The sequence below is a fragment of the Bacterioplanes sanyensis genome (assembly GCF_014652515.1).
Lineage (GTDB): Bacteria > Pseudomonadota > Gammaproteobacteria > Pseudomonadales > Oceanobacteraceae > Bacterioplanes > Bacterioplanes sanyensis.
Genome location: NZ_BMYY01000015.1, coordinates 1 through 57,501, shown reverse-complemented (window position 1 = coordinate 57,501; position 57,501 = coordinate 1). Strand labels below are relative to the sequence as shown.

The following is a 57,501-nucleotide window of genomic DNA, read 5'->3' as shown; positions in this document are numbered from 1 at the left end:
AAAGGCAGCTAAGGCCGCCTTTTTTTGACTCAACGCTGAGCTTAGAACATCAGCGAAGCAGTAAAGTCGATGGTATTGACATCCACTTCGTAGCCACCGTCTTCCAGTGTGTAACGGGTATATTCGATGCCGGTACGCATGGCGTCTGACATGCGGAAGTCAAAGCCAAGGCCGTACAAGAGGCCAGTGTTGCCAGAGCTGCCGTCAGTACCAGCTGTGGTGTTTTCCCAGTTGGCTTGCCATTTATGCATGCCCAGTTTGCCCATGATGTCGACACCATCAAAGATCTCGCGACCAAAGCGGCTGGTGATTTGATAAGACAGCACCTGATCTTCGACGTTAAAGTCTTCATACGTAGGTGTGCCCAAATAACGAGCACCCAGCATCACATCGAAGCGGCTGGTATCACTTAACCGAAAGTGAGTCCCCACCGCAATACCGCCACCAAAAGCGTTATCGCTCTCGTCTAGGCTCTTGTCCTTAAACATGTTGTAGCCGGCGTTCAGCTGCACGAAGTGCTGAATGGTTTTACCATCGCCTTCTTCCATGCGTGACACTTCGGTATTGATCTTGCGACACCCCAAACAACGCAAGAAGCCTTGCTGCAATGGCGTGACCACCAGTGCCTCGGCGACTTCATCGGCAGAGTCGGTAAGCAAGGTCAAAGGCAAGGTAGCGCCGTACACCAGTGCACCTGCCTGAGACAAAATAATGTACATCGGGCGAGCAAAGGCAGCATCAGCAACGATGGCACCCGCGCTTGGGGTTTCTTCAATCTGATTGGCCGAGACCGATGTGCTCAGCGTTGCCAGCGTCAGTGCCGCTGCCAATGTTCCGGATTTCCTTAAGGCCGCCATCACTTGCATTGCCATTCCTCTCAAGTAAGCAGAATAGCAGGGACTATAGCAGTACCTGTGCAGAGCGTCACGATGCATGCGCGCCAGTGTGAAGCAGATCAACGCTGGCAACTCTGGCAGTAGACAGTACTGCGCTGACCCAAACGTATTTCCGTTAATGTCTGGCTGCATTGGCGACAAGGCTTACCGCCACGACCATAAACATACAGCTGTTGGGCAAAATAGCCGGGCTGACCATCACCACCGACAAAGTCGCGCAAGGTGGTGCCGCCTTGTTCAATGGCGGCCGCCAGCACCTGTTTAATGTGCTCGGCCAAGCGCTGGTAACGTACTCGACTGATTCGGCCAGCGGCCGTGGTTGGGCGAATTCCAGCTAAAAACAGCGCTTCATTCGCATAAATATTGCCCGCCCCGACCACGACCTTGCCATCCATTACAAAGGTTTTGACCGCCTGTTTTTTGCCACGCGAACGCTGATACAGATAGTCGCCGTCGAAGGCGTCACTCAATGGCTCCGGCCCTAGGTGTGCCAAATACTCACTGTCTTGCCAGGCCTGCCCTGCCGGTAGCCACAGCAGCGCACCAAAGCGGCGCGGGTCGTGATAGCGCAGGATTTTGCCATTGCTCAGCTGCCAATCAATGTGGTCATGCAGACGAGTATCTTCGTTCGGCTCCACCAGTCGCAAAGAGCCTGACATGCCCAAATGCCAGATCGCAGTGCCCGCGTCGGTTGCGACCAAAATGTATTTGGCTCGTCGTTGCAAGCCCTGTATCACCTGGCCTTGCAGCTGTTGAATCTCGTTAACCACTGGCCAGCGCAGCTGTGGCTGTCGCACCACGACTTGCTCAATGGTGGCACCTTTCAGCCACGGCTCGATACCGCGTTTGGTGGTTTCTACCTCGGGTAACTCCGGCATGCACTCTCCTCAACACAAACGACAGACATAAAAAAACCCGGCGTTGCCGGGTTCTTTTCAAGCCACAAAGAAACTTATTTGATCTTCGCTTCTTTGTACATCACGTGCTTGCGAACAACAGGATCAAATTTTTTGATCTCCATTTTCTCAGGCATGGTGCGCTTGTTTTTGTCTGTGGTGTAGAAGTGACCGGTACCGGCACTTGAAACCAGACGAATCTTATCGCGTGGCATAACGAGTCTCCTTAAACTTTCTCGCCGCGTGCGCGGATTTCAGCCAGAACAGCATCGATACCTTTCTTATCGATGATGCGCATACCTTTGGTAGTAACGCGCAGACGTACGAAACGCTTTTCGCTTTCTACCCAAAAACGATGGTATTGCAGGTTTGGCAGAAAACGGCGCTTGGTTTTGATGTTAGAGTGGGAAACGTTATTCCCTGTTACAGGGCTTTTACCTGTAACCTGACAAACCTTAGACATGGATCTTCGCCCCGATTTTATCTGTATCGAACAATGTGAAAAATTCGTTACCAACCGTGGGCTAAACCGTCGAAACCGACAGCGTCAGGTGCCCTGGCTGAAAAGAGTTGCGCTTTATACCAAAAGCAGCCAGCCCCCGCAAGAGAAAGGTTGTTTTTTGTACGAAAGGCAGCGGCAGTTCGCAGTCCTACAGCCAACCGCGCTCAGCGAAGGATACCGCTACTCCATCGCCCACCACCAAGTGATCGAGCACACGAATGTCCATTAGCCCCAGCGCCTGCTGCAAGCGCTCAGTAATGGCGCGATCCGAAGCGCTGGGTTCGGCCACACCTGACGGATGATTGTGCGCCAAAATGACCGCCGCCGCCTGATGCGCCAATGCCAGTTTGACCACCTCACGCGGGTAAACCGCTGCGCTATCTAGGGTGCCGCGAAACAACTCTTCCAAGCGAATGACCCGATGCTGGTTGTCGAGCAGCAGAATGGCAAACACCTCATGACCATAATCGCGCAAACAGGCACTCAGATACTGCTTGGTCAGCTCCGGGCTGGTCAGGGCGTCGCTGCGCTGCAGCTGCTCGGCTAGATGGCGCCGGCTCATTTCCAGCACCGCCTGCAACTGCGCGTACTTGGCATCGCCCAACCCCAACGGCTGGCAAAACTGTTGGCGATTGGCGGTCAGCAATGGCCTTAACCCGCCAAAGTGCTGCAACAGCTCCCGCGCTAAGTCCACGGCACTCTTGCCGGCCACGCCGGTGCGCAAAAAAATCGCCAGCAGTTCAGCATCCGACAACGCTCGGGGGCCTTGCTCTAACAGTTTTTCCCGTGGCCGCTCAGCCGCAGGCCAGTCTCGAATTGCCATACACACTCCTTGTGTCGATCTCAGGTTTTGCTCACCTCAGGAAGGCGCCTTGTGAGGGCGCATGGGTAAGATATACTGCGGCAAAATTTAGTCAGCGGTTCAACAGCATGCAACAACTCTGTAACAAACGCATTGTGCTGGGCATCAGCGGCGGCATCGCTGCGTACAAATCGGCCGAGCTGGTGCGGTTCCTGAAAAAAGCCGGTGCCGATGTGCGCGTGGTGATGACCGATGGTGCCAAAGAGTTTATTACGCCGCTCACCTTGCAAGCCTTATCGGGCAATCCGGTGCATCACACCTTGTTGGATCCGGCCGCAGAAGCCGGCATGGGTCATATTGAGCTGGCAAAGTGGGCCGATGTCATTTTGGTAGCCCCCGCCTCAGCCAATTTAATCGCCCGACTGGCACAAGGCTTGGGCGATGATTTGCTGACCACCATTTGTCTGGCCAGCGATGCGCCACTGACGCTGGCGCCGGCCATGAACCAAGCCATGTGGCGCAACCCTGCCACACAAGACAACCTGCAACAGCTGCAGCGATTGCGCGGTGAGCAGCTGCGTATTTTGGGCCCAGACGCCGGTCAGCAAGCCTGTGGCGACGTTGGCCCAGGGCGTATGCTAGAGCCGGAAGTCATTGCACACTTATTGGCCGAGCAGTTTGATACCGGTGCCCTCAGTGGCAAGCACGTGGTGATTACCGCCGGCCCCACCCGTGAAGCCATCGACCCGGTGCGTTACATCAGCAATCACAGCTCCGGCAAGATGGGGTTTGCTCTGGCCGCTGCGGCGGCGGAAGCGGGCGCTCAGGTGACATTGATTGCAGGCCCAGTTGCATTGGCCACGCCCGAGCGTTGTCAGCGCCTGGATATCGTGAGCTGTGAGGACATGCTGCAAGCCGCCACCACCCAAGCTGCGAGCAGTGATATCTTCATCGCCGCCGCCGCCGTAGCAGACTACCGCCCCGCCAGTGTTGCCGAGCAAAAGATCAAAAAGTCGGGCGAGCAAATGGCGCTGACGCTGAGCAAAAACCCAGACATTGTGGCCACAGTCGCCAACCTTGAGCAACGGCCTTTCTGTGTCGGCTTTGCTGCTGAAACCCAGCACTTGGGAGAGCATGCTCAAGGCAAGCTCCAGCGCAAAAAGCTCGACATGATCGTCGCCAACGACGTTTCTCAAGCCAACATTGGCTTTAACAGCGACGACAACGCCGTCAGCGTGTATTGGCCCAACGGTGAGCAACACCTGCCCCAGGCCAGCAAACAGCGCCTGGCACGCCAACTGATTCAAATCATTGCGGAACGCTTTACCGCCACTCAACCACAGGCAGATTGATGACAGACACTAACGCTTTTCCCCTTCAGGTTCGCATTCTTGATCCACGCATCGGCGATACCATCGCCATGCCGGAGTACGCCACCACAGGCTCGGCAGGCCTCGATTTACGCGCTTGCCTCGATAGCGCCTTAACCCTGCACCCAGGCGAAACTCAGCTTATTCCTACCGGTTTGAGCATCTACATTGAAGATCCGGGCTTGGCTGCCATGATTTTGCCGCGCTCAGGTTTAGGCCATAAACACGGCATCGTGCTGGGCAACTTGGTTGGCTTAATCGACTCAGATTACCAAGGCGAGCTGATGGTCAGCTGCTGGAATCGTGGCGACAGCGCCTTCACCATCAACGTCGGCGAACGCATGGCGCAGCTGGTTTTAGTGCCCGTTGTACAAGCAAAGTTTGAAATTGTGGAAGAGTTCACGGCCACCGAACGTGGCGCAGGGGGCTTTGGCCATTCCGGTCGCTCCTAACAGCCGCTACACTGAGGCAGACGGAGATTCTGCTTTTTGCACAGCGGCCTAGCCAGGGCCGCTGTCACCTGTCACTGCAACAGCAGAGCCCAGTGCATTCCCGGCCAATTGGCCAAAACTTCGACAGATCGGAAGGAACCCAGGCATGAGCGGCGACGCCAAGGCACCGAAACGCACCCTATTGTTTTACACCCGCATCAGCTCTTGGCTGGCGATCCTCATTCTGGTGGTCGGCATGGCGGTGCAAGGCCTGCAAATCAACTTGTTTGCCCAGGCCGACGTTGACCGTGCTTTTTCCTCGGCAGTGGCCGAGCAAATGGCGCAAGCACTCAAAGCAAGGCTGGAAGAAACTCGGGTTCAACAGCTGGCGGCCAGCCGTCACCCAAATACGCTCGATGCTTTGCGCCTAGGAGACAATGCTTGGCGCGAGACGTTGAAGCAATTTATGCCTGGTGTAAAACGCTTATTGCTATTGCCCAAACATGAAGCCCACGGCCTGCAAGACGAACTGGGCTTTGCCGTGCAAGAAATGGTCAGCCGTACGCTGAACGGCGCCAGTGTGCGGGTTGAAGCAGTGAGCCGCAAAGGTCAACTCAATTTTTACTGGGCCTCGCCCATCAAAGACCGCTCCGACAACGTGCGCGGCGTGATGTTGGCCGAATACGGTCCCGATTGGTTAGAGCGCTTTCGCTCTGCCGCCGGCACCCATGTTGGTCAAGTCATTGTTACTCAAATGCTGAACCCCAACAGCGAGCAAGGCTTAGAAATTTTGCGCGCGGGCAGCAGTGAAGGACACGCTCAGGCGGTGACCGAAACCATCAACGACTATTGGTACCTGACTTTTTTACCCACCAGCAACCGCCCCAAAGTCGCTGTGATGCCGCTGATCACACCTTGGATCATTGTGCTGCTGGCCACTCTGGCGTTGTTGGTGGGCATGCTGTGGCTACAAAAGCGCGAGCTGAAGCGCAATCAATTGGCTTTGCTGACCCATGTGCGTGAAATGGTGCGCCTAGGGGAAGACAATGCTCCCAAATACACCCTCGCCCTGTTTTATGACTTAGCCCAGCACATGCGCCAACTGAGCTTGGGCAGTCAGGGAGGCAGTGGCGGCAAGGTAGTTATTGCAACACCGGATGAAGACAACATGCCAGAGCGTGAGCGCATGAACGTACCGCTTGAGCAGCCGCGCATGGGCGGCCAGAAAGCCGCCCCGAATAATAGCGGTGATGGCTACTATGGCAGCCAACTGCCGCAAGTGAGCGTCGACGAAGATGACGACCCCTTTGAAGCGCCAGACATTGGCAGCAAAGCGGCTAGCCAAAGCCCGGCACCGGCCGCCAAACCCAAGCCACGACGCCGCAACGAGCCACCGGCACCCCTAGTCAGTCCACCCATCATGCCCAAGCAAATTTTCCGTGCTTATGATATTCGCGGCGTCGTTGGCAAAGACCTAACCGAAGAAATCGTTTATTGGATTGGCCGCTCATTGGCCGTCGATATGAAACAGCGTGGTTTTAACAAGCTGTGTCTCGCTTGGGACGGTCGCCCCTCTAGCCCCGCCCTGGCGGAACATTTTGAGCGCGGTGTACTGGATGCCGGCTGTAACGTGGTTATCATTGGCGCCCAACCCACCGGCTTGCTGTATTTTGCCACTCACGAAACCGACGCCCGTTGCGGTGTGATGATTACCGGCAGTCACAATCCGGCCAAATACAATGGCCTTAAAATCGTCGTCGATCAGCAACCGCTGACGCCAGAAGAATTACAGGGCTTGTACCATCGCATTGTACGCAACGACCTGCCGACTGGGCCGCGTGGTAATCGTGAATCGGCACAACTGGAAGAGCAGTACCTCAAACGCATCGAAGACGACGTCAGCATCAACCGCCACATGCGCGTGGTGATTGATGCCGGCAACGGCATCGCCGGGCCACTGGCCGAGCAGTTGATTCGCCGCTTAGGGCTGGATTGCATTCCGTTGTTCTGTGATGTCGATGGCCGCTTCCCTAACCATCACCCAGACCCAACGGTGCCGGAAAACCTCACCGCCATTCAACTGGCGGTGCAAGACGCCAAAGCCGACTTGGGCCTCGCTTACGATGGCGATGGCGACCGGCTGGTGTTGATTGATAACCAAGGCAAAATCATCTGGCCCGATCGCTTGCTGATGTTACTGGCCAAAGACATCTTGCCACGCAACCCAGGCAGCGATGTGACCTTTGATGTGAAATCATCGCGCCACTTGCCAGGCGTCATCATCGGCTCAGGCGGTCGCCCAGACATGTGGAAAACCGGCCACTCGCTGATGAAAAAACGCATGCACGAGCGCAAGGCCATTGTCGGCGCCGAGTTCAGCGGTCACATCTTTATTCGTGAGCGCTGGTATGGCTTTGACGATGCCCTGTATGCCGGTGCACGTTTGCTGGAGGTGCTGTCGCAACAAAATGTGCCGGTGAGCATGATCTTCTCGCGCTTACCTGAAGATGACAGCACCCCCGAGCTGCACATCAACACCACAGATGAAGCCAAGTTCGAGCTGATCGAGCAACTGCAGCAAGACGAAGAACTCACCCACAACGCCCGTGTGCACACCACCGACGGCCTGCGTTTGGAGTTTCCGGACGGTTGGGGCCTGATTCGCGCCTCTAACACCACTCCGACTCTGTCACTGCGTTTTGCCGGTAATGACCAACAAGCCATTGCCCGCATTCAAAAACGTATCAAGCAAGCGCTGAGCCACTATGCGCCCGATCTAGTGCTGCCGTTTTAGACGGCGGCACTTCAGGCTATAATCGCCGCCACCTCGTGGTTGGCGCTGGCCGACCCACCGCATGACTCTGCCGGTTTCCGGTAACGGTTTTATAAGGAGTGACCGCATGCCACTGACGCGTAAACGCGCGATGACCACCGCCATGGTGCTAAGCCAGGCCCTGCCTTATTTGCAACGCTTTGTCGGCAAAACCATTGTGGTGAAGTACGGCGGCAATGCCATGATCGACGAGGAACTGAAAAACTCTTTCGCCCGCGATATGGTCATGCTCAAACTGGTCGGCATTAACCCCATCGTGGTGCATGGTGGCGGCCCGCAAATCGGTGAGCTGCTGGGCAAGCTGAACATCGAAAGCCGCTTCGTGAATGGCATGCGCGTTACCACCAGCGAAACCATGGACGTGGTCGAAATGGTGCTGGGTGGCTTGGTCAACAAAGACATCGTCAACCTGATCAATCAAAATGGCGGCAAAGCCATTGGCCTGACCGGTAAAGATGGTCAGTTGCTGCACGCGCGCAAACTCAAGGTTGAGCAAAACACGCCCGACATGCAGCAGCCGGAGATTATCGACATCGGCCACGTCGGCGAAGTGGCGCGCATCAATACCCAGGTGTTGGACATGCTGACACGCAGCGACTTTATTCCCGTCATTGCCCCGATTGGCGTCGACGAACAGGGACACTCTTACAACATCAATGCCGACTTGGTCGCAGGCAAAGTGGCCGAGGTGCTACGCGCTGAAAAACTGATTCTATTGACCAACATCGCTGGGCTGCTCGACAAGCAAGGCGAACTGCTCACCGGGCTATCCACTCAGCAGGTCGATGAGCTGATCGCCGATGGCACCATTCACGGTGGCATGCTACCGAAGATTCGTTGCGCGCTGGATGCGGTGCATGCTGGTGTCACCAGTGCACACATCATTGATGGTCGGGTGGCTCATTCCACCATGCTAGAACTGTTCACCGACGAAGGTGTAGGTACCTTAATCAGCAACGGACGCCAGTGAGAGCCATCATGACCCAGAGTGAAAAACTGTCGCGCCGCGACCAAATTCTGCAGGCCCTGGTGCATATGCTGGAAACCAACCCAGGCGCCCGCATTACCACCGCCAGCTTGGCGAAAACGGTGGGCGTTTCAGAGGCGGCGCTGTATCGTCACTTTCCCAGCAAGGCCAAAATGTTTGAAGGCCTGATTGCTTTCATTGAAGAGACCATTTTCTCCCGCATTAGCCGTATTTTGCAGGACTTGGATGGTGTTGATGAGCGCTGTGAAAACACCCTGACGCTGATCTTAACCTTCGCGGAAAAGAACCCTGGCATGTGCCGGCTTTTATCGGGCGATGCGTTGGCCGGCGAAACCGAGCGCCTGCGCATTCGTATTCAACAGTTCTTTGAGCGCATAGAAACCCAGTTGCGGCAGATTTTGCGGGAAGCCGAAATGCGTGAGGGCAAAGTGCCGGTGGAAACCGTCAGTGCCGCCGCCAACTTGCTCACGGCGGTGGTCGAGGGGCGCATTCGTCAGTACGTGCGCTCAGAATTTGAAATCCTGCCCACCACCTATTGGGATGAGCAGTGGCGCTTATTGCAGCCCAATTTGCTGCGGCTGCGCCAAAGCGCCTTATAAATCGCCTAAGGCTTGGTCGACACGATCGTAGTCGACCTCGTCGTCCAGTGTGCCTGGCTTATACACCTGTAAAACGCGCATGCGCTCGTACTGCTCGGCGTATTGCTTGGTGTTCTCGATCATTTCTTGACGGCGGCTGTCGATGGTTTTGCGAATATCGTCGATGCGATTTTGCAAGCTGACCACCTCTAAACGCATATCAGCGGGGACTTCTCCACCCACACGCTCGACATTGGCGGCGCGGCCTTGAGCGGCATTGAGCTTTTCTTCTAGGTCGGTGATGCGCCGACGCTCTAAGCTGACAAAGGCTTCTAATTCGTCGACGCGGCGCTGGCGGGCGCGCTCAACGTCTTCAGGTTTGGCGTATAAGCGCAGCAGTTCCAGGTCTTTGGCACGGCGCTCGGAAATGGCTTGCTTACGAGCTTCTTGGCGCGCCTCGGCTTCCTTTCTGGCCTGCAGCTCCTCTGGTGTCGGTGCACGCTCAACGTACTCGATCACCATGCCGCGCGAGTTCAACACCTCGTAACCGAGATGGCTGTATTCTGACGGCACATGATCTTTCACGATCGTGCGTCCGTCGACCTGAAAACGGTACAACTTGCCAGCGTAGCTACTGCATGCCATCACCAGTGTCAGGGCACAAACAAGCCATCTCATGGGGTGGTTACACTCCGTATTGATCCCGATAGCGACGAATCGCGTCTTCATGTTGCTGCAATTGTGGCTGTTGTGCCACATATTCCAACACCTGATTGAGGCCAACAATGCTGATCACTTGCATGCCAAAGTCGCGCTCCACTTCTTGAATGGCTGACAACTCACCTTGGCCCTTTTCTTGGCGATCCAGAGCAATCAGTGTGGCCGCCGCTTTTGCCCCCGGCGCTGCCTCGATCATCGCCATGACTTCGCGAATGGCTGTGCCCGCAGTAATTACATCATCAACAATCAACACCTGCCCCGTCAGCTCAGCGCCGACCAGCTGGCCACCTTCGCCATGCTGCTTGGCTTCTTTACGGTTAAACACGTAAGGTACATCTTTACCGTAGTGGTCATACAGGGCCACGGCCACTGTGGTTGCTAACGGAATGCCTTTGTAAGCTGGGCCAAAGACCACATCGTAATCGATTCCGGCGTCTTCCAGCGCCGCAGCGTAAAAGCGCCCCAGCTTGGCCAATGCGGCACCGCTGTTAAACAAACCGGCATTAAAGAAATAGGGGCTGACGCGACCCGATTTTAGGGTGAACTCACCAAAGCGCAAAACGCCCTGCTGAATGGCAAATTCGATAAACTCTTGTTGGTAACTCTGCATGCTTAGAACCTTGACTGCGGTGCGGTTGTCGGTCACCGACGCATCTGCAAAACGATGCTGGGCGATGGCACTGCAGCAGGCAAATAGTTCAGCAGCCAGTGCGAGTCCGTCTCGACGTGGCGACATGGTATAGACTGCAGCCGCCAACGGGCGTCGACGGATTCACAGATTGCGCGGATTTACCGATGCTCAGGATGCGGTATCATACACACTTCACTATTCGGGAACCATGTATGAGGATTGTCAGTTTACACGTTGATGGCCTGCAACAAGCGGTAGACAAAGGGCTGTACACTTGGCTGCAAGGTGCCGACGCTGATGTCATTGCCCTGCAGAACCTAAAGGCAAAAGAGTATCAGCTGTCTGACGATGTTCTGTACCCCGACGGCTACAACGCCTATTTCTTTGATGCCGACGCCGATGGCTACTCAGGTGTTGCCATTCTCACGCGCGAGCTGCCCAAAGCGATCATGACAGGCTTGGCGTTTTCTCAGTGTGACCTGCAAGGGCGCTACATCCAGGCCGATTTTGAGCATGTCAGTGTCGGCTCCGTGCTGTTCCCCTGCGTCGATGAGCACAACACTTTAGAGGACAAACTGGCCTTTCAGCAGTCCTTTCTTGATCATTTGCAAAAAACTCGGCGCAAACGTCGCGAGTTTATCTTTTGCGGCAACTTTGAAGCGGCACACAAAACCGTTGACCTGCAAAACTGGCAAGACGCCCAACAAACCCCCGGTTTCTTACCAGAAGAGCGTGCTTGGTTCGATCAGATGTTTGGCCCCGTAGGCTTTGTCGATGCCTTTCGTGAAGCCAACTTCGGCGAAAACCAGTTTACCTGGTGGCCCGATGGCGAAAGCGCGCGGCGTAACGTCAACGGCTGGCGTAAGGATTATCAAATTTGCACCCCAAACCTGCGTCAGTATGTGGTCGATGCCAAAATCGATACCAACTTGCAGTTTGGCGACCATGCTGCCGTGATGGTCGAATACGAGTTCGACGATGAATAAGCAGCCTGAATATTGGTAATACCAAACATCAGGCAATGCCGCTGCCTGCCAAAATCTTGTTGGCTCCACAAGGGCAATGCTTACAGCATTTTATTGGTTATTTTCTGGCATTGACCACGCTTGCTACATCACCGCGGATGGTAAGGCCAAGGAGTGCTATGGCGCTCCCCGAAAGGCGGTGAGTTATTCAGAGGCTCCTTAATGCGCCGACCTTAAGCTAACGCTCTGTTTGTGGAGTATAAAGATGATCACCTGGACCGTATCCCATCTGACAGAGCTCACTGTCAGCCAAGTTTATCGAGTATTGCAATTGCGCAGTGAAGTATTTGTCGTTGAGCAAATCTGCCCTTATCAAGATATGGACGATAAAGACCTAACCGCTGGCGTTATGCAACTGATCGCTTGGCAGCAAGATCAGCCCATTGCCTGCGCGCGATTATTGCCCCCAGGCATTAGCTACGACAGTGCCAGCATTGGCCGTGTGGTGACGCGGGCTTCGTCTCGTGGCGGTGGTTTAGGGCATGAACTTATGCAGCGGGCAGTGGAATACTGCCTGCAACAGTGGCCGCAGAACGACATAGAAATCGGCGCTCAGGAATATCTAAAAGACTTTTACCAAGGGCATGGTTTTAAGCAAATTTCTGATACCTATTTGGAAGACGATATTCCGCACATTCACATGAAATACAGCCGCTGATATATCGGATGTATTGAGAGCGATGGGCATGATGATCATCATCTTGCCGCTGCTGCCATGGCGCAAGTTTGGGCGTCGAACAGAGGCTGTGAGTGCCGAAAGTGGCTAGTGTGAGCCGCGAGTCACAGTACACTGTGCGGGATGAGTGTTCTGACTCAGGACGCTAATGACTCGGGCGAGCGGCATGAAAGATTTGACACACATCACTAACACTGGAGCAATGCCGTTTGGCGCGGCTCAGCCGTGATGTGCGTTTTGACGGGCAGTTTTTTATTGGCGTAAAAACCACGGGAATCTTTTGTCGGCCTATTTGTCCGGCGCGGCTGCCCAAGGAAGAAAACGTCGAATATTTTGCCAGTCGCATGCAGGCGGTACAGCAGGGATATCGTCCTTGTTTGCGCTGCCGCCCTGATAGCGCACCGCAATCCTGGGCCTGGAAGGGCGTCGAAACCACCTTTATTCGCGCCCGCAACCTGCTAGAAGATTCACTGGCCGAGCCACTGTCTATTGCATCCCTAGCGGATCGCTTAGGGGTATCCGAGCGCTATTTACGCCAGCTGTTTGCAAAATATCTGGGGGTATCCCCTAAACAGTACCAGTTGTATCAACAACTATTGTTTGCCAAACAATTATTGCATGACAGCGATATGAGCATGACCGACATCGCTTTTGCTGCGGGCTTTAACAGTGTGCGTCGGTTTAATGATGCTTTTAAGCAGCATTTTCGCCTGCCACCGACGGCGGTGCGTAAAGCGCAACCGGCTAGCTTGCCAGAGCACAGTGTGCGCATTGCGGTGCGGGGGCATATCGATTGGCCGCATCAGTTAAATTTCTATCGGCTAAGAGCGATAACCGGTATCGAGCAGGTGGATGATGTTAGCTATAGCCGCAGCGTGGAAATGGAGGGTGAGCCTGTCTGGTTTGCGCTACAGCAGCACAGCGAGCATGCCATGCTGCTGCGCTATCGCCTGAATAATCCAGCTCTGTTGTACCGTTTGCTGCAGCAAGTCAGGCGAGTATTTGACCTGGATACCCATATTGATGGTGTGGAGCAACATTTGCGGTCGGTGCACCCACAACTGGTGCATCGATCAGGAATTCGCATACCCGGAGTGTGGAGTCCTTGGGAAGCTGGCATTCGTGCCATATTGGGGCAACAAATTTCGCTGACTGCGGCCGTTAACCTGTTGAATCAATGGGTGCAACTGGTCAAACCCGAGCAATGGGTGGGTTTTCCAACCCCTGAGCAGGCAGCTCAGGCGGATATTTCAGCATTAAAAATGCCACAGCAGCGAAAGCAAACGCTCAAACTTTTTGCCGAATACTGCTGTCATGCCAAGCCGCTGCAAGAAAATGAGCCGCTGCAAGAAAATGAGTTGCTGCAAATAAATGGCATTGGCCCTTGGACGGTTAACTACATAAAAATGCGCGGTTGGTTGCAACCTGATTGCCTATTGCAAGGTGACCTGGTGGTGAAAAAACAGCTAGAGAAAATCGCCCCCATCAATCTTGATCGCATATCGCCATGGGGTAGCTATGCCACTTTACAATTATGGAGTCGCTGATGTTCTTTACGCGTTTTATGTCGCCGGTAGGTGAGGTAATAGTACAAGCCGATTCTATTGGTATCACGGGTGTGTGGTTTGAGCAGCACACCACTTGCCCTAAAGATTTGGGCATCGAGCAAGCTGATCAGCCCTGGCTGACACTGGCCTGCCAGCAGCTGCAGCAGTATTTTACCGGTCAACGTCAGAGCTTCGATGTGCCTTTAAATCCAGCGGGTACTGAGTTTCAACAAGGTGTTTGGCGAGCGTTGCAAACCATTCCCTATGGCCGTTGCTGCAGCTATCAGGATATTGCCTACCAAATAGGCAAGCCCAACGCCAGTCGTGCGGTGGGCGCTGCCAATGGTAAAAATCCAATCTCCATCCTGGTGCCTTGCCACCGTGTGATCGGTGCCAGTGGCAAGCTTACCGGCTATGCCGGCGGCCTAGAGCGTAAACGCTGGCTACTGGCCTTAGAGCGAGAAGCTAGGACACATGAATAATCCGGTGCCCGCTCTGGATCGCCAGAGGGCTCCAAATCACGAGGCCGGTTTGCCGCTCTAGCAAGGCTACAGCAACAATCGGCGACACCGAGCTGGAGTTCTCTGGCGCGCCCCATCACGTCGTTGACGACGTTGAATAGCCTGCCATCACCGCCTTGTTCTGAAATCCTGCTGCACTCGCACAGGGCTGTGCAGAATGATTCAGGAGTGCCCTAGTTGCTGGCGAAAGCGATGCGGGGTTGTTCCCGTCCAGCGTTTAAATGCCCGCGTAAAAGTGCTTTGGTCGCGATACCCCAGTAGCAAGGTAATATCCAGCAGTGATAGCCCTGGGTCGGATAAATACTGCAGCGCCAATTGCTCACGGGTGCGCTCGAGCAGTTCATGCCAGTGCAAATTGCGTTGCTGCAAGCGTCGTTGCAGTGTGCGTACGGAGCAGTGCAATTGTGCTGCGGCGCGCTCAATGCTGGTATGGCCTTCGGGGAGCTGTCGCACCAAGTGTGTTTGCAGTTGCTGTTGAAACTCATCTGGCTCTGGCAGTGCTTTCAGCATGGCACTGGCTTGTTCTTCTAACAGTTTACGCAGGCCCGGTTCGCTGCTGCGCAAAGGCAGCATCAAGGCTGAGGCATGAAACGTTAGGCCGCTGCGCTGTGCGCCGCCCATCACTGGGCAGGCAAAAAATTCTTCCATCGCTTGCAGTTGGGCAGCGCCGGGCTGATGGCAAAAGGACACTTGTTGCAGTGGCAGCGCAGTACCTGCATCTATGTGCTGACGCGCCAAATACACCAACGCACACAGCCCAATTTCTTCTGCTTCAGGCAGATGCTGCTCCGGCTGCCAGTAAATGCCAGCCTGATCGCCATGGCTTTCTAGGCTGGCCAGTGGGCGGCCATAAAACAGCGTTTCGAAACGTTGGTAAGTGGCCATCGCTTGGCCTAAGTGATCGCAGGCCACCACCAAATAACCAAGCACGCCCACATGGGCGAGGGTCACCCCTTGCGCTACCTCCAGTGCTTGGTTGGTCTGCTGCGGACGCAGTGCAAAGGCTTGGTTTAACAGGTGTTGCCAGTTGGTAATGGGTACGGCATCGCTGGGCTGGTACTGGGCGATTTGCGCGCGTATGCCAGGTGCGGCCAGCTGATGGCGGTCGAGCCAATCGGCCAATAAACGAATCCAGCTGCCGTTGACGCGAATGGCTGTGCTCATACCGGTTTCTCTCCCAGGCAAGAATGTGGCGTGAAATGCTAAAAGTATGTCACGTTAAAGCAATAACTCTGGCTAATATCGCCGTAGGCTGTCAATGCATCACACCCGCTACCACGGGCGGCGATAAAAATAACAACAGGAGCAGATGATGAACGAACTCACCGGAGCGATGATTTTTATTCTGTTGGCCGGGCCTGTGTTTATCTCGGTCATTGCTTTGGAGCGCTGGTGGCTGCTGCGCCAGGGGCGCACCGAGGCCTACGATGTGCGCGAGTCGCTGGCCAATATCGGCACTGGCTTTATCTACAAAGTCGGCGATGCGCTGTTTCTCATTGTGGCTGGTAGCGCCGCTTATCTCGGTGTGCACAGTCTGGGCTGGGGTTGGAGCTCTGGTCATGGCTGGCTCGACTTTATGCTGTTGTTTGTCTTGGTCGACTTCACCTTTTATTGGGTGCATCGCTTTATGCACGCCACACGCTACGGTTGGACCGGCCATTGGGTGCACCACAGCTCCGAGCGCTTTAACTTTTCCACCGCTTTGCGCCAAACGCCCATGGTCTCATTTAATGGCGTGATGCTGGTGGCGCTGCTGCCACCGGCTCTGGTGGGCTTTCCGTTGGAGTACGCCGTGGTGGCGTTAGAGCTGAACTTGTTCTTCCAGTTTTTTATTCACACCGAGGCCATTCGCCGCATGCCAGCCTGGTTCGAGTGGCTGTTTAACACACCCTCACACCACCGAGTTCATCACGGCAGCAATCCAGCGCAAATTGATACCAATTTTGCCGGTGTGTTTATGCTGTGGGACCGACTGTTCGGCACCTTTGTCGATGAGCGCGATGCCGGCGAGATTCGCTACGGCGTCGATCATCGCCCGGCGACCACACTCAACCCACTGCGCTTGGTGTTTGCCGAATTTTTCAGTCTGCTGCGGGATGTGGTGCGCTACCGCGATGTGCGCATTATTTGGAAGCATCCCTCTTGGGTGGAACAGCACTATGGTGATAACTCACATAATAATGTTCAAAGCTGGGTTTCTCCCCCACAATCGTAAGGGTAATGCGCTGCTTTTATAGTCAGCTGTTAGACACCTTGTGAAAAGTCAGCGCTGCTGTGTCAGGGAGTGTGGGCAGCGTATTGGTCGCCTTATGCCTTGCTGCTAGGCTGCAGTGTTACTGCTGTGATAACACAATAAAGGTGAGAGCATGACCGACAAACGCAAGCACTCGGCTCAGGTGGTCGATGGTGTCGCACAGGCGCCAGCGCGTGCCATGTTGCGCGCCGTGGGCTTTAACAAAGAAGACTTCCAGAAACCGCAAATCGGTGTGGCCTCGACCTGGAGCATGGTGACGCCGTGCAATATGCACATCAATGAATTGGCCGAGCATGCCCGCATTGGTGCCGACCAAGCCGGTGGCAAAGGCGTGGTGTTTAATACCATTACCATTTCGGATGGCATTGCCAACGGCACCGAAGGCATGAAGTATTCGCTGGTGTCGCGTGAAGTGATCGCCGACTCCATCGAAACCGTGGTGGGCTGCCAAGGCTTTGATGGCCTAGTGGCGATTGGTGGCTGCGATAAAAACATGCCAGCCTGTGTGTTGGCTATGGCGCGGCTGAATCGCCCAGCGGTATTTGTGTATGGCGGCACCATTCAGCCAGGCGCTGGCCACACGGATATTGTGTCGGTATTTGAGGCCGTGGGTCAGCACGCCAAAGGCGACATCGACTTGCTCGACGTTGAACGCATTGAAGAAACCGCCATTCCTGGACCGGGCTCCTGTGGCGGCATGTACACCGCCAATACCATGGCCTCAGCCATTGAAGCGCTGGGCATGAGTTTGCCGGGCAGCTCGGCGCAGGAAGCGGTATCTAAAGACAAACGTGACGATTGCGAAGCCGCCGGTGCGGCGGTCATGAACTTGCTGGAGCATAACATTTTGCCCAGCGACATCATGACGCGCGAAGCGTTTGAAAACGCCATCACCATCACCATCGTATTGGGCGGCTCCACCAATGCAGTGCTGCATTTGTTGGCCATGGCCAACACCATTGGTGTGGAATTAACTCTGGACGATTTCACTCGTATTGGTCAGCGTGTACCGGTGCTGGCCGATTTGCGCCCCAGCGGCAAATACATGATGTCTGAGTTGGTGGCCATTGGCGGCATTCAGCCACTCATGAAACGCCTGCTAAAACAGGGGTTATTGCATGGCGACTGTTTAACCGTGACTGGTAAAACTTTGGCAGAAAATCTCGAAAGCGTCAGCGATTACCCAGAAGGGCAGGGTATTATTCGCGACTTCGATAACCCGGTAAAAGCCAACAGTCATTTGGTGGTATTAAAAGGCAATTTGTCACCCACCGGTGCGGTAGCAAAAATTACCGGTAAAGAAGGCTTAACTTTTACCGGCTCGGCCAAAGTATTTCACTCAGAAGAAGAAGCGCTGCAAGCCATTCTGGATGGCGGCATCGTCAAAGGCGATGTCATTGTCATTCGCTACGAAGGCCCGCGTGGCGGCCCAGGCATGCGAGAAATGCTCAGCCCGACCTCAGCGGTGATGGGCAAAGGCTTGGGTAACGATGTGGCTCTAATTACCGACGGCCGCTTCTCTGGTGGCAGTCACGGCTTTGTGGTTGGCCATGTGACGCCAGAAGCCATGGACGGCGGCCCCATCGCCATTGTCGAAGATGGTGATACCATCACCATTGATGCAGAAAACATGGCCATTTCGCTGCACGTGAGCGACGAGGAAATTCAGCGTCGCTTAAGTTTATGGCAGCGCCCACAACCGCGTTATCGCCGTGGCGTACTGGCCAAGTTTGCCAGCACCGTTACCTCAGCGGCAGAAGGGGCATTAACGGATACCAATATCGATCCATAAGTGCTCGTTAATGTGTGAGCACAAGCACCGAGTCGATAGCCTCGGTGCTTGTGGTTGCTGAAATCCCCCTTCCAATTGTTAGAAATTAGATATCGAATAATTAGTCGGTTTAAGGTTTTTCTTACTCAGCACTACGAAATTATTGAGTCTCATCGCTATAAATTCTGAACCAATTGTGTTCATTTTTCAGGTCCATGGTTGAGCTTTCTCACGGCCATTAATTGATTCGGCGTTAAGATTTACCACGCTTTTTAACGCGGGTGGTTCGCCGGCCCAGAGTTAGGGAAAACCCTAAGGAAGGCACGGGGTTTAGTAGCTCAAATCGCCTGTTAGTAAGTTCGATTCGCTCGTAAACGGCGCCATTGCCTTGGCCAGTGAATGACAGTGTTCTCTATGTTCTAGTGGCAAAAATGTAGTAACTTACCTCACTTCTTTTAAACACCCATCAACACAAGGACGGGCTATGTCTTTCAAAGCCTTAGCATGGGCAGTCTCTGCCTCATTAGCGGCGCTAGCCCCAGTTTCATTGGCCGCCAGCGGCCAGCAGCAACAGGTACAGCAAATGACCATAGATTCCCCAGTCATAGACTACCCAGCCACCCGCCAAGTCGACGTGGTGGATGAGTATTTTGGCACCCAGGTTAAAGACCCATACCGCTGGTTGGAAGACGATCGCAGTGAAGAAACCGCCCACTGGGTGGCGGCGCAAAACAAAGTGACCTTTGGCTACCTAGAGCAAATACCATATCGACAAAAAATCGAACAGCGCCTAACTGAGCTGCTGGACTATGAAAAAGTCAGCAGCCCATTTAAAGAAGGCAAATACACTTATTTCTACAAAAACGATGGCCTGCAGAATCAGGATGTACTGTATCGCCAGCAAGGCGACGGTGAAGCCGAAGTTTTTCTAGACCCCAATACCTTTAGCGAAGAAGGCACCACTTCACTAGGCAGCGTGAGCTTTTCTAAAGATGGCTCGCTGGTAGCATACAGCATTTCAGAAGGCGGCAGCGATTGGCGTAAAGTAATTGTGCTCGACGCCGAGAGCAAAAAGCCGATTGGCGATACCCTGGTGGATGTTAAGTTCAGCGGTATCAGCTGGCGCGGTAATGAAGGCTTTTATTACTCCAGTTACGACAAACCCGAAGGCAGCGAGCTGTCTGCAAAAACCGACCAGCACAAACTATACTTTCATCAGCTAGGCACACCACAAGCCGATGATGAATTGATTTTTGGCGGCAACGAGGCAGAAAGACACCGTTATGTGTCGGGCTACGTCACCGAAGATGGCCGCTATTTGGTCATTGGTGCGATGGAGTCCACCTCCGGTAACAAACTGTACGTGCAAGATCTGACCAAACCCGAGGCTAAGTTGGTCACAGTGCAAGACCATACCGGCGCTGATACTTGGGTCATCGCCTCGCAAGGCGATACTTTGTATTTAGAAACCAACCTCGAGGCGCCTAATACGCGCGTGGTTAAGGTAAATATTGCCGCGCCACAGGCAAGTAATTGGGTGGACGTAATTGCTGAAACCCAGCATGTACTGAGCACGGCCACCGCAGGCGGTAGCTTGTTTGCACAATATATGGTGGATGCAACGTCGCAGGTCAAACAGTTCGATATGAACGGAAAACTGCTGCGCACCATCGAGCTGCCAGATATTGGCAGTGCCAGTGGTTTTCGTGGCAAACAAGATGACAGCGAGCTGTATTACACTTTTACCAACTACAAAACGCCGGGCACGATTTATAAGTTAGATATTAATTCCGGCAAGAGCCAAGTTTATCGTAAATCTGAAGCACCATTTGACTCAGACAAATTTGAATCCGAACAGGTGTTTTATACCTCGAAAGACGGCACTAAAGTGCCGATGATAATGACCTACAAAAAAGGCTTAAAGCGTGATGGTAGCGCGCCGACCATTTTGTATGGCTACGGCGGTTTTGATGTCAGCCTGACACCTTGGTTCAGTTCGGTGCGCGCCGCTTGGTTAGACATGGGCGGCATATTTGCTGTGGCTAACTTGCGTGGTGGCGGTGAATACGGCAAAGCCTGGCACGATGCCGGTACCAAACTGCAAAAGCAAAATGTGTTTGATGATTTTATTGCCGCAGCTGAGTATTTGATTGAGAACAAATACACCGCAGCTAATAAGTTAGCCATTGAAGGCGGCTCAAATGGCGGTTTGTTGGTCGGGGCCGTAATGACTCAGCGACCAGAGCTGTTCAGAGTGGCGCTGCCTCAGGTGGGGGTGTTGGACATGCTGCGCTACCACACCTTTACCGCCGGTGCCGGCTGGGCTTACGACTACGGTACAGCGGAGCAAAATAAAGAAATGTTTGAGTACTTAAAAGGCTACTCACCGGTGCACAATGTCAAAGCTGGGGTCCATTACCCAGCGACGTTAATTACCACCGGCGATCACGATGATCGCGTAGTGCCGGCGCACTCGTATAAATTCGCCGCTGAGTTGCAGGCCAAGCAAGGCGGGCCACTGCCGACCTTGATTCGCATCGAAACCGATGCCGGTCATGGTGCAGGTACACCGACCAGTAAGGTTATTGATTTGTACGCCGATATTTACAGTTTTGCGTTATTTAATATGGGCGTGGAGGAGCTTTAAGCATTAGGTTGAGGCCTTTCGTTGTAAGCCTGTATTGAGGTGATGGTAAGGGCAATGGCAAAACGCTATGCCCTCCTTGAGGTTATCCCTCACGCCGGGCGGGCGAACGACTGAAAGCGTATATCGAGACAGTTTCTGCAAGGCAAAAAGCGAGAGAGTCGCACTCGACAAGCGCAGCTTACAAATAGTAAGTGAGCATGGCGATCGGACTCGCGCACGAGGCGCTTTTTAACGCAGCAGAAACAACGCAGATAGCTTTCAGCCTGCTTTGCCCTGCGCAGGCCGTTATCCTTTGTAGCCAATGCTGTGGTCGCCGCAACACCAACAAGCCTGCATCCCGGCAGGATGTTGGCTGGTGCTGCCATCCGGGCAGCGCCTGCGGGCACGCCATTGCCTACTCAGGCGGCCTGCTAAGGCGCAGAAAACCTAGGTGCGAGAGCAATTTTAAGAGTTAGAGCAACTGTCACGACGGCGCCGTAGCTAAACAGCCGACATATCCTGGCGCCTTGCAGCCTTGCCAGTAGATTCGCTCAGTGATAGCTTTCTCGATTAGTTCTGGCTGGAAAAACAGGTAATATAAAAAAGTCGATGATGCACTTCGGAGTTGAATCTGTGCGACATATGAACAGGTAGAATGGCTAGACAGCTTGATGAAACGTCGGCACCGTAATGTTGTGATCGTTGCATTGGCAAACAAACTGGCGAGAACTGCTTGGGCTGTGCTCAGCAGAGAACAGAAATACATGAGATTTGAAGGCACCACGGTAGTTGCGTGAGTGAGAAATGATGTCAAAAAGGTAGAACCACAATCTGAGCACTCTGTACCTAACTACGTTCTGCGAGAACGATAAACTGATAAGAGCCAGATTCGCGGAGTTCATCCAGGATGTGACCGAAGGGTCAGACAGAATCCGAATAGATGGCTGCACTACACCAAAGACTGATTTTTTGCTTGCATAATGAGGGGTGTTTATAGATGTTGGCTGTACAAGGAGTATCAAATGAAATGGTGGGAAAAAACCGTTGAGTATTACTTTATCAGGAAGTTTATTCCTGATGAGATGATCCTATCTCCACTAGACGGCGAGCAAGAAAAAGCTGGAGATGCATTTCTCTCTAGTAATGAAAAGTGGGTCGTTTTAGAGTTTAAAAAAGACTTCGAGTCTTTGGCTTCTGAAAAGAAAAAATATAAGAGCTATGATTTGGCAGAGGCTGAATTATCTCCAAGTGACAGCCACCATTTCTTGATTTATGGCCAAGTTGTAAATGGAAAGTTTCGCCTTGGGAGTAAAACGTATTTTTCAAATATTCCTGTATCGAACATTACCGAGATATTCGAAGCGGGTAAAGAAAAAGAAGAGTTTATCTCTTACCTTGAAAGACTTATTGAGCATAAGTCAAAAGCTGATGAATCAAGCGGTGGCTCCGTCGGTAGTTATTCATTCGTTGCTGGCATTAGCAAAGACAAGAAAATTACAAGCTGTATGAATCTATATGAGTTTGGTTTGGATCATGGCTTAAAGCTAGAGCCAAAACCTGAGATAACGAGAGATATAAAGCATGAACGCAGTGGCCCATCTATGGGTATGTAGCACAGCTAACAAGCGGCTGCATCGGACAAATTCCCGCGTCACCTTTTGTGCAAAAACATGCACAAAAGCCGCCATCAAAAATTTGCTCGGTGAGCCGGGCGTTATGCCTTCGTAAGTAGCGAAAAAAAGGATTGAATATGGCTGGAAGGCCTAGAAAAGAGTTTCAGGAATACCTTTCTGATAGCACAAGTTCTCACGTAAGTCATGCTGACTACTTAGCGTCACCGGCCAGCGCGTTTCTGAAATATTCAGTTGAAGCAAAAAGTGCCATTGATCTATGTATTCGATACTTTCCTAAAAATCAGGATGGGAATTACAACAAGGATGCGACAGATAGCCTACAACATCTAGTTGTTGCAGTGCTGCCGACTGTCATGGGGCATTTTGAAACATATCAAAGATATTTGTTTGCGGGTACATTTGACCTGTCTGTGTATCTGTCAAGCTTTGATGTCGATGACTTCTTTAAAAAGCTATCGAAAGAAACCAATATTCAAATAGATTGGCCGCGTTTGGCAGCTCACAGAGCAACTGGTGCAAGCTCAGTAGGAACACTGCTGTCAGATTCTATGTCTGGCTGGCATGACCCTGAGCGAGTCAATAAGTACTTTGGTTGCTTTGGGCTACCATACCAACTGTTCAGAAATGAGGACAAAGAGAGGCTATTAACCTTATGGCAGCTTCGTCATTCTATTGTGCATACTGGAGGAACATTAACCCTAGCAGATGCGCAAAAGGTTGGTTCTTTGAATGACTCTGGGGGCCGAAATATATCGTTCGAGAAGAACTTCATTTTTGAGGTTTCCCGAAAACTGCACCCGCTAGTTCAGGCTTCTACAGTTGGTTTAGGCACTGCGTTTATTGACCAGCTAATAGATAATGTCCCTGAAAATGAACGTCAAAGAATAGATAAGTTCTTTGAGGTTAGATCAAGCGTGGGCGCTTGGTTAAATTAAGAGCCAATGCTAGCAACCGATACCACAGTAAACAGGACAGTCTGGATAAGAACAGACACGGCAGAGCCTGCCGGTCTGTTGGGGGGAGTGTCCGTCGAGCGCAACCAAACGCTGATGGCCTCTTATCGCCATCGGGGCGCAGGGCTCTCTTACACCGAGGCGTGGACAACCGACATTGAAGTGAATCCAAATAAAGGTGAATCCACTTGGTTCCTGAAAGATGTGGGTCATGTTGGCCAGCAATTACTCACGGGAGATGACTATCATTATCAACACCGGGCCACTGGCTTTGGTGCATCTTTAATGCTATCCGCGGAGGACTCCCCTTTTGTCTCTTACGAGAACTCGTTTAATATGACTATTCAGTACGATGTGCAAGAAACCTCTAAATTCGAGACTTACCTTAAGTCTATGTATTTATTTTCTGAGCCAGTTCGAATGATTTACGACGGTTATCAAGGCTTGCAACAGTGGTCTTCTGATAAACCCGAGGATCGTAGATAATGGATTGGATCGCCGTTGTTGATGAGACAGTACATGAGAGTGGGCTGCATAATTCACTGCCCACGCTTTATATGTTTATCTTTATACTGACTGTTAACTTGGTTGCTGTGTATAGTGCTTCAGGTAAGCGTGTAACCCCTATATGGTTCGTGAAAAAGTACCGTGAGTCGAAAGGCATCACTCATTTTTTTCTGCTATTGATGAGGCATAAATACTTAGGAATTCGGTTGCTACCCTCCGTTATCTTGCTATGCATATTGATTCGTAGCGTGATATACAACTTAGTAGTTGATCAACCACACAACTTGCTTGTATTAAAAGAGGCCATTGCCCGCGGAGAAGGGCAATGCATTAGTGGTGAATTTCACTATTTTGAGGAAGTAACAGTACCTGACTCCCCAAGAAGTTTTGCGTATCTTCATTTCAAAGATGGTAGAAAATATCTATTAGGCGGCTTTGAGCGTGGTTGGTGCCTTAGGGCTACCCATCCCGATTCGGTGATACGTGACGGCATGCGAGAGAACCTGGGGTCCACACATAATGCCGAAGTGAAAATATGCTGGATGAATGACTTATTTGACAATCTCAGTCAGTCTAGAAGTCCAGAGTATGGTAAGTGTATTTATGAGATCAGTGTGCGCAAGGCGGTGAAATAAAACTCGAAACCGAACTACTCGGAGAACTAGATAGGACTAGTCGGACCAAATAATCAAGACAGTCTCGATAAGAAAAGTCTCGATAAGAAAACTGCCTGATGGCAGCGCCTAAAGCTGCTGGCTAGGCTACGAACAGATCCTATTCACCGCGAGTCAGCGATGCCTAAACCGCGCAAAGAACTCGTTTCTCTGGAAGCCACGCCGTATTATCACTGCGTCTCACGCTGTGTGCGGCGTGCTTTTTTATGTGGCTTTGACCCGGAAGGGCGTAGCTTTGAGCATCGTCGAGGCTGGATTGAGTCATTACTGCTAGAGCAGTCCCAAGTCTTTGCCAGAAATATTGCAGTCTATGCGGTGATGTCGAGTCACTTTCATACTTCTTCTAGCATGACTGTCTGAATTTTATTAATTATTGCTTTTATTCTTTCTTGATTTTATTGGAGAAGTTGGGCTTTAAGCTGCTAGAAATAGACGAACAGGGCGTAAGGCTTTATCAATATAGCCTTCACTCAGAATAGAAGCAGTCATCGACTAAATCCTCTCTATTTGACGGTGATTAATGATTAAATTTTTGCTGTAAAAATTCAATGCACTGCAGTACTCGTGCGGGCACAAAGTGGCGAGCCGGGTACATGGCGTATAGGGTTAGTTGTGGCTTCTTGGCTTGCGGTAATACCTGTATCAACTCGCCGGTTTTCAACTCATCTCGACACAAGAAGTCGGGCACCATACCCAGACCATGGCCAGCGCGAATGGCGGCCAGCATAAACAGCACACTATTGGCTCGTAGCGTGCCATTAATCACGACGCCATCATCAATGGGCCAGGTGTTTTTGCTGCGAAAATAGCTGTACTCAAAGCAATTATGCTGGCGCAAGTCACTGGGCTTTATAATGGCTGGATGATGATCAAAATAATCGGCTGCGGCGCAAATATGGTAGCTAAAGTGGGTTAAAGGCCGGCCAACGTAGTTGGAATCGAGCGCTTGGCTGCTGGCGCGCAGGCCCAAGTCAAAGCCTTGTTCCACCAGGTCGATATCGCCATCGCTTAGGTGAACGTCTAGCTCAATTTCTGGGTAGTGCTGCATAAACTCAGCAAACATGGGCCCTAGGTCGGTAATGCCGAGCGCCATGGGCACGTTAACTTTTAGCCGCCCTTTGGGCGTTTGCTGGAGCTGCTGAGCAAAGTTATCCGCCTCGCTGAGTTGGTTCAGTATTTGTCGTGCTCTAGGCAAGTAGCCTTCGCCGGCTTGGGTCAGGCGTAGGTTGCGGGTTGTGCGATGTAACAAGCGCACCCCAAGCGTTTGCTCCAGGCGGCTAATTTCCTTACTGATCATGGATTTAGACGTGTGCGCATGCTCCGCCACTAGGGTAAAGCTGCCCAAATCCGCCAGCCGTACAAACCACTCGATGGCGCGCAACTTATCCATTTCTGTTTCCTATTTGTGAACAATAGGTTCGCATTGTAGCTATATATAGCAGTAGAGGAGAAGCCTAACCTGTGTTTGGGCCTGACGATGAAGGCCAATCAAGTTCAACAGGAGAACGCTATGTACACCCTTTATTACCTCCCCGATGCATGCTCTTTGGCCACTCAAGTGGTGTTGCGAGAGTTGCAACAGCCCGTCACGCTGATTAACAAACAGCAGGTCGATAATTTTAGTGAGATTAATCCAGCGGGCGTTGTGCCTGTGTTGTTAGACGGTGAGCAAGTCCTGCTGGAGGGTGCAGCGGTCATGCTGCATATTCTTAATAAGCACCCTAACGCGTTGATGCCAAGCACAGCTGACGGGCAGCAGCAGGCGCTGCAAGACATTATGTTTGCCAATGCCAGCATGCACCCGGCGTATGGTCGGTTGTTCTTTCTTGCTGGTACCGATGTGGATGCCTCTTTACGGCAGGGGCTAATGGAAAAAGCCGCAGAGGAGGTGTCGCGTTTGTGGGCCGTGGTCGAGCAACGCTTGCAGCAGCAGCGTTTTTTAGGCGGTGAGCAGTTATCTGCGACAGATATTATGCTCGCGGTGTACTCGCGTTGGAGTGCGGCGTTTCCCGTCGATATTGTGATCGGGCCGAACACCCAAGCCATGTTGCAGCACGTCATTGAGCGCCCGACCTTTGAGCAAGCGTTGCGGGCAGAGCAAGCGCAGCAGGCTGCCTAATGAATGCACTAACAGACCAGCAGCAAGTCAGGCAGTTAGTGAGTGACTACAGTGATGGCTTGCACCACGGCAATGTGGCGTTGCTGCGGCGGATCTTTCATCCGGATGCGGTATTAAAAGCCCCAAATCTGCGCCGAAACTTAAATGATTGGCTAGCGCTGGTAGCACAGCGCCCGGTTCCCAGTGAGTTAGGGCATGACTACCACTACCGGCTGGAGTGGCTTGAGGTGCTCAATGAGCAAGCGTTGGCCAAAGTTTATTGCCCATTGCTAGGACGAGACTACACGGATTTTCTTGGCTGTTTAAAAGAAAATGGCGAATGGAAAATCGTTAATAAAATGTATGCAGATAATTAGTACGGGGATAAATTTATGCCATATATCAACATTCAAATCACCGACGAAGGTGTTACCAAAGAGCAAAAACAAGCTCTGATTCAAGGAGCGACCCAACTTATGGTCGATGTTCTGGATAAAAACCCTGCCACTACCTTCGTGATTATCGACGAGGTCAATACCGATAACTGGGGCATTGGGTATGATCAGGTAACGGATTTGCGGCAAAAGGCTACTAGCAGTTAGCAATATGAAGGGTGCTAATGTCGGACTATTAGCGCCCTTTTGTATTTGGTGGGCAAATATTGACATGTTATACCAATGTAGGTGAAATACTTTTAAATTGATGCCTTTTAGATCAAGGCCTATATGCGTATGATCCTGCCCTTTTTATTGCTTGTAGGTATACTTATTATGCGGCGTCTGCTAATTATTTTGCTACTTGCCTGTTTACAGGGCTGTGGTACTTTCCATGTTGGTGATCTCCATCAATACGATCATGGTACTGGCTTATTCGAAATTGATCGGAATATACCGGTCATTGTGGAATTTTATACTAATTATGGTAGTGAGGATGACTTCGAGACCCAAGCATCAAGAGATACAGTTTTTGACACGGTAAAAAAGCATTTCCCTAATCAAACCGTGATTGATCGAAAAGAGGTAGATAAGCTTCCCGATGATTATCTTCAAGTGTATGTAGTACAGGATTTTGCTCACGATGGTCGTCAGGGGGATCTGCTGGAGTTGCGTAATCCTCTAATCTTAATTAGTGCACTTACTTTTACTATCATTCCAGGAATGGATTTCAATATCGATCATTATGTTAATATATCTCGAATAAAAGAACAGGAGAAACTAGTTGATAAAACCTATGCGCAAAGTTCCCGTCGGTACTTCAGTGTTTGGCTAATTCCTTTTGCTCCGTTCTATACCATCGATGACTCTTTGGCTGGGACTTTGTCTTCTTCTATTCAGGAGTATTTGAGAAATGAAGGCTAGAATACTAATACTATTGATGCTGGCTTTTATTGGTGGGTGTACTCGGACGGTATACTACAATGTGAAGCCTGATACTCCTTTCGACAAAAAAGCAACGGTTTTGTTGCAGACAAAGGGTAATGCATATATTGGAAAAAAGTAGCATTTTGGTAAACAAGATCAATGGAGATATTAGCTATGATCTTTACTCGTTATCAAAAATTGAACTGGAGCCTGGCATTTATAGCTTTGATCTCGAAATTCAGGGAATGCCGGGTATATTGGCGTCAACAGTAATGGGCGTAGCAGGTGGGCAGGCTGCTATGCATACCTATATGTATGGTGTCGATAGAACATCTGAAACAGAGGGTGCGTTTAAGTGGGAGCTTAAGGCCGGAAGAATCTATGCCGTTTCCTATCAGGTTGAAGAAGGTGATAAGGTTGTCGTTAGTATAGAAGAGATATAAAAGTACTTCGGCTGCTCGATCCAACTTCCCCGGCTGGCGGAGCCGGGGAAATGTTATTACGCAGGCTTTAACTTCTGTGCCAGTAACGTGGCCTGGCGTGCCACTAAGCCATAAATTGAGAGTTGTGGGTTGGCGCCAATGCTGGTGGGAAAGACCGAGCCGTCGAAGACGTAGAGGTTATCTAAGTAGTGGTATTTGCCATTGCTGTCAACGACACATTGGGATAAATCTTCTCCCATGGCCAAGCCCCCCATGACGTGTGCGCTGCCAGCGGTAAAGGCATTGCTGCGAAACTCAAGCTGTTGAATGTCGTTTTGGGCTTGTTGCCAGCTGCTCGCCCAGCGTGAGTCGAGGTGGGAGGCCCGCACGGCCTTAGCGCCGGCGGCAAACTCAATTTCTGCCATGGTTAAAAAGGCGCGTTTAAAACCATCCCATAAATAGTCGTTAATTTGATAATCCAAAATAGGCGAGCCGTCGCTGGCTAATTCGACATTGCCGCCCTGGCTTTGCGCATGAAAGCCATCACGCAATAAAGCGATCATGGAGTGAGTATTGGGAAGTTGGGCAATATCATTAAAATGATCGCTGCCGTGGCCGAGCAATAAAACGGAGGCCAGACCTGGCTGCAGTGGCGGCACTTCTAATTTATAGCCCACGGCGCCAGCAACACTCTGCCATTGAAAATGGTCAGAATAAATCGACTGCGGTGCGCCATAGTATGGATCCACGGTGTGATCGAAGCGGGCAAAGTTAAAGGCAACGGGGTGCAAAAAGGTGCGCTTGCCGACGCGGTTATTCGGGTCTGGCGCATTGGAGCGCTTGAGCAATGCCGGGCCATTAATGCCGCCACAGGCCATAATGACATGCGGTGCCTTAACGATTAAGCGCTTGCCAGAGGGCTGATAGCGGGCATCCAGCGCGGTAACATCCACCCCCAGCACCTTATTGCCTTCGATGATTAAGCGCTCTGCGCGAGCACTGTAAATCAGTTGTGATTGCTGCTCTAACGCGCTCGGAATGGTCGTCACCAGCATGGATTGCTTGGCATTGGTGGGGCAGCCAGTACCGCAATAGCCCAGGTTCCAGCAGCCAGCGACATTGCGCGGAATCACCTTCCAGTCATAACCTAATTTTGTACAGCCACGGCTTAAGACGGCGTTGTTTTCATTGGCCGGCACTTGCCAATCGCTAATGTTTAAGCGCTGCTCCATGCGTTCAAACCAAGGCGCCATTTCCTCCTGGCTTAAGCCCTGAACATTAAACTCGCGTGCCCAGAAATCCAACGTCTGCTTGGGTGTGCGAAAGCTGGAGGTCCAATTAATCACGGTGGTGCCACCGACGCAGCGGCCCTGCAAAATCGACATGGCGCCGTCTTTGCTCATACGGCCGGCGCTTTCTTGATATAAATCGCGATAGGCCTCGCGTTCGTCCATGTTGAAGTCGTTGCTGGATTTTAGCGGCCCTTCTTCTAGCATCAGCACTTTAAGACCGGCCGCCGATAAAATCTCGGCACTGGTGCCGCCGCCCGCGCCGGTGCCGATGATGACGACATCCGCTTCTAGTACGCTGCCGTCGTTCAGTTCGGTCGCTTCCTGCACCTGCCAGCCGTTGGCGATGCCGTTAACCATAGGGTCTTGAATACCGGCTACGACGGGAATATCGGGTTTGCGCTCGGTGGTTTTCATAACTGCTCAGCTAATTCGTTGTTATAGTCAGGCTGGGATTTTTTGCGGTGGTCCCGGGTAGCCGGTGGCAATGTAGTTTTCTGGCATGGCGTACCAGCACATGGTTTGCAGTTTGCATAATGAGGCGTAGCCCATGCGTTTTAATTGCAGGCTGCTGTCACGCCAGCTGAGCAGGAAGGCTTCGACCTGCTCGGGTGACGCTTCACGCCAGTTAGCAAAGGGCGCGCCCATAGCGGCCCGAAGCGGCGCGGAGGACATCACCAACAACAGCTGTTTTAGCTGGCTTTGCGCATGTTCTTGCAGGGTGCCAATTAATCTGTCCAGCGCGGCTACTTGGCGTGTTCGGGCTTGCTCTGGGCCCAGTTGGCCGGGGTAACTACCGGCCATAATCACAGGCGCCAAGGTGGCAAGAAAATCGGCATCGTCGGTGCTTAAAAACTTGAGCCCGTCAGCGGGTTCACGGCTGCAACCTGACATCAACGCCAGGGAAGAGCCCAAGGTTAAGGCAGCGGCGGCGCCGCCACTGAGTTGCATAAAACCACGGCGGCTGGTTGTCAGCATACACGGCCCCTAGCGAATAAATAATTTTTGAATCAATTTTTGCAGTGCCCCGCCATAAGGCGGATAAATAAACTGACCGCTATTGAACTTACCTTTTTTATGCACGGCTTTGGCTTTGGATAAACTCAAAAAACCTTCTTTGCCGTGATAGTGGCCCATGCCCGAGGGGCCAATGCCGCCGAAGGGCATATCGTCCTGAGCGATGTGCATTAGGGTGTCGTTAATCGTCACGCCGCCCGCGTGGGTTTGCTCCAACACTTGTTGTTGAATGGTTTTGTCGTAGCTGAATAAATACAGCGCCAGCGGGCGATCACGGTCGTTGATGTAGTCAATGGCTTGTTGCAGGTGTTGATATGGCACCACGGGCAATACTGGGCCGAACAATTCTTCCTGCATGATTTTCATATCATCGCTGGCCTTTTCAACAATGTGCAGCGGCATTTTGCGCGTGCCACTAAAATCTTCATTGGCCGGATTCACCACCGTGACCTTGGCGCCTTGCTCAGCCGCTTCGCTCACCCAACTGTGCAAGCGCTCGTGCTGGCGCTCATTAATAATGGCGGTGTAGTCGCTGTTGTCTTTTACCTTGGGGTACATGCGGGCAAAGACGGCTTGGTAGGTATCGATAAATTCCTGCTGACGGCCTTCTTCTACCAGCACGTAGTCGGGCGCGATGCAGGTTTGGCCGGCATTTAACGATTTACCAAAGCAAATGCGCTCTACCGCAGCGTGCATATCGGCCCCGGGCGCAATAATGGCGGGTGATTTGCCGCCCAGCTCCAGCGTTACAGGCGTTAAGTTTTTCGCCGCCGCCCCCATGACGATGCGGCCCACGGCGGTGGAGCCGGTAAAAATTAAGTGATCCCAAGGCTGCTCAGCAAAGGCGCTGGAAACGTCCACCTCGCCTTCAATGACGGCCACTTGCTTGTCGTCAAAAATCTCTGCCAGCAGGGTTTTTAATGCTTGATTGGTGGCCGGGGTGAATTCCGACATTTTTATCATCGCGCGGTTGCCAGCGGCGAGGGCGGTCATCAACGGCAATAACGCCAGTTGAATGGGATAATTCCACGGCACCATAATGCCCACCACGCCGAGCGGCTGATACATAACCTGGTTGCTAGAGGGCATAAACAGCATGCTGACGTGACGGCGCGAAGGTTTCATCCAGCGGCGCAAACGCTTGCTGGTGTAGTTAATGCCTTCGACCGTGGTCATGATTTCGGCAATGCGGGTTTCATCCACCGAGCGGCATGAAAAATCCTGGTTGACCGCACTGGCCAAGGCATCCTGATGTTTGAGCACAGCGTCTTTCAATTTGCCCAAATCGGCCAGGCGCTCTGCCAGTGACGGCATTGGCCGCTGGCGATAGGCTTGGCGCTGAGCCTGAAACAGCTCCTTCATTCGCGCTAACTCGGCGTTATCTGAGCGAAATTCTGCGACAGTGGCGACCATAAGCTGTGCTCCTTGACGGTGGTCTGCGTAGTGAGTTGATCAACTTGGGTGACGCCATTAGGCTTCCACCCCACGACGCTGCGTTTATGCCATTATTAGAGTGATTACTCTAAAGCGTCAAGGTTCCCGGCAACAGGGCCGATACGGCCAGCGCCGTGTCACAAATGACAAGAAGGGCAATATGACCACCCGACAACGCATCTTAGACGCCAGCCTGGCGTTGTTTAACGAGCAGGGCGAGCGCAACGTCAGCACCAATCACATCGCCGCGCACTTGGAAATTTCGCCCGGCAACCTGTATTACCACTTCAAAAACAAGCAGGCCATCATCTTTGAGCTGGCCATGAGCTACCAGCAGCGAGTGTTGACGGTGCTAGAAGTGCCCGAGGAGCGGGCATTGACGGTGACGGACAAAATCACCTACTTGCAGGGGATTTTGTCTGGCCTGTGGGATTACCGCTTTATTCATCGCGATATGGAACATTTGCTGGCCGCGGATGACCAATTAAAAAGCCACTACCAAGCGTTTTTTCGTCAGTGCTTGCAGCGCGTGGTGGCAATTTATCGGGGGCTGCGCACGGCGGGCATTATTGCCCTCAATGATGACGACTTAAACAGCTTAGCGCTCAATACCTGGATTGTAGTGACCTCCTGGATTTCATTTTTACGCACCCATTTGCTGGCCCAAGGCGGACAGCCGGAGAACATGTTGCAGCTGCAGGGAGGGGTGTATCAGGTATTTGCCCTGGAACGGCCATTTTTAACCGAGGCATTTCGAGATGAAGTGGTGGCTTTACAGCAAGCCTTTGCGCCGCGTCCGCAGTGGTTACATAGCCTGTTTTAGCCTGCTGTTGTTGGGCTGTTCCAATGGCCCAGCGCAGCGGCTGGAAGATTATGCCGAGCGCGTTGCTCGCGTGGTAGAGCAGCCACTTGCTGAGCCTGCCAGCGTGCAACTGCCGGCGCTGCCCACGCGTCAGATTGAACTGCCACTGGCCCAGGCCGATGTCGGCTTATTAGAATTTTTACGCCTGAATGAATGTGAGCTGGGCTATGCCATCGGCCAAAAAAACTCCACCCTAGGCAAGGTTGCCCAGCCCAGTCAGCGGCTGCATATGGAACGCGATTTTTTATTGCTGGCACCCAAGTGCATCGAGCAGTTGGGTAGCAAGCGCCCCGAGTTAACCGCCAAATTGGCCGCCGCCAATCAACTAAAACAGCAGCAACGTATGCGCTCTTGGTGGAATGCCTGGCTGACCGCCAAAGAATGGCAAACTTTTATCAGCCCGGCAGCACCCGCGCTGGAAATGACAGACGCAGAGCCCGCGCACCTATCGCTGAGTGTGCAGGCATTGGATTACGCCATCGCCCAAGGCCAGCGTTGGCAACAGCAGGATTACGCCTATCAAAGCAGTGATATGGAGTTTCATCAGCAACAACTGTTATTAGGCGAAACCTTGGGCAAATGGCTGCATGCCCAAGCGCTGCAAACCGATGTATTAAACCGTGTGGCCGATGTGCTGGAGCAGCGCTTTGCTGACAAACCTTTGTGCATCACTGGCCAGCAAACGAATAACGCCAAAATACTGTTTAACGTTTTTCAAAAATTCTACTTAGCACAGGTACAGCCGTATATGAGTCGCAGCGATCGCTTGGGCAAGCAGCTGCTGGCTCAGCTACGAGATATGCAAGCGCTACTTAACCAATCTGAGCTGCAAGCTGGTGTTGTGCCAGCAGCGTATAAACAGTGGTTGATGGAGCTCGAACAACGCCAGCAAACCTTTACAAGGGCGAGCCAACGGCATGTTCAAGCTTGGCGCAAAACACTGACCGAATGCGGTTTTATTCCAACAGGAAGCAATGAATGAAAACACTATTTTTATTGTTGGCTTTGACGGTAGTGAGCAGTCAAGCTTGGTCGTTTAGTGGCTATGGGCATCGCTTGATTTGCCGTACCGCACAGCAAGCGCTGCCGGCTGAAGTGGCGCAGCAGTTGAATACCATCGCCCGCCAAGGGGGTGTAAAAAACTTTGCCGATTTATGCGCTTGGCCAGATCAAATACGCAAAAAAAGTGAGTTCAAGCACACCAAAACCTGGCACTATATTAACGTCAGTCGCAAGGCTGAGCGCGTTAGTGCCGGTGACTGTGGTCGCCAAGGCTGCGTGACCGAGGCGCTACTACAACAATGGCAATTATTAAAACAGCAGCCACAAAACTGGCAAGCACTGGCCTTTGTTGGGCATTTTATCGGCGATGTGCATCAGCCGATGCATGTGAGCTACAGCGATGATTTGGGTGGCAACCGCTTGCGTCTGCAGTTTGACGGTGAGCGGACCAATTTACACCAGTACTGGGATGGACGCTTACTGCAGTATCAGCCACAAACGCTGGCGCCGGTGCGCTTAACGTCACGATCAACATCACTGCCCGTATACAACTGGGCCAGCGAGTCGCTACAAATTACCCGCCAGATTTATCGCCAGCCCCATAAAAACATTACCGCCGGCAGTGAACTGCACCAGCAGCATGTCACCATCTGGAATCAACAAGCCAGCTTGGCAGCGCAGCGATTGGCAAATGTGTTAAATGGCCTGTATCGAGGGAGTAATGATTAAAGCCATCTTTTTTGATTTGGATAACACCTTGGTGGATCGCTCGGCCAGTATTGAGCGCTTTGCCGTGGCTTTTGTTGATGTTTACCAGTCGCGCTTGGTGAAGGCCGATGTTGAGCGCATCGCTGATCTTATTAAGCAAACAGATAACGGTGGCTATTTAGCGCTGGGTTCGCCTTATAAAAAAGTGTACGAAGCAATCGGCGGCGAGCTAGCTAAGCAGCTTGACTGGCCCGACAACCCTGGTGCTGATGAGCTCACTAGGTTTTGGCAAGTAGAATTTCCTAAAAATACCGTGGAAATGGACGGTGCCAAACGCTTATTGCAACAACTGCATACCGATGGTTATTATCTTGGCATTATCTCTAATGGCGCTCAATTTTCGCGCCAGGCAACCTTGGAAAATACCTCGTTTCGCCCCTTGATTCGCAAGCTGGTCAGCTCTGGTGACTTTGGTGTGGCTAAGCCTGACGCCAGCATCTTCATAGAAACCATCTTAGACGCCGGCTTTCAGCCATTACAGTGTATGTATGTCGGCGATCATCCGATAAATGATGTTGAAGGTGCGCTGTCGGCGGGTATGCAGGCCACCTGGTTACAGGGCTATCATCACGCGAGTGAGCTGGTACCAGCGGCCAATACCATCCAGCATCTTTCTGAACTTCTTAGGTTGCTGTAGCCAACTAACGCGGATAACCGGCTTCGTGATCTAGAGCCCTCTGGCGATCCAGAACGAGCACCGAATTATTTAGAGGTGCCCTTATCTTCCTTTGCAAGCCGGGCTGGATGATCAGCCATTTAACACTATTTTTGGGTTGAATGCAGACTCTGTGGTAGCTTTTCCCCACGTAGCTTCTCGGGCCTACAGGAATAAACATGGACTACAACACCTTCGACCCCAGTGAAGACTTAGCCCCCTTTGTTAACTTCTACTGGACACTCGAAGTCCCGCCAGAGCACAGCTCCGAGAGGCAAACCATTGTGCCCGATGGCGGAATTGAACTGGCGTTTATTCTTGGTGATGATATTCGTCGCTTTGTTTCAGACACTGAGTTCGTATTGCAGCCCCGTGCTATGGTACTGGGCCAGACCAACCAGCCTTTCTACGTTCAGCCTACTGGGTATGTAAATAGCTTTGCAGCAAGCTTTTCGCCTTTCGGTTTTGCATTGTTTGCCGATGTGCCGCTAAAAGATCTTAGAAACAAAGAAACCCCGCTTGCTGAGGTCTTCGGCCAGACAGATGCCTCGCGCCTTGAGCAAGCCATTATCGATGCGCCTACCACACGGGATCGAATCAAGGCGGTTGAGGCATTTTTGCTAGAGAGGCTGACGGACGAGAAGCGGATTGAAGACTTGGTGCTAAAAACCGTGCAGTTGATCTCGAACAGCAATGGCCAAGTGTCGATTGACGACGTTGCCAGCCAGGATGCTAGCCAAAAACGTCAGCTAGAGCGAAAGTTCTTACAGCAGGTTGGTATGAGTCCGAAACAACTGTGCAAACTGGTGCGCATGCAAACGGCGTTAAAGCTGTTGTTGAATCAAGAGGGCAACCTGACCGATATCGCGCATAACAGCCGCTACTACGATCAATCGCACTTTATCAAAGATTTCAAACACTTTACTGGCGTATCGCCTAGCAAGTTTTTACTCGATAAAAGCACAGCGCTTTCAACGGCTTTTTACAAGTAGCGGCATCCACAGCTGATGATTGTCGTTTTTTTACAATTGGCATCTTGGATGCTTGTACTAGGTTTAGCTGGTTTCGATGATGAAATCGTCTATCCAAACTAAAGGGGTAAAAACATGAGCAACCTTGCCGCCATATTTGAGATTCCGGCCACCGACTTAACCCGCGCCGTGGCGTTTTACAGTGCCATCTTGGACGTATCCATCGAGGTCATGGAGATGGAGGATATCAAGCTGGGGCTATTTCCTTACGATGAGCAATCGACGGTTGGCGTTATCATGCAAGGCGAAGGCTGTGTGCCCTCTAGCTCTGGTGTGACCCTGTATCTCAACGCAGGGGATGATTTGCAGCAGGTATTATCACGCGTAGAGCCCAATGGCGGAAAGATTGTATTAAGCAAAACGCCCCATGCGGACGAAAGCGGCTTCTTTGCACTGTTTCTAGATAGCGAAGGTAATCGCCTAGGGTTACATTCGCCTAACTAAGTCGCTAGCTGTATAGCTCGATATTATGCTAGGCAGCCAGTGCCGCCTGGCACTGGGTTGGCTAAGGAGCATCAGTCTATTAGCTCAACTCAGCATCCAGCTCCTGAGTCAATGCTGATTTGATTTTATCCATCATCACTTCACCGGCTAAGCGCCCTTCAATGCCCTCGGCCAACTTAATCTTTTTGCCATCGATATCGGCATAAATCGCCATGTATTCGGTTTTCACATGATCCTGCGAGGTGGAGCTCATGGTTTCTTTTAAACTGAGCTGCGATGGCGACGTAATTTGGCCGCTGCGCTGATACAGCTGGCGCCCAAATACGCTGCGAATGACCTGCACATTGCCCTGATAAATACGCGCTTCGAGCTTGCGTCCCGCGAGAAATACACCCAAAGCAAACAGGCCCCAGCCGACCAACGTAAAGACCGGCGCTATTAGCCACAATGCACCGCCTTCTTCCAGCATGACCAGCAATAAGCCAAGGCCCACCAAGCCAAAGATCGCCCCCAAGCCCAGTAATGTGCCCCACATACTCGAGTTGCGCCCCGCTTCGCTGATGATCTCGGTGGCTCCTTGCGCATCGGTTTGCATATCAATTTGCTGCTCAACGCTGTTTTCGGCGGCACGGCGGTATTGACGCTCAACGCTTTGCTGGTGCTGCTGTGGAATAGACACGTGGCTGGCCTCAGCAGTCAGACCTAAAGCGCTGGCATAGGCCTGAGACAGTACAGGTAACTTCCAGGTGCGCTTGAGCTCGATCAGCTCAGAGATCTGAGTGCCCGGTACTTTGGTATCGTTGGTGACCATGCCTGTGGCACTGAGCTCCCAGCTGATGGTGCCGCGATATTCCGGGCTGTCACTCTCCGGCTTATCCTCCGGCAGCTGAAACAGGAAGCTAACTTTTTGCACGCCGTCGCCCTGCGGCTCCAAGTAAGCCGCCGTTTCTTGCTGATGAATTATCTGGGTGCTTGTAGAGCTATTATCACCAGAGCCACTGCTGTAGGTGTGAAGGCAGCTGAGCCTCAATGTCAAATCATTGCGGGGCTTAGCCGCCAACATGAAAAAGCCGCCCACTTCATGGCCAATGATGGCCGGGATTGGATCAGGAAAAACAACCGTCGGACCAATTTTTTCATAATCGCGCCGCATGTTACGCGCATGCAAATACAGAACGCCGCTAAATAGAAAAAACAGTAAACTGTTAAAGCCATAACCTTCCCAGTTAATCAGCCCCAGCATCGCGATGATGAACCCAGGTACAGCAACCACCGCCGCCACAACCGTTAAAATTTTATCCAGGCTTTTCTCAAGACTGGGAATGCCATGTCGGCGTATTTTTTCTAGATCCTGTTTTAAATCATCATTTTTTAGTGAAAACCAAATAATAGCGCCGCCAACACCACCGAAAACACCACCAAAAACAAGCGCCATTAACAGTCGAAATGCCAGTGACTCTCCTTGTTCATTGCCAAATAAAATCATGGCGGCTGCAAATAAACCGGAGACGAAAAAAATACCGCCAAACAGAATGTTACCAATGCGAACCTTTTTCTTATTGTATTTTTTATTGGCGGGCAATGAGCTGGCGTCAGACATTCGGGCTTCCTTTTATCGTGCGGTTTGCAATCATCATTAGCGCTAGAGCACCCAGTCTGCCATGCTCAGCTGCAGTGGCAAACCGCCATTAGCGATCCTTCTTATATCAGCCCACCCAAACCAGTCAGCTCATAGTCCTTAGCCTAAGAATCAGTACGCCACACCAATGCGCTGATTCAGATGCTGTGCTGCTTCCAGCTCATCCACCATGGCCTTGGCGTAATCGCTGACGCTGATACGGCTATTGCCGTTGTCGTCAGTGAGCAGTTGCTCACCGCCAACGCGATAGCTGCCCTGCCGCTCACCCGGGAAAATTTCTGCGGCTGGGCTAACAAAGGTCCAATTGATGGCACTGCTGCTGTTGCGAAAAACCTCCAGCGCTTCACCTTGTGCCAATGCCTCCGCGCGATAGGCTGCTGGAAAGTCAGGCACGCTCACTAAGGTAACGCCTGGCGCTATTTCAAGGGAGCCAGCTCCACCAACCCACAACAGTCGGGATGCCGATGTGTTTGGCAGCTCGGCCAACAAGCGCTGAGCGGTATGTGCCACCAACTCGTGATTGCCTGCCGCGCGGCCACCAATGGCGGCGATCACCACATCGGCTCCTTGTACTGCACTAGCCAGGTCAGCTTGAGCATCAAGCAAATCAAAGGCTCGCACACTGGCACCCTCGGCGCTGATGTTTTCTGGCTGGCGCGCGATCGCCGTTACTTGGTGGCCACGTGCCAGCGCCTCATTAACAATATGACTGCCAATCCAGCCACTGGCGCCCAACACGGCGACGTTGATGGGGTTGCTGTTGGTTTGAGCTGTGGTGTTTTGCATACGGATGTCCTCGCTTAAAAACGTAATAAGTAACTGATGCTGTTACGATGCGAGCAGTCTAATAACTCAGTTATACGAGATAAATTCATAGAATTGATGTAGTTTGTATCGATATAAGATACTAATTGAATGCCTATGGACCGACTCAACGCCATTCGCAGTTTTATCGAAGTGGCCGATGCTGGCAGCTTTACCCAGGCTGCTGAGCAGCTGCAGTTAAGTCGGCTGCAGGTGTCACGCCATGTGCAGGAGGTGGAAGCCTGGCTGCAACAACGCTTATTGCACCGCACCACGCGCAAAGTCAGCCTCACCAGTGCCGGCGAGGAGGCCCTACTGCGCTGTCGGCGCATTCTCAGTGAAGCGGCGGCGCTAGAGGCAGCAGCGCTTAACCGGCGCGAGCAGTTGGCAGGCAGCGTGCGCATTGCCGCGCCCATTGGTTTGGCACAACACATGCTCCTAGACGCAGTTACCCAGTTTACTGAGCAGCACCCACAAGTCGTGGTGGATATTCTGGCATCCGACTCGTACAGCCAGCTGGTGGATGAGCGCGTGGACATTGCTTTGCGCTATACCGAGCAACCCGATGAGCAGTTAATTGCGCGCAAGTTGCTCAGCATTGACGCCGTTATTTGCGCCTCGCCAGATTACATAAACCGTCATGGCGCTCCCAATGCCCCCGCCGATTTGCGCCAACACAACTGCTTGGTTCACCTCAATGCATCGCACTGGTCTTTGGTACACAGCAATCAGCCGCAAACCATCGAAGTCAGTGGCAACTTAAAAGCCAACGATGTGATGACCCTGCTGCGCGCGGCCATCAAAGGTCAGGGCATAGTGCGCCTGCCCTGTGATATCGCCAACCCAGCGATTGATAGCGGCCAGTTGGTGATGGTGCTACCAGAGCACCATGTGCCAGGCAGCAGTTTATGGGCGGTGTATTTATCACGCAGCTATCAACTGCCGGTGGTGCGGCAATTTATCGATTTTCTGGCCAGCTGTTGGCAGAGCGATATTGTGCGGCCATGATGACGGCATCGTTTTGCAACCCATGGAGTAACCTTGTGGGCACTAGCGTCATTTCACGCACCGTTTTATTTGGCGAGTGCGACCCTGCCGGCATCGTTTATACACCGCGCTTTACCGACTTTGCGTTAGAAGCCACACATCAGGCATTGAGTGAACGACTGGGCCAACCCTGCATTCGCGCACTTAAGGCGGCGGGCATCGTGACACCGGTGCGCCACAGTGAAATCGAGTACCTGCAACCATTGCATTACGATCAATTGTTAGAGCAAGAGGTAGCCATTCACTATGTTGGTCAGCATTCATACAGCTTTGTTGTTACTGGCAGAGTAGAAGAAAAGCCTGTCTACCAGGCCAGCATTAGCTATGTCACTTTGTGCCAGCAAAGCTTGCAGAAAACTCCCATGCCACTCTGGTTGAAAGAAGTTTTTCAGTCACTGCAAGCTTAGCGCCGCATGTTATTGATTTATCCGTGCCTGAAAGCTATTCCCCATACCATGGCTATTGACTTAGGGTACCTCTGAATCATTTTGCACAGCTCTGCGCGGGTGCAGCAGACTTTTAGAGCAAGGCGTATATGGCAGAAAATGGCCAGCCCTTTTCAACATCGCCAACGACGTTATAGAGGCTTGCCGCCCTCGCTCTGCGGGGAGCGCCAGAGAACTCCAGCTCTGTGTCGCCGATTTTTGCTGTAGCCGAGCGGCAAACCGGCTTCGTGATCTAGCGTCCTTTGGCGATCCAGAGAAAGCACCGAATTGTTCAGAGATGCCCATGCATTCTCTCCAATGGCGTTCAATCTTCACGCCAAGCAACCTTGGAAAATACCTCGTTTCGCCCTATGACTCGCAAACTGGTCGGCTTTGGTAACTTTGGTGTGGCTAACCCTTATGCCAGCACCTTTATAGCCGCCGGCTTTCAGCCATTACAGTGCATGTGTGTCGGCGAAAAACCACGATGGCTTCGTGGCTTTATGTTTTGGTACTAAATGATTCAGGGGTATCCCTTAGTCGATAGAGATATTGTTATATTCGATTGAGATTATCAGGTTTTATGATGAAATGGTTTTTTCCTACTTATTATTCTGAATAAGCAACCAGTAGATATTTTGATTGATACCAGTGGATTAGTTTATTTGGTTTTCCAACAGTCATTTGTTAGTACAATTATTCTTCACCATGAGAATGGTAATTTCATCTGATTTTTGTCGCGCTAGAGGCTCCTAAACTGTTGCTTTCACGGTTTCGCTTGATGAGACCACATTGAATTTTTATCAATAGCCAACAGCGAAGGACTTTGCGATGTCTATTACTCGACTTTCTTTATCGACCTTTTTCATTGTTAATATTGGAATAGTGGCTGGCGTGCCGGCAGCAATGGCCAAAGATGATTTGCAAATGGAAAGCTTAACCCAGCCAGCAACCCCAAGTATCGCCTGGATTGGTGAGCAAAATATCTCCGCCGGGCCAAAAGACTTCACGCTGAAGTGGAATCTCTGGTATGGCGCCAATGGCAACCGTTGGTACTTGTATCAAGATGGTGAATTAATACACCAGGCAGACATAGCAAAAAATAGCCCCAACGCGCAGTCTGCATCGGCTCAAGTAACCGTCAGTGAAAACGGTACCCACAAATATCAAGTCAAATTGTGTGATACGGATGCGAAGGATGAGCTGTGCAGTATGTCGGCCATGGCCAATGTTAAAGTGAGCGGCGGTCCCACTGATGGTGACGATTTAGACCATAGCGATTGGCCCAAGCCACTAAAGCAAAACAATCAGGCATACCAGAATACCAGCGGCAAGCAAGTAGGGGCGTATTTTGTTGAATGGGGCATTTATGGCCGTGACTATCAGGTCGCCGATATTCCTTCCACGAATCTGACCCATCTGTACTACGGCTTTATTCCGGTTTGCGGCCCGAATGACAGCCTTGCCCAAGCCAATCCACAAGGGTATTCCGCTTTGGTCAGCCAATGTGCCAACAAGCAGGATTACGAAGTAGTGGTGCATGATAAGTTTGCAGCACTGGAAAAGAGTTACCCAGGTGATGTATGGGATCAGGAAATTCGCGGTATTTTTGGTCAACTGTATCGCCTTAGCAATGCCCAGCCAGACTTGGTGATTCTGCCCTCCGTCGGTGGCTGGACGCTATCTGATCCACTGTATGACATAGGTACAGATGCTGCTGCCCGAGACATCTTTATCGACTCTATGATTGCCTTTATTAAAAAATACGACTTCTTCGACGGTATCGACATTGACTGGGAGTTTCCAGGCGGTGGCGGTGCGAACCCGGCGTTGGGCTCTCCTCAAGACGGTGCGGGCTTTGTGGTGTTGATGAAAGAGCTGCGCCAAGCACTGGATGCGCTCAGTCAGGAAACCGGCCGTAATTATCAACTAACCGCTGCGCTGAGTGGCGGGGTAGAAAAACTGTCTCAGGTTGATTGGGAGCAAGCCGCGCAATACATGGATTACATCAATATCATGACCTACGACTACTACGGGGCTTGGAATGGTGTGCTTGGCCATCAAACAGGTCTTTATGCTGCGCCCGATGCGGCCATCGACGGCTTTAGCGCGCATGATGCGGTGCAACACTTGTTATCCCGCAATGTGCCTGCAGAGAAAATCGTCCTAGGTGCTGCTATGTATGGCCGTGGTTGGAAAAATGTCAGCGGCGGTCAGCCTGATAATCCATTTGCTGGTACGGGAGGAGATGGTATCAGCGGCTCATGGGAAAAGGGCATCGAAGATTACAAAGTCATCGAGCAAAAATACATGGGTGGCGTCGATGGCACAGGCATTGATGGTTTCCAGTTGTTTTGGGATGACATCGCCAAAGCATCGTATTTATGGAACTACAGCACCGGCACATTAATTACCTTTGATACGCCACGCTCGGTGAAAGCTAAGGGGCAGTACGTTCGAGCGAATAATCTCGGTGGCATTTTTGCCTGGGAAATTGATGCCGATAACGGCCATATCCTCAATGCCATGCACCAAGGTCTGGGTCACAGCCAAATCAGCCAATAATTTCAATAGCGGGCCTTAGAGGTTTTCTCTAAGGCACCCAGGGAGAACGATAATGATTCGACAGTTATTGTTAGTTGCTTTGGCCACCGTGACCTATGGGGCTCAAGCCAACGATGAAAACTGCAAGCCTAGCGGTTTGTATACAACACCAGACACACCCGTGCCCTATTGCAGCGTTTATGATCAGGACGGACGTGAACAGTTAGGCACTGAGCATCAACGCCGAATTATCGGCTATTTTACCAGTTGGCGGCATGGCAAAAATGGCCAGCCGAGCTATTTGGTTAACGATATTCCTTGGCAAAAGCTCACTCACATTAATTATGCCTTTGCTCACATAGATAACGATTATCGGCTATCGGTGGGCAATCCAGCTAACCCAGAAAACCCTGCGACGGGAATGACCTGGCCTGGCGTCGCGGGTGCAGAAATGGACCCAAGTTTACCTTATCAGGGTCACTTTAACTTATTAAGCCAGTACAAGCGCCAGCATCCACATGTAAAAACTCTGATTTCTGTCGGTGGTTGGGCTGAAACCGGTGGCTTTTTTAATGAAGATGGGGAGCGCGTCGCCAATGGTGGTTTTTACTCCATGACCACCAATGGCGATGGCAGTGTGAATCACGCTGGCATTGATGCCTTTGCGCAATCGGCAGTGGCGTTTCTGCGGCGCTATCAATTTGATGGGCTGGATATCGACTATGAATACCCGAGCTCGATGCAAGGTGCCGGTAACCCAGATGATTACGCCTTCAGTGATGCTCAACGTAAAAATTTATGGCGCTCCTATCAAGTTTTAATGCAGGCGCTGCGTGAGGCCCTTGATCGCGCTTCGGTCGAAGATGGTAAGCACTATTTGTTGACCATCGCGTCGCCCAGTTCAGCCTATTTACTGCGGGGCATGGAAGATTTTGACGTGGTGCGGTACTTGGACTTTGTCAACATTATGAGTTACGACCTGCACGGCGCCTGGAATCATTACGTCGGCCATAACGCCGCTTTGTACGATACCGGTGATGATCTGGAGTTACAGGAAGGCAAGGTCTACAGCACGCCACAGTATGGCAATATTGGTTACCTTAATACCGACTGGGCGGTGCACTATTTCCGCGGAGCCATCGCTGCCGGGCGCATTAATATCGGCGTGCCCTATTACACCCGTGGTTGGCAAAACGTGCAGGGCGGAACGCATGGCTTGTGGGGTAAAGCAGCATTGCCTTCGCAAACTGATTGCCCACCTGGAACCGGTATTTCAACACCCTGTGGGTTTGGAGCCTTAGGCCTCAATAACTTATGGCATGACAAGGATGCCAACGGAGTTGAGATTGGCGCAGGTTCCAACCCTATGTGGCATGCTAAAAACCTGCAGCAAGGGATTTTAGGTTCTTATTTAGCAGCGTATGGCTTTTCAGCCGATACGCAACTGACGGGAAACTATCAGCGCTACTTTGACGACATCGCGCAAGCCCCTTGGCTATGGAATGCAGAGCAAAGAGTATTTTTATCCACCGAAGACGAGCAGTCCATGGCGGCCAAGGTAGAGTATGTTATCGATCAGGGAGTGGGTGGCATAATGTTTTGGGAGCTGGCGGGTGATTACGATTGGCTGCCAGATCGTCAGGAGTTCTTTATCGGTGATCGCTTAACGACCATCGCCTACAACGCATTTCGTGATGCACCGCCTTACGAGACTGTTGCTGCAGACAATATTGACCGTCCACAACAGGTGGTCGCTTTAAATTATGACTTTGTTGGCTATATGGTGGGTGACAATAATTACCCATTGAATCCAACACTCAGGCTAACCAATCGTGGTGAGCAAGCAATTCCGGGCGGTACACAGATTGAATTTAATATGCCTACGGCAACGTCTAGCGTTATCAATGACCAAAGTGGCATGGGGCTGACTGTGATTGCCGATGGCAGCAATACCGCCAGCGGTAACGTTGGCGGTCTAGAAAACGACTTTCATCGTGTACGCTTAACCTTACCAAGCTGGAAGGCGCTTGCCGCAGGCGACAGTCTCGACATCACGATGAACTATTACCTGCCGGTACCTTTGCCCAATGGCATGCGCGTGCGGGTTGGTGATGATGTGTATGGCACCCGTCAAGAGTATCCATTATTGCCTGTGGCAGATTTAAATGGCGGCGGTGATGGCAATGGAGATGGAGATGGCAACGATGAATGTAGCACCGACGGTATTCCCGAATATCCAAACTGGCCGCAAAGCGATTGGGCGGGCAACCCCAGCCATGCTGCAACGGGGGATAAAATATTGCATCAGGGCGTGATTTATCAAGCCAAATGGTGGACTCAAAGCGAGCCCGGTTCCGATGGCTCTTGGAAAGAGGTGTGTCAACTGTAAAAGCTTGCCTCAGCAGGGCACCGTGTGCCCTGCCATCACTACAATTTGGGCATTGCCCTTTGAATAATGGCTTGGCAGTCGACATCAGAGGGTAAGGTGCCATAGTTAATGCCGCCATTGCTTTCTATGCGAGAGCGAATAAATGCGGCGGCGATCATAGCCTCACCTTGTTGAATCAATGTACTGGCCTGCAAAGCAATAGCGAGTTTATCCACCAGTGTGCGTGCACGAAATTCTATGTTGCTAAGGTCGCTAAATTCCGTGCCTAACGCTGCTACGAATTGATCATAGGCCGCATAGTGGCCACACGCTTGTTGCAGTTCTTGCATAAAGGCATCGATCACTTTGGGCTCTTTATTCATAGCGCGCAACACGTCTAGGCACTGTACGTTACCTGAGCCTTCCCAAATGGCGTTGACGGGGGCTTCGCGATAAATGCGTGGCAATATATTATCTTCCACATAGCCCACGCCACCGATGCATTCCATCGCTTCATAGGCTAAATGGGGAGTGCGCTTGCAAATCCAGTATTTTCCTACGGCGGTCGCTAAGCGCACAAACAAAGCCTGTTGTGGATCATCGCTATGATCTAATGCATGAGCTACTCGCATACTGATGGCGAGGGCGGCTTCGCTTTCGATGGCGAGATCAGCCAGTACATTTTGCATCAGTGGTTGCTTATGCAAGTTGTTGCCAAATACGCTGCGACCGCTGGTATGGTGAATGGCTTGAGCGACGGCAGCACGCATCAGTGCTGATGAGCCGACCATGCAATCAAACCGGGTCATGGCCACCATTTCTATGATGGTGCGCACCCCTCGGCCTTCATCGCCGACCATCCAAGCAAAGGCGCCACGAAATTCCACCTCGGATGAGGCATTAGAAATATTACCCAGCTTGTTTTTTAAGCGCTGGATAAACATCTGGTTTTTACTGCCATCCGGACGCCAGCGTGGCAATAAAAAGCAAGACAAGCCGTTTTCCGTATGAGCCAGTACTAAAAATGCATCGCACATCGGTGCTGAACAAAACCACTTATGCCCAACCAGTTCATATTCCGCGCCATTACCCTGTTGCTCTGTTACAGGGTAGGCTCGAGTGGTATTGGCACGCACATCTGAGCCACCTTGTTTTTCCGTCATCGCCATGCCAATGGTCACACCCTCTTTTTCAAAATAGGGCACATTGCGTTCGTCATAGCGGTTCGCCATGATTTTTGGCAACCACTCTTTCGCCAGCGTGGGGCTATGGCGCAGTGCGGGTACCGCTGCAAAGGTCATGGTTAATGGGCAGCCAGAACCGGCATCGGCATTCATATGCATGTACTCCAGTGCTGCCCGCGCCACGTGAGCGCCGGCCTTAGGCGATACCCAAGGCAATGAATGGACTTGTGCATCAATCGCACTACGCATCAGCTGGTGATAGGCCGGGTGAAATTTGGCTAAATCAATGCGCTGACCAAAGCGGTCATGGGGATAAAACTACGGTTTGTTTTCATTGGCTAAAAAACCCGCTTCGATTAATTCACCACCGCATAGCCCGCCGTAGGCATGTAAGCGCTCACTGGCCCAATCGCCGCCGTAGACGCGCGTCCAGTGTTGCAGCGCCACATCAGATTGGTAGGCATTAAAGTTTTCCAACGCAGTAGGCTGGTTAAACACCTCATGGGTATCGGCTTGGGCCAAGTGTTGCTCGCGAGCGGTTGAGGACTGTGCATCCATATTATGGCTCCTAACGTGATGGATTAGCGCCCAGTAGGCGCAAGCTTAATGTCACTAATTGTTCGATTAAGTAGTGATTGTCTGGCGTGTTGCTGTCGCGGGACTGATCACGAAAACGTTGCGATAAAGGCCCAACTAATGCTTCGGCTAACAGGCCCACCAGAGCTGCTGCACTAACTGCGGTGTCTTGTTGGGAAAACTCTTGTGCTTCAATGCCGCTGTGAATCAAATCTTCGAACAGCTCGGCGTAAGCAAAGCGATATTTCAGTCGCTCTTGCTCAACGCGCGGGTCGACGGGTTCAGCGATCAGGGCATATGCCAGCGTAGCGCCTTGCAAAGCGCGTTGGGCAAAGACATGAATGGCGTGATGTAAGTGCTCGCTAGCGCTCTGGCCCAACTCACTGGCTGCCTTTACTTGGGCAATTTCATGTTCGGTGGCATAGCGAAAGACTTCTGCCACCAGCTCCGACTTGTTGGGAAAATGCCGGTAAATGGTACCGGCAGCTACGCCTGAGCGGTGGGCTACGGCAGCGGCTGTCGCGGCCGCAAAGCCTTGCTCGGCTACCAACTGGCGGGCGGCTTCTAGCAAGCGCTGACGGGTCTCGGCTTTGCGCTGGCGTGTATGCTCGGTTTCACGATAGGCCATGGCTGTGCTCTGTCTTTTTAAAGAAGTGAATCACTATTCATTTCTTTTAGCAAGGTCGGGATAAGCCGTTCAATTTACCTTGGCTGTACTTTGCAGGGGGTTGAAAGATGTCAGTAGTTGTCTTCCTCTCATTAGGCGAGGAGATAAAAACAGACGCCAGTCACACTTTATTTTTCTTAGCTTTGACGGCGCTTTATCAGCATTAAAAAAGCTGGATAATGCCGCTCCTGCTTTGAATCAGCCGGCATCAACGCCTTTGTAAATCGCCGTTGATGATCTTCGCAGCTTGGCTGATGGCATTTGAATGAATATTGATGCATATATAATGGATGTGACTGGAGTTTGATGTGGTATCAACAATAAAAGCATTGGGCATGATGGTGTGCTTGCCTATGGCGCTGGTGGGTTGTCAGCTATCTGAAGAAGACAAAGATAAGCTAGACGATGCACAAACAAATCTGGAGCAGCTTGCTGATCAAATAATCATTACCCACCCAGTCAATCAATCGGTCGTGCATGGTTCTACTATAGGCGTACGTGCGGATATTCCGACAACGGCTGGTGTGCAAGAGATGGTGTTGTTTGTCGATGGCATTGAAGTGGCGCGCGATACTGACGGTGAACCTTGGCAGGTTACTTGGCCGGCTTATTTTTGGGCCGATGAAAATGCCCACTCACTGATGTTAAAAGCTGTTACCAAAAGCGGCAATGAAGTTCGCAATAATCAGCAGTTTTGGGTTTATGTCGATGCATCGGCTAACGAAATACTGAGCTTTGAGTCTCCTGTTGCTAATACTGTTATTAAAGACCAGAACTCACTCAAGGTTGTTTTTAAGGAGTTTCCTGGCGCTACTAAGTATGAAGTCAAATATATCAATGACGATATCGAGCAAAAGATAGAGACGCAGGCGACAGAAGTAGAGCTAACAGACCTAGCTGTTGGCGAATACGAGCTGAGCTATCGTGCCTTTAATCAAGAGCGGGTTGGCCCATGGAGTGAGCCGGTGACATTTGAGGTGGCTGCTACCGACCTGCCAGCGCTGAATGCCGCTGAAATATCACCGTCCGAGTCAGGCTATGATGTGCGCTTATCCTGGCAGGATATGGGCGAAGAAAGTACTTATAGAGTTGAGCTAACCAGTCTGACCAATGCCGAAGATTCCTCGGTACATGAGGATATTTCTGGCACGGAACTGCTGCTATCTGACTTGCCAACTGGCCGCTATGAGTGGCGTTTGACTCGCATCAACTCACTCAATCAAGCATCACAGCCTTCGCAGCCAGAGGCATTAGAGTTGGGTATCTTCAGCAAAGTACTTGGTGGTGCTCGCGATGATTATGCTGAGAAAATAATCCCTTCCCGTCAGGGAGGTTACATAGTGTTGGGCGTAACTCAGTCGAAAGATATTGCTGACAATGTCGGAGTTGACGGTGACGATTGGGTTATCAAGCTCGACGAACAAGGCGAGGTTGAGTGGCAATACATCGATTATGCAGCGGGTCGCAGCCGGTTAGACAACATTATTGAGCTAGCAGACGGTTCCGTTATTGCCTTTGGTAGTGATTTTGTTGAGAAAACTGCCATTGCATTAAAGCTTAGCAGTGAAGGCAGCAGTTTGTGGGAGGTTCACCATGGCCCGACTTTTGATAGACATGCTTTTGTGGATACGGTTGAGTTTAATGGCTCATTATATGTATCGGCGGTCAAGTGGGACTATCCTACTTGCAGAGGCTGTACTAAGGAAAGAGTTTACTCCCTACACACCATCTCCCTAGGAGATGGCACTATTTCCGACCCAATCGAGTTGCCTGAGCTGGAGGGCATGGAACGGCAGTCTATTCAAAAATTAATTAAAACCAGTTCAGGTGAGCTGTTGCTGGCTGGTATGGCAAACCGTACTGATGATGCATCGATCAGGGTTATTGCATCCGGTGCTTATATACAGACTCTGAATACAGACCTGGCTGAGGTATCGGTCTGGAATAATGTTGGTGAGCTTTTTTACGGCAACTTGGGGGATGTGACTGAGCTTTCCAATGGGCGCTTTGCCATTATCGGCCAGGGGATGAATGAGGGCAATGCGTATATTGCTCTGGTTCATTCTAATAAGGGTGACCTTGAGTTATACCGTGAAGCTACCAGCACTTACTCTTATATTAACCAGCCTTTGACTGTAGACAGTGATGGAAGCTTTTACGTTGCCTTGAGCTCTAAATCAATCCGCGAGGGCTCTATTAAATTGGTTAAATTTAGCGATGAAGCGGCATTCATATCAGAGCTGACTGATGATCACGTCTTTCGTCTGTCTCAAAGCCGCTCTCTGTCTGTGTCTGGTCTGATTCGCAATGATGATGGCACCTTCACTTATGCGGTTAACAATCTGCAACCCAGTAAAAGCACGGATATCGAGGTTGTGAAATCCGTTTTTCAATAAACTGATTTTGAAACTTGATCAGCATTGCTGATCAGCCTTTAAAATATGCCAGCCTCGAACTTGATCATTTCAAGTGCTGAGGCTGGTGCGTTAGCTAGGTCCCCCCTAAGTTAAGCTCAGCTTGTTGCTTGTGCTGCAGTAATAAACAACCCAAAATCATCGCCATACCCAGCCAGCCACTCAGCGTGAGTTGTTCGCCCACGATAACGACAGCCATTAAGGTCGCCAGCGCGGGTTCTAGCAGGGTCAGTAAGGTGGCTTGACTGGCGCTGATAAAGCGCAAGCCATAGCCAAACAGTAAATAGCCAAGAAACATGGGACCAAATACCATATACAATAAAATGCTGGTATTTGTGGCGCTGGAAAATCCTTGTTTGTCGATGGCAAAAAACAGCGGCAGCAGTACCAAAGAAGACAAAAAGAACTGGCTGGCCATGGCGCTGTTGGAGTTTATCCCTTGCTCAATTAAGGTTTTAGCCACCCAGGAATACAGTGCATAGCTGGCGGCGGCCAACAGGCCTAAGGCAATGCCCAATGAATAGGCACTGGTTGTAACGACGCTGTTGTCTTGTTGTAGGGCTAACATAAGCACCCCCGTAGCGCCGATCGCGAAACTGATGAACCAGCGCCCAGAGGGCCAGCGACGGTGAATAAGGCCTTCAAACATCGCGGCAAAAAATGGCGCACAGGCCAAGGATATGACCGAACCTACAGCAATACCTGCATAGGCCATGCTGGAATAAAACGCCAACGGATAGCACATCACAGCCGCTGCGCCGAGCAGCAATAAGCGTCGGTGTTGCAGCAAGCGGTGACGGTCTTGCCAAAGCCTCTTGCGGGCATAAAGCGCTAATAAAATACCACTGCCGCCCATTGCCATAGCACCAATAGCGAAAGGACTGATGCCGTTGGTAAAACTGGCCGCAGTGCCTGTGGTGCCCCACAAAAAGCAGGCGATGACGATACTGAGTATGCCCCGTGTGGGAGTTTGGCCGCTCGACATGCTGCCTCCGCATCATTTGAAAGACCAAAGTTTAGCGTGTGGCTCTTTATATGAGTGTGCAGAGCGGACGGTATTCTGGTTTAAGGAGGCGCTTTATTCGCGCATTTTGGACGGAGAGACACCATGGTATCGGCGAAAACGACGGCTAAAGGCCGAGTTGTCGAGGTAGCCACAGTGCTCGGCGATGTGTTGAATCGGTAGGTCGGTATGCAGTAATAAGGCTTTCGCTTTGTTCATTCGCAGGCGGGTAAGGTAGTCCATCGCGGTCTCGCCAGTGTGTTGGCGAAATAATGCTTTCAGTTGTGTGCTGCTGAGATGAGCCTGCTGTGCCAGCTGTTGTAGTGTTAGAGGTTCGTTTAGATGCTGCTCGATATAAGCTTGCACGCGTCGAATGCGCGCGTCGATAACGCGAAAATCTTGCTGCTCCGATAGCAGCAGCCAAAACATGGCTTTTAAATGCTCTTCAATGCTGGCATTGACCTGCGCTGACAGCTGGGCTTCAACAAACTCACAAAAGCGCTGCAAAGATTCAGTGATGGCAAAGACCAACCTTTGCGCTTGCATCAGATTCGCGGGCAAATCCTGCAAATCTGCGACTAAAAATCGTGCAACCTCGTCGGCACTGAACTGGTGCTCATTGCCGGCATGAATCACAACGCATTCGCCTGGGCTAACCAAGCCTTCAAAGCCCGTTTGCAGTAAGCGAATGCTGCCTTGCAGCGGCAATACTAGCTGGTGATGCACATGGCTATGAGCATTGATTTGACGACTGTAACTTCGAATTGATAACTGCATCGGATTATCCTTAGCCAGCCACAGCAAAAATTGGCGACTCAGAACTGGCGCCTGCTGGCGCTCCCCCTCGGGCGCGGACGGCAGGCCTCCATAACCTCGTTGACGATATTAAAAGGGCTGGCCATTTCCTGCCATATACGCCTTGTTGTGAAAGCCTAACGCACTCGCGCAGAGCTGTGCAGAATTATTTAGAGCGGCCCCGCTCTACAACGCTCAGTTTCAGTGGCAAGCTGCCATTGACGCTCTGCCCCAAACCCGTCCTACCATAATCCTTGGCAGTCACTATCCTAATCATCCGTAGGCCACGCCAGTGCGCTGGTTTCGATGCTATGTTGCTTCTAGCTTATCCACTATTACCAGTTGATCGCCGCCAACGCTTTAGTTGCACGGCTGCTCACCTGGGAACCTCTACAGCAATGAAACGTGGAGCACTGTATCTGCTACGGCTTACTGTTAAGACGGTCGATAACTTAGAGGCTCGGTAGCCCCTCGCGTGAACTGAGTAGCCAAACAGGCTACTCAGCCATCAATTTTCAGTGCCGCTTATGCGTTCAACTACTTCGAACAAGATTTCTGTTGCTGTGCAATTTCTGCCAGATTTTGCTGATAAAACTCACTGAGATACTGATACAATTGTGGATGCTTTTTCTTGAGCATGGCTGGGCGTTCAAAGAAATACTCTGACGTAACAGCAAAAAACTCAGCCGAGTTGGTAGCGCCGTATTGGTTAATATTGGTTTTGCCACGTTCAACCTCCGCCACTTTATGGCGCACAAATTCAAACCAGGGCGCGCAATACTGAAATTCTCTTACCCGCTCGGGAAAACCATCACAATCGCCGTCAGCCATATCCAGAATATGTACAAATTCGTGAATGCCGACGTTTTGCTTGTCTTTGTCATTGGCAAAGCCTAAGCGTAAATGCGGCTGACTCAGCGCCATTTTTCCCGACATAGGCCCATGCCCGACCATGCCACTGATGCGGGAATCCGGCTGACCGCAAACAAACTGGTCGTTAAAGGTGCCGGGTAATAAAATCACCGCCGCGACACTTAAATACGGCCAGTCGGCAAAGCCCCACACGGGAATCACAGCACTGGCCGCCACCAGCAGGCGGTCTAGGTCTTCTACCTCAACCCCGACACCGCCTTCAATTCTTGTCGTCAGCAAAAAACCTGTGCAGCGCTGTTCAAATTTGAGCTTATTTTCGCTATCTAGCGCACGATAAAAACTGACATGCTGCTCAAGTAATTCGCTCCAATGGGCAGGCCAATCAAACTCTATTACGGGCTTTTCTAGCCCCAGCCAAACTTTAACGGTTTGCCACAGCGACATAGGTGTTCCTTAAAGACGCAATCTTGCTACTTTACACTGCATCGCCATGGGAAGCTTCTGAGTTTACTAACGATATAAGACGGCTTCGACATTATTACCGTCTGGATCCAATAGAAACGCCGCATAATAGTTAGGAGCGTAGTGTTCTCGAAGGCCGGGCTCACCATGACAGCGACCGCCATGTTCCAACCCTAAGCGATAGAAGCTGGCCACTTGCGGCTCTGTAGCGGCAGCGAAGGCAATATGGCTTTGGCTGCTACGTTCGCCTTGCTCAATTAAAAAGCGAACCTTGTTTTCTCCCTGAAGACCAAAGCCTGCGGCCGAATCATCCGACCATTTCAGCTCAATGCCGAGCGCAGAGAGAGCCTGGCGATAAAATTGAAAGCAAGCAGCAAAATTGATCACTTTAATTTCGAAATGATCGATCATGTTAACTCCTTTTACATGGAGTGAGTTGGCACTAGATAGAGATGCAGTGCTTATCTTCTTGCGAGCCAGAAGCTTCTAGTTTGCTTAGAGGCAGCACGTTACACTCCTGTTTGCTGAGATCAACCACGCCAAAACACGGCTGTTTGGCAGGCAAGGTAAACCATGAATCGCCATCTGCTCCGATGACCGTACTGCCATGCATATCTGTACTTGGGCCTTCATTCAGCGTCTCTGGCCAGTTGCATTGAATCACCACAGCCTTGAGCCGTTGGGCTAACGTGGCGGCGTTATCGTAGTAGTTCGGCCCTTCGCTAGCCGAAACGTCTCTATCGCCGATATAGCTCGGCCATACCACGAGGTTAATGTCATGCCCAGCAGATTCAGTAAAAAACCAATCCAGGTCATCGACTTCGCGACACATAATGGCAGATACGGTTTGATTATTCAGTGCCACCGGCTGGCGATGCTCACCAGGGGTAAAAAACGTTGCTTCGCTGGGTGTTAAGCCGACTTTATCCCATTGCCTAGTCAAGCGGCCGCTGGCGTCGATCAACACATAGCTATTAAATACCTTGTCGCCACGCATGATGGGAGCACCGATCATAACGCTAACGCCATGCTGTTGGCACAGCTCGCGTATGGTATTGATGGCGCCATCTACTTGCTGCAGATTGTTTTTATCGGCCACGCCGCGATGAAAACCAGTAACACCCAATTCGGGAAATACGATTAGGTCTAAATAATTGAACTGTTCGATTAGCTGGCAAGCGTGGGCGCTGTTCGCAGAAACGTCCCAGTACATGGGAACCTGGGCGATACCAATGATCAATGGCTATTCCTTGGCTGATAAATCAAGCCGCCAGGGTAAGCCATGCCTACCCTGACGTAAAACCATTAATCGCAGCTTGGGCCTTTAACTGCGGCATTGGTTGAAGAGCGCAGGCGCTCAATCATCGCCAGGCGCGCTTTTTCGCTATCAATGCCCAGTACCACGTTTAACGGTTGGCCGGCACCGGCCTCGGTAAAGCTGGTTTTGCCGACCATAGGGTCAAAGCTAATTGGATCGTAGCGGTATTCGCTGTTTTCCAAGCCGTCATCCAGCTGGTCAACCGCGATGTAGCCTTCACGAATATTCATATCTAGGGTTTCTGGCTCCAGCAGCACCAGCGCTGCAATGATGTCCCACAAGCGAATCACTGCATCCAGTGCAAAGTCGCCGCTCGGCGAGCCATCAAAGCCGGGGAAATCACCGCCTTCAAACTCACGAATGGAGCTAAACAGCTTGGAGGTGTAGCAAGCTTCTGGGGTTGCACCTGCCGCTGCCAAGTCAACGATGCTGTGCGCTTCCAGTTTGGCCAAATCCGTTGAATTGGTCGGTACCAGATAGCTGTCGATGTTGTTTTGCGCCAGCAAATCAAACGATACCTTGGCGCTTAGCGGATCCAGCAGAATGTTAAATTCCTGATGAGTGCTGAAGTCTGTGCTGACGCCAAATGAAGGGTGCGAGAAAATATTACCGCCGAGGTTATTTTCACGGCCATGCTCTTCGGTAAACGGGGTTTCACCCTCAAAACCGCCACCCATCATAATAACTTTATCAATTTTAGCCAGTTGCGCTGGACTGGCTTTGGATAATACTCGAGCAAACGTCGTTAGTTTACCGGTATTAAATACCACCACATCGTCGCCCAGCTTATCGAGCTCTGCCAGCACCATGTCTTCGGCCAGCTCAAACTTAAACGACATGCCGTTATTGCCGTTGTAGTGGTAGTTTTCTTGCTCGGCACGCGGAATTAAGTGATCGGTGGCATACAGGGTTGAGCCATTGTCACGCCACGGGCCTGGCACATATTGGCCATACAAGTTAATGCCCATCACATTGCGACGCTCTAAGTTCCAGCTGCCGTTGGTGTTGGAGTTTGGCAACTGGTAGTCGGCAATGCCTCCCACCACGGCGTTGCTGTCGGTCACTGCAGTGCCTTCCGCTTTTGCGCCATTGGCACCAAAATAAATCTCTTCCGGCGCGTAGTATGCGCCACGAATCACCTGAGTATCGCGGTTACCCAGCCACTCCAGAATGTTATAAACCGTGTTCGCGCCGTGGGCGACGGTATTAAACGAATCTTCCACCACCGCCAGCTCAATGGTGTAGCGCGGGTCTTTAGCGATCAGCATCAAGGCCACGGCATCATCGAAGTTATTAAAGTCGCCAATCCAGATAATGGGTTGCGCATCGGCGTTTTTGCTCGCCGTAAAAGTGCTGTTTTCCGCTGTATCGTTTGACGAACTGCTGTTGTCATCGTCGCTGCCACAGCCCACTAAGAAGGCCGCCGACAATGCACTGGCCAGCGCAAGTTTCTTCATCAACATTTATTTACTCCCTCAAGGATAAATTTTGCCGCCCTAATATCTGACTATTTAGACAAGTAATTATTTATAAATCTACTTATAAATCAGGGTTAAGGCGCCATTTAAAATAAAGAGCGGCATTTTAGGGATTATGGCGAGTCTTACCAGTAACTTTTGATTCTGCGGCTGATTTTGTCTAAGTTATCCGGCGCTTACAGTTCGGCAGTGCTGGCTGTAGCGGTGGATAAGAATAGTAGACAAGGCGAAGTGAAAGTTTAGAACACATGCGGTGTCGCAGTACGGGATGCCGCACTACCAAGACCTACGCTGCGCCTCTGTAAATTCGTCGCTTGCACGTTGCGGCCTTGTGGCTAAATATTGGGCAAAGGTCGCCAGTTCCCTCTTTAGGGCACGGGTGTCCATAACGTCGTTGGCGATATTGGGCGGGGCCGGCCATTTCCCGCCATATACGCATTGCTCTGCAGCCTGCTGCTCTTGCGCAGAGCTGTGCAGCATTATTCAGAGGTGCCCTGAGTCATTTTTTGAAGTTGTATTAACTATGATAGGGTAATGTGTAACGCCCGCTTAAGGGGTGGATAACGCAAACCACCAAACCTTGAATACTTAAGCCAAATTGAAGTGAAACCGCCAAACGTTATGGTAGTGTTCAGAATTCTGTGTCATTTCTTTATCCTATGCAAAAAGAGACGACACATGACCCA

The 57,501-nt window shown here is 51.5% G+C and carries 53 protein-coding genes and 3 pseudogenes; 34 read left to right on the top strand and 22 right to left on the bottom strand.

Going from position 1 to position 57,501, the window contains the following annotated elements:
* Window positions 1–41: 41 nt before the first annotated feature.
* The 5 genes from IE090_RS16220 to radC form a co-directional block, all read right to left on the bottom strand.
* Window positions 42–866: a porin family protein gene (locus tag IE090_RS16220; RefSeq protein ID WP_189390009.1), complete on the bottom strand. Its 825-nt coding sequence runs from the start codon at window positions 864–866 to the stop codon at window positions 42–44.
* A gap of 89 nt (window positions 867–955) precedes the next feature.
* On the bottom strand, window positions 956–1,774 hold the full coding sequence (mutM, locus tag IE090_RS16215; RefSeq protein WP_189390008.1) for a bifunctional DNA-formamidopyrimidine glycosylase/DNA-(apurinic or apyrimidinic site) lyase: 819 nt from the start codon (window positions 1,772–1,774) through the stop codon (window positions 956–958).
* Window positions 1,775–1,848: 74 nt separating this feature from the next.
* Window positions 1,849–2,007 carry a 50S ribosomal protein L33 gene (rpmG, locus tag IE090_RS16210; RefSeq protein WP_036533854.1) on the bottom strand — a complete coding sequence of 53 codons (159 nt, stop codon included), beginning with the start codon at window positions 2,005–2,007 and terminating at the stop codon, window positions 1,849–1,851.
* 11 nt (window positions 2,008–2,018) lie between these two features.
* Window positions 2,019–2,255 carry a 50S ribosomal protein L28 gene (rpmB, locus tag IE090_RS16205; protein WP_094058908.1) on the bottom strand — a complete coding sequence of 79 codons (237 nt, stop codon included), beginning with the start codon at window positions 2,253–2,255 and terminating at the stop codon, window positions 2,019–2,021.
* Between the two features lie 187 nt (window positions 2,256–2,442).
* A complete protein-coding gene (gene radC, locus IE090_RS16200; protein ID WP_189390006.1) occupies window positions 2,443–3,117 on the bottom strand; it encodes a RadC family protein in 675 nt (224 codons plus the stop codon).
* A gap of 107 nt (window positions 3,118–3,224) precedes the next feature.
* Between radC and coaBC the strand changes: the two genes are divergently transcribed.
* The 5 genes from coaBC to slmA all read left to right on the top strand — a co-directional run bounded on the left by coaBC (window position 3,225) and on the right by slmA (window position 9,317).
* On the top strand, window positions 3,225–4,448 hold the full coding sequence (gene coaBC, locus IE090_RS16195) for a bifunctional phosphopantothenoylcysteine decarboxylase/phosphopantothenate--cysteine ligase CoaBC (RefSeq protein WP_189390004.1): 1,224 nt from the start codon (window positions 3,225–3,227) through the stop codon (window positions 4,446–4,448).
* Complete coding sequence (gene dut, locus IE090_RS16190; protein ID WP_189390002.1) at window positions 4,448–4,918, top strand: dUTP diphosphatase; 471 nt, start codon at window positions 4,448–4,450, stop codon at window positions 4,916–4,918. Before coaBC ends, dut begins: the two co-directional genes overlap by 1 nt.
* Window positions 4,919–5,063: 145 nt before the next feature.
* Complete coding sequence (locus IE090_RS17900) at window positions 5,064–7,691, top strand: phosphomannomutase/phosphoglucomutase (protein ID WP_189390000.1); 2,628 nt, start codon at window positions 5,064–5,066, stop codon at window positions 7,689–7,691.
* A gap of 106 nt (window positions 7,692–7,797) precedes the next feature.
* Entirely contained in the window at window positions 7,798–8,700 is a 903-nt protein-coding gene (gene argB / locus IE090_RS16180) for an acetylglutamate kinase (RefSeq protein ID WP_189389998.1), read from the top strand.
* A gap of 8 nt (window positions 8,701–8,708) precedes the next feature.
* Window positions 8,709–9,317: a nucleoid occlusion factor SlmA gene (gene slmA, locus IE090_RS16175; protein WP_189389996.1), complete on the top strand. Its 609-nt coding sequence runs from the start codon at window positions 8,709–8,711 to the stop codon at window positions 9,315–9,317.
* Here slmA and IE090_RS16170 read toward each other — a convergent pair.
* Window positions 9,312–9,974, bottom strand: a complete 663-nt coding sequence (locus IE090_RS16170) for a hypothetical protein (RefSeq protein WP_189389994.1) — start codon at window positions 9,972–9,974, stop codon at window positions 9,312–9,314. The genes slmA and IE090_RS16170 overlap by 6 nt on opposite strands.
* 7 nt (window positions 9,975–9,981) lie before the next feature.
* Window positions 9,982–10,626 (bottom strand): orotate phosphoribosyltransferase, encoded by a 645-nt coding sequence (gene pyrE, locus IE090_RS16165; protein WP_189390064.1) that lies wholly within the window; start codon window positions 10,624–10,626, stop codon window positions 9,982–9,984.
* Between the two features lie 233 nt (window positions 10,627–10,859).
* Between pyrE and IE090_RS16160 the strand changes: the two genes are divergently transcribed.
* The 4 genes from IE090_RS16160 (at window position 10,860) to IE090_RS16145 (ending at window position 14,377) form a co-directional block, all read left to right on the top strand.
* Window positions 10,860–11,633 carry an exodeoxyribonuclease III gene (locus IE090_RS16160; RefSeq protein WP_189389992.1) on the top strand — a complete coding sequence of 258 codons (774 nt, stop codon included), beginning with the start codon at window positions 10,860–10,862 and terminating at the stop codon, window positions 11,631–11,633.
* 244 nt (window positions 11,634–11,877) lie between these two features.
* Window positions 11,878–12,330 carry a GNAT family N-acetyltransferase gene (locus IE090_RS16155; RefSeq protein WP_189389991.1) on the top strand — a complete coding sequence of 151 codons (453 nt, stop codon included), beginning with the start codon at window positions 11,878–11,880 and terminating at the stop codon, window positions 12,328–12,330.
* Between the two features lie 227 nt (window positions 12,331–12,557).
* Window positions 12,558–13,895, top strand: coding sequence for a DNA-3-methyladenine glycosylase 2 family protein (locus IE090_RS16150; protein ID WP_229815807.1), 1,338 nt, complete (start codon window positions 12,558–12,560; stop codon window positions 13,893–13,895).
* Window positions 13,895–14,377, top strand: a complete 483-nt coding sequence (locus IE090_RS16145; protein WP_268247127.1) for a methylated-DNA--[protein]-cysteine S-methyltransferase — start codon at window positions 13,895–13,897, stop codon at window positions 14,375–14,377. Before IE090_RS16150 ends, IE090_RS16145 begins: the two co-directional genes overlap by 1 nt.
* Before the next feature lie 201 nt (window positions 14,378–14,578).
* Here the strand turns inward: IE090_RS16145 and IE090_RS16140 are convergent, their stop codons facing one another.
* On the bottom strand, window positions 14,579–15,580 hold the full coding sequence (locus IE090_RS16140) for a helix-turn-helix transcriptional regulator (protein ID WP_189389987.1): 1,002 nt from the start codon (window positions 15,578–15,580) through the stop codon (window positions 14,579–14,581).
* A 148-nt stretch (window positions 15,581–15,728) separates the two neighbouring features.
* Between IE090_RS16140 and IE090_RS16135 the strand changes: the two genes are divergently transcribed.
* From IE090_RS16135 to IE090_RS16100, 9 genes and pseudogenes are all read left to right on the top strand, one after another.
* Window positions 15,729–16,631, top strand: a complete 903-nt coding sequence (locus IE090_RS16135) for a sterol desaturase family protein (protein ID WP_189389984.1) — start codon at window positions 15,729–15,731, stop codon at window positions 16,629–16,631.
* A 151-nt stretch (window positions 16,632–16,782) separates the two neighbouring features.
* Complete coding sequence (ilvD, locus tag IE090_RS16130) at window positions 16,783–18,462, top strand: dihydroxy-acid dehydratase (protein ID WP_189389982.1); 1,680 nt, start codon at window positions 16,783–16,785, stop codon at window positions 18,460–18,462.
* Window positions 18,463–18,925: 463 nt separating this feature from the next.
* Window positions 18,926–21,088, top strand: a complete 2,163-nt coding sequence (locus tag IE090_RS16125) for a prolyl oligopeptidase family serine peptidase (protein ID WP_189389980.1) — start codon at window positions 18,926–18,928, stop codon at window positions 21,086–21,088.
* A gap of 632 nt (window positions 21,089–21,720) precedes the next feature.
* Window positions 21,721–21,864 (top strand): annotated as a pseudogene (locus tag IE090_RS17890) (IS110 family transposase); the annotation flags it as partial.
* 225 nt (window positions 21,865–22,089) lie between these two features.
* Window positions 22,090–22,680, top strand: a complete 591-nt coding sequence (locus IE090_RS16120) for a hypothetical protein (protein WP_189389978.1) — start codon at window positions 22,090–22,092, stop codon at window positions 22,678–22,680.
* 137 nt (window positions 22,681–22,817) lie between these two features.
* Window positions 22,818–23,636 carry a hypothetical protein gene (locus tag IE090_RS16115; protein ID WP_189389976.1) on the top strand — a complete coding sequence of 273 codons (819 nt, stop codon included), beginning with the start codon at window positions 22,818–22,820 and terminating at the stop codon, window positions 23,634–23,636.
* A gap of 78 nt (window positions 23,637–23,714) precedes the next feature.
* Complete coding sequence (locus IE090_RS16110) at window positions 23,715–24,140, top strand: hypothetical protein (protein WP_189389974.1); 426 nt, start codon at window positions 23,715–23,717, stop codon at window positions 24,138–24,140.
* Window positions 24,140–24,796: a hypothetical protein gene (locus tag IE090_RS16105; protein WP_189389972.1), complete on the top strand. Its 657-nt coding sequence runs from the start codon at window positions 24,140–24,142 to the stop codon at window positions 24,794–24,796. The genes IE090_RS16110 and IE090_RS16105 overlap by 1 nt, the downstream gene beginning before the upstream one ends.
* A gap of 159 nt (window positions 24,797–24,955) precedes the next feature.
* Window positions 24,956–25,171, top strand: a pseudogene (locus IE090_RS16100) (alpha-amylase family glycosyl hydrolase); the annotation flags it as partial.
* Between the two features lie 181 nt (window positions 25,172–25,352).
* Here the strand turns inward: IE090_RS16100 and IE090_RS16095 are convergent.
* Window positions 25,353–26,225, bottom strand: coding sequence for a LysR family transcriptional regulator (locus IE090_RS16095; protein ID WP_189389970.1), 873 nt, complete (start codon window positions 26,223–26,225; stop codon window positions 25,353–25,355).
* 120 nt (window positions 26,226–26,345) lie between these two features.
* On the opposite strand from IE090_RS16095, the gene IE090_RS16090 reads away from it, so the two are divergent.
* From IE090_RS16090 to IE090_RS16070, 5 genes are all read left to right on the top strand, one after another.
* Window positions 26,346–26,954 (top strand): glutathione S-transferase family protein, encoded by a 609-nt coding sequence (locus tag IE090_RS16090; protein WP_189389968.1) that lies wholly within the window; start codon window positions 26,346–26,348, stop codon window positions 26,952–26,954.
* Window positions 26,954–27,310 carry a nuclear transport factor 2 family protein gene (locus IE090_RS16085; protein ID WP_189389965.1) on the top strand — a complete coding sequence of 119 codons (357 nt, stop codon included), beginning with the start codon at window positions 26,954–26,956 and terminating at the stop codon, window positions 27,308–27,310. The genes IE090_RS16090 and IE090_RS16085 overlap by 1 nt, the downstream gene beginning before the upstream one ends.
* 15 nt (window positions 27,311–27,325) lie before the next feature.
* Complete coding sequence (locus tag IE090_RS16080; protein WP_189389964.1) at window positions 27,326–27,535, top strand: 2-hydroxymuconate tautomerase family protein; 210 nt, start codon at window positions 27,326–27,328, stop codon at window positions 27,533–27,535.
* Window positions 27,536–27,658: 123 nt separating this feature from the next.
* On the top strand, window positions 27,659–28,291 hold the full coding sequence (locus IE090_RS16075; protein WP_189389962.1) for a hypothetical protein: 633 nt from the start codon (window positions 27,659–27,661) through the stop codon (window positions 28,289–28,291).
* A gap of 119 nt (window positions 28,292–28,410) precedes the next feature.
* The gene (locus tag IE090_RS16070; protein WP_189389960.1) at window positions 28,411–28,737 is read left to right on the top strand and encodes a hypothetical protein; all 327 of its coding nucleotides are present in this window, start codon (window positions 28,411–28,413) and stop codon (window positions 28,735–28,737) included.
* A gap of 56 nt (window positions 28,738–28,793) precedes the next feature.
* On the opposite strand, the gene IE090_RS16065 is transcribed toward IE090_RS16070, so the two are convergent.
* The 3 genes from IE090_RS16065 to IE090_RS16055 are packed head-to-tail and all read right to left on the bottom strand — an operon-like array spanning window position 28,794 to window position 32,435.
* Window positions 28,794–30,422 (bottom strand): GMC family oxidoreductase, encoded by a 1,629-nt coding sequence (locus IE090_RS16065; RefSeq protein ID WP_229815806.1) that lies wholly within the window; start codon window positions 30,420–30,422, stop codon window positions 28,794–28,796.
* A 27-nt stretch (window positions 30,423–30,449) separates the two neighbouring features.
* Window positions 30,450–30,983: a twin-arginine translocation signal domain-containing protein gene (locus IE090_RS16060; protein WP_189389958.1), complete on the bottom strand. Its 534-nt coding sequence runs from the start codon at window positions 30,981–30,983 to the stop codon at window positions 30,450–30,452.
* Window positions 30,984–30,992: 9 nt separating this feature from the next.
* The gene (locus IE090_RS16055; protein ID WP_189389956.1) at window positions 30,993–32,435 is read right to left on the bottom strand and encodes a coniferyl aldehyde dehydrogenase; all 1,443 of its coding nucleotides are present in this window, start codon (window positions 32,433–32,435) and stop codon (window positions 30,993–30,995) included.
* 181 nt (window positions 32,436–32,616) lie between these two features.
* On the opposite strand from IE090_RS16055, the gene IE090_RS16050 reads away from it, so the two are divergent.
* The 6 genes from IE090_RS16050 to IE090_RS16025 all read left to right on the top strand — a co-directional run bounded on the left by IE090_RS16050 (window position 32,617) and on the right by IE090_RS16025 (window position 37,218).
* Entirely contained in the window at window positions 32,617–33,279 is a 663-nt protein-coding gene (locus IE090_RS16050) for a TetR/AcrR family transcriptional regulator (protein ID WP_189389954.1), read from the top strand.
* On the top strand, window positions 33,215–34,300 hold the full coding sequence (locus tag IE090_RS16045; protein WP_189389952.1) for a DUF3080 family protein: 1,086 nt from the start codon (window positions 33,215–33,217) through the stop codon (window positions 34,298–34,300). Before IE090_RS16050 ends, IE090_RS16045 begins: the two co-directional genes overlap by 65 nt.
* Window positions 34,297–35,049: a S1/P1 nuclease gene (locus tag IE090_RS16040; protein ID WP_189389950.1), complete on the top strand. Its 753-nt coding sequence runs from the start codon at window positions 34,297–34,299 to the stop codon at window positions 35,047–35,049. Before IE090_RS16045 ends, IE090_RS16040 begins: the two co-directional genes overlap by 4 nt.
* Entirely contained in the window at window positions 35,042–35,725 is a 684-nt protein-coding gene (locus tag IE090_RS16035; protein WP_189389948.1) for an HAD family hydrolase, read from the top strand. The genes IE090_RS16040 and IE090_RS16035 overlap by 8 nt, the downstream gene beginning before the upstream one ends.
* A 197-nt stretch (window positions 35,726–35,922) precedes the next feature.
* The gene (locus IE090_RS16030; RefSeq protein WP_189389946.1) at window positions 35,923–36,735 is read left to right on the top strand and encodes a helix-turn-helix transcriptional regulator; all 813 of its coding nucleotides are present in this window, start codon (window positions 35,923–35,925) and stop codon (window positions 36,733–36,735) included.
* 114 nt (window positions 36,736–36,849) lie between these two features.
* Window positions 36,850–37,218 carry a VOC family protein gene (locus IE090_RS16025; RefSeq protein WP_189389944.1) on the top strand — a complete coding sequence of 123 codons (369 nt, stop codon included), beginning with the start codon at window positions 36,850–36,852 and terminating at the stop codon, window positions 37,216–37,218.
* Window positions 37,219–37,297: 79 nt separating this feature from the next.
* On the opposite strand, the gene IE090_RS16020 is transcribed toward IE090_RS16025, so the two are convergent.
* A complete protein-coding gene (locus IE090_RS16020; protein ID WP_189389942.1) occupies window positions 37,298–38,818 on the bottom strand; it encodes a hypothetical protein in 1,521 nt (506 codons plus the stop codon).
* A 150-nt stretch (window positions 38,819–38,968) separates the two neighbouring features.
* Entirely contained in the window at window positions 38,969–39,643 is a 675-nt protein-coding gene (locus IE090_RS16015; protein WP_229815805.1) for an NAD(P)-dependent oxidoreductase, read from the bottom strand.
* A 135-nt stretch (window positions 39,644–39,778) separates the two neighbouring features.
* On the opposite strand from IE090_RS16015, the gene IE090_RS16010 reads away from it, so the two are divergent.
* From IE090_RS16010 to IE090_RS15995, 4 genes are all read left to right on the top strand, one after another.
* On the top strand, window positions 39,779–40,669 hold the full coding sequence (locus IE090_RS16010; RefSeq protein ID WP_189389940.1) for a LysR family transcriptional regulator: 891 nt from the start codon (window positions 39,779–39,781) through the stop codon (window positions 40,667–40,669).
* A 35-nt stretch (window positions 40,670–40,704) separates the two neighbouring features.
* A complete protein-coding gene (locus IE090_RS16005; RefSeq protein WP_189389938.1) occupies window positions 40,705–41,115 on the top strand; it encodes an acyl-CoA thioesterase in 411 nt (136 codons plus the stop codon).
* 849 nt (window positions 41,116–41,964) lie between these two features.
* Window positions 41,965–43,698 carry a glycosyl hydrolase family 18 protein gene (locus IE090_RS16000; RefSeq protein ID WP_189389936.1) on the top strand — a complete coding sequence of 578 codons (1,734 nt, stop codon included), beginning with the start codon at window positions 41,965–41,967 and terminating at the stop codon, window positions 43,696–43,698.
* A 52-nt stretch (window positions 43,699–43,750) separates the two neighbouring features.
* Window positions 43,751–46,066, top strand: a complete 2,316-nt coding sequence (locus tag IE090_RS15995; protein WP_189389934.1) for a glycosyl hydrolase family 18 protein — start codon at window positions 43,751–43,753, stop codon at window positions 46,064–46,066.
* A gap of 38 nt (window positions 46,067–46,104) precedes the next feature.
* On the opposite strand, the pseudogene IE090_RS18025 reads toward IE090_RS15995, so the two are convergent.
* A pseudogene (locus tag IE090_RS18025) lies at window positions 46,105–47,787 on the bottom strand (acyl-CoA dehydrogenase family protein).
* Between the two features lie 10 nt (window positions 47,788–47,797).
* A complete protein-coding gene (locus tag IE090_RS15985) occupies window positions 47,798–48,433 on the bottom strand; it encodes a TetR/AcrR family transcriptional regulator (RefSeq protein ID WP_189389932.1) in 636 nt (211 codons plus the stop codon).
* Window positions 48,434–48,780: 347 nt separating this feature from the next.
* Between IE090_RS15985 and IE090_RS15980 the strand changes: the two genes are divergently transcribed.
* A complete protein-coding gene (locus IE090_RS15980; RefSeq protein WP_189389931.1) occupies window positions 48,781–50,868 on the top strand; it encodes an Ig-like domain-containing protein in 2,088 nt (695 codons plus the stop codon).
* A gap of 94 nt (window positions 50,869–50,962) precedes the next feature.
* Here the strand turns inward: IE090_RS15980 and IE090_RS15975 are convergent, their stop codons facing one another.
* From IE090_RS15975 to IE090_RS15950, 6 genes are all read right to left on the bottom strand, one after another.
* Complete coding sequence (locus IE090_RS15975) at window positions 50,963–51,871, bottom strand: DMT family transporter (protein ID WP_189389929.1); 909 nt, start codon at window positions 51,869–51,871, stop codon at window positions 50,963–50,965.
* Between the two features lie 93 nt (window positions 51,872–51,964).
* On the bottom strand, window positions 51,965–52,666 hold the full coding sequence (locus IE090_RS15970) for an AraC family transcriptional regulator (RefSeq protein ID WP_189389927.1): 702 nt from the start codon (window positions 52,664–52,666) through the stop codon (window positions 51,965–51,967).
* Between the two features lie 555 nt (window positions 52,667–53,221).
* Complete coding sequence (locus IE090_RS15965; RefSeq protein WP_189389925.1) at window positions 53,222–54,001, bottom strand: M90 family metallopeptidase; 780 nt, start codon at window positions 53,999–54,001, stop codon at window positions 53,222–53,224.
* Window positions 54,002–54,067: 66 nt separating this feature from the next.
* A complete protein-coding gene (locus IE090_RS15960) occupies window positions 54,068–54,430 on the bottom strand; it encodes a VOC family protein (RefSeq protein WP_189389923.1) in 363 nt (120 codons plus the stop codon).
* Between the two features lie 31 nt (window positions 54,431–54,461).
* Complete coding sequence (locus IE090_RS15955; RefSeq protein ID WP_189389921.1) at window positions 54,462–55,259, bottom strand: carbon-nitrogen hydrolase family protein; 798 nt, start codon at window positions 55,257–55,259, stop codon at window positions 54,462–54,464.
* Between the two features lie 65 nt (window positions 55,260–55,324).
* Window positions 55,325–56,800: a nucleoside hydrolase gene (locus IE090_RS15950; protein WP_189389919.1), complete on the bottom strand. Its 1,476-nt coding sequence runs from the start codon at window positions 56,798–56,800 to the stop codon at window positions 55,325–55,327.
* Window positions 56,801–57,501: the final 701 nt, after the last annotated feature.

What these genes read in the sequence shown, in the direction of transcription:
- IE090_RS15975 (WP_189389929.1), bottom strand. Translation starts at nt 51,871, where the DNA reads ATGTCGAGCGGCCAAACTCCCACACGGGGCATACTCAGTATCGTCATC.
- IE090_RS16145 (WP_268247127.1), top strand. Translation starts at nt 13,895, where the DNA reads ATGTTCTTTACGCGTTTTATGTCGCCGGTAGGTGAGGTAATAGTACAA.
- IE090_RS16010 (WP_189389940.1), top strand. Translation starts at nt 39,779, where the DNA reads ATGGACCGACTCAACGCCATTCGCAGTTTTATCGAAGTGGCCGATGCT.
- dut (WP_189390002.1), top strand. Translation starts at nt 4,448, where the DNA reads ATGACAGACACTAACGCTTTTCCCCTTCAGGTTCGCATTCTTGATCCA.
- IE090_RS16040 (WP_189389950.1), top strand. Translation starts at nt 34,297, where the DNA reads ATGAAAACACTATTTTTATTGTTGGCTTTGACGGTAGTGAGCAGTCAA.
- IE090_RS16030 (WP_189389946.1), top strand. Translation starts at nt 35,923, where the DNA reads ATGGACTACAACACCTTCGACCCCAGTGAAGACTTAGCCCCCTTTGTT.
- IE090_RS16095 (WP_189389970.1), bottom strand. Translation starts at nt 26,225, where the DNA reads ATGGATAAGTTGCGCGCCATCGAGTGGTTTGTACGGCTGGCGGATTTG.
- IE090_RS15985 (WP_189389932.1), bottom strand. Translation starts at nt 48,433, where the DNA reads ATGGCCTATCGTGAAACCGAGCATACACGCCAGCGCAAAGCCGAGACC.
- IE090_RS16015 (WP_229815805.1), bottom strand. Translation starts at nt 39,643, where the DNA reads ATGCAAAACACCACAGCTCAAACCAACAGCAACCCCATCAACGTCGCC.
- IE090_RS16090 (WP_189389968.1), top strand. Translation starts at nt 26,346, where the DNA reads ATGTACACCCTTTATTACCTCCCCGATGCATGCTCTTTGGCCACTCAA.
- IE090_RS16000 (WP_189389936.1), top strand. Translation starts at nt 41,965, where the DNA reads ATGTCTATTACTCGACTTTCTTTATCGACCTTTTTCATTGTTAATATT.
- coaBC (WP_189390004.1), top strand. Translation starts at nt 3,225, where the DNA reads ATGCAACAACTCTGTAACAAACGCATTGTGCTGGGCATCAGCGGCGGC.
- IE090_RS16065 (WP_229815806.1), bottom strand. Translation starts at nt 30,422, where the DNA reads ATGAAAACCACCGAGCGCAAACCCGATATTCCCGTCGTAGCCGGTATT.
- IE090_RS16155 (WP_189389991.1), top strand. Translation starts at nt 11,878, where the DNA reads ATGATCACCTGGACCGTATCCCATCTGACAGAGCTCACTGTCAGCCAA.
- IE090_RS15970 (WP_189389927.1), bottom strand. Translation starts at nt 52,666, where the DNA reads ATGCAGTTATCAATTCGAAGTTACAGTCGTCAAATCAATGCTCATAGC.
- rpmB (WP_094058908.1), bottom strand. Translation starts at nt 2,255, where the DNA reads ATGTCTAAGGTTTGTCAGGTTACAGGTAAAAGCCCTGTAACAGGGAAT.
- IE090_RS15950 (WP_189389919.1), bottom strand. Translation starts at nt 56,800, where the DNA reads ATGTTGATGAAGAAACTTGCGCTGGCCAGTGCATTGTCGGCGGCCTTC.
- IE090_RS15965 (WP_189389925.1), bottom strand. Translation starts at nt 54,001, where the DNA reads ATGTCGCTGTGGCAAACCGTTAAAGTTTGGCTGGGGCTAGAAAAGCCC.
- IE090_RS16115 (WP_189389976.1), top strand. Translation starts at nt 22,818, where the DNA reads ATGGCTGGAAGGCCTAGAAAAGAGTTTCAGGAATACCTTTCTGATAGC.
- slmA (WP_189389996.1), top strand. Translation starts at nt 8,709, where the DNA reads ATGACCCAGAGTGAAAAACTGTCGCGCCGCGACCAAATTCTGCAGGCC.
- IE090_RS16085 (WP_189389965.1), top strand. Translation starts at nt 26,954, where the DNA reads ATGAATGCACTAACAGACCAGCAGCAAGTCAGGCAGTTAGTGAGTGAC.
- IE090_RS16075 (WP_189389962.1), top strand. Translation starts at nt 27,659, where the DNA reads ATGCGTATGATCCTGCCCTTTTTATTGCTTGTAGGTATACTTATTATG.
- IE090_RS16080 (WP_189389964.1), top strand. Translation starts at nt 27,326, where the DNA reads ATGCCATATATCAACATTCAAATCACCGACGAAGGTGTTACCAAAGAG.
- argB (WP_189389998.1), top strand. Translation starts at nt 7,798, where the DNA reads ATGCCACTGACGCGTAAACGCGCGATGACCACCGCCATGGTGCTAAGC.
- IE090_RS16050 (WP_189389954.1), top strand. Translation starts at nt 32,617, where the DNA reads ATGACCACCCGACAACGCATCTTAGACGCCAGCCTGGCGTTGTTTAAC.
- IE090_RS16070 (WP_189389960.1), top strand. Translation starts at nt 28,411, where the DNA reads ATGCATATATTGGAAAAAAGTAGCATTTTGGTAAACAAGATCAATGGA.
- IE090_RS16060 (WP_189389958.1), bottom strand. Translation starts at nt 30,983, where the DNA reads ATGCTGACAACCAGCCGCCGTGGTTTTATGCAACTCAGTGGCGGCGCC.
- IE090_RS16170 (WP_189389994.1), bottom strand. Translation starts at nt 9,974, where the DNA reads ATGAGATGGCTTGTTTGTGCCCTGACACTGGTGATGGCATGCAGTAGC.
- mutM (WP_189390008.1), bottom strand. Translation starts at nt 1,774, where the DNA reads ATGCCGGAGTTACCCGAGGTAGAAACCACCAAACGCGGTATCGAGCCG.
- IE090_RS16055 (WP_189389956.1), bottom strand. Translation starts at nt 32,435, where the DNA reads ATGGTCGCCACTGTCGCAGAATTTCGCTCAGATAACGCCGAGTTAGCG.
- rpmG (WP_036533854.1), bottom strand. Translation starts at nt 2,007, where the DNA reads ATGCCACGCGATAAGATTCGTCTGGTTTCAAGTGCCGGTACCGGTCAC.
- IE090_RS16120 (WP_189389978.1), top strand. Translation starts at nt 22,090, where the DNA reads ATGAAATGGTGGGAAAAAACCGTTGAGTATTACTTTATCAGGAAGTTT.
- IE090_RS15995 (WP_189389934.1), top strand. Translation starts at nt 43,751, where the DNA reads ATGATTCGACAGTTATTGTTAGTTGCTTTGGCCACCGTGACCTATGGG.
- IE090_RS16020 (WP_189389942.1), bottom strand. Translation starts at nt 38,818, where the DNA reads ATGTCTGACGCCAGCTCATTGCCCGCCAATAAAAAATACAATAAGAAA.
- ilvD (WP_189389982.1), top strand. Translation starts at nt 16,783, where the DNA reads ATGACCGACAAACGCAAGCACTCGGCTCAGGTGGTCGATGGTGTCGCA.
- IE090_RS16140 (WP_189389987.1), bottom strand. Translation starts at nt 15,580, where the DNA reads ATGAGCACAGCCATTCGCGTCAACGGCAGCTGGATTCGTTTATTGGCC.
- radC (WP_189390006.1), bottom strand. Translation starts at nt 3,117, where the DNA reads ATGGCAATTCGAGACTGGCCTGCGGCTGAGCGGCCACGGGAAAAACTG.
- IE090_RS17900 (WP_189390000.1), top strand. Translation starts at nt 5,064, where the DNA reads ATGAGCGGCGACGCCAAGGCACCGAAACGCACCCTATTGTTTTACACC.
- pyrE (WP_189390064.1), bottom strand. Translation starts at nt 10,626, where the DNA reads ATGCAGAGTTACCAACAAGAGTTTATCGAATTTGCCATTCAGCAGGGC.
- IE090_RS16220 (WP_189390009.1), bottom strand. Translation starts at nt 866, where the DNA reads ATGCAAGTGATGGCGGCCTTAAGGAAATCCGGAACATTGGCAGCGGCA.
- IE090_RS16125 (WP_189389980.1), top strand. Translation starts at nt 18,926, where the DNA reads ATGTCTTTCAAAGCCTTAGCATGGGCAGTCTCTGCCTCATTAGCGGCG.
- IE090_RS16045 (WP_189389952.1), top strand. Translation starts at nt 33,215, where the DNA reads ATGAAGTGGTGGCTTTACAGCAAGCCTTTGCGCCGCGTCCGCAGTGGT.
- IE090_RS16160 (WP_189389992.1), top strand. Translation starts at nt 10,860, where the DNA reads ATGAGGATTGTCAGTTTACACGTTGATGGCCTGCAACAAGCGGTAGAC.
- IE090_RS16135 (WP_189389984.1), top strand. Translation starts at nt 15,729, where the DNA reads ATGAACGAACTCACCGGAGCGATGATTTTTATTCTGTTGGCCGGGCCT.
- IE090_RS16105 (WP_189389972.1), top strand. Translation starts at nt 24,140, where the DNA reads ATGGATTGGATCGCCGTTGTTGATGAGACAGTACATGAGAGTGGGCTG.
- IE090_RS15960 (WP_189389923.1), bottom strand. Translation starts at nt 54,430, where the DNA reads ATGATCGATCATTTCGAAATTAAAGTGATCAATTTTGCTGCTTGCTTT.
- IE090_RS16025 (WP_189389944.1), top strand. Translation starts at nt 36,850, where the DNA reads ATGAGCAACCTTGCCGCCATATTTGAGATTCCGGCCACCGACTTAACC.
- IE090_RS16035 (WP_189389948.1), top strand. Translation starts at nt 35,042, where the DNA reads ATGATTAAAGCCATCTTTTTTGATTTGGATAACACCTTGGTGGATCGC.